The organism is Paenirhodobacter huangdaonensis (genome assembly GCF_004022465.1).
Taxonomy (GTDB): domain Bacteria; phylum Pseudomonadota; class Alphaproteobacteria; order Rhodobacterales; family Rhodobacteraceae; genus Rhodobacter; species Rhodobacter huangdaonensis.
Window position 1 is genome coordinate 112,042 of record NZ_SAVA01000003.1, and the last position, 53,005, is coordinate 165,046.

Annotated in this window: 61 protein-coding genes and 1 tRNA gene (1 of these 62 cut by a window edge); 20 read left to right on the forward strand and 42 right to left on the reverse strand. The window is 67.5% G+C overall.

All coding sequences use genetic code 11. From position 1 onward, the window contains the following. The 3 genes from EOW66_RS06065 to EOW66_RS06075 all read left to right on the forward strand — a co-directional run. Positions 1 to 689, forward strand: partial view of a methylated-DNA--[protein]-cysteine S-methyltransferase gene (locus EOW66_RS06065; RefSeq protein WP_164881061.1) — the 3' portion only. It extends 223 nt beyond the left edge of the window; only the last 689 of its 912 coding nucleotides appear in the window; the start codon falls outside the window, past its left edge; the stop codon is at positions 687 to 689. Positions 690 to 795: 106 nt separating this feature from the next. After that, on the forward strand, positions 796 to 1,464 hold the full coding sequence (locus EOW66_RS06070) for an OmpA family protein (RefSeq protein ID WP_128155548.1): 669 nt from the start codon (positions 796 to 798) through the stop codon (positions 1,462 to 1,464). Between the two features lie 112 nt (positions 1,465 to 1,576). Continuing rightward, entirely contained in the window at positions 1,577 to 2,350 is a 774-nt protein-coding gene (locus tag EOW66_RS06075) for a FadR/GntR family transcriptional regulator (protein ID WP_128155549.1), read from the forward strand. A gap of 76 nt (positions 2,351 to 2,426) precedes the next feature. Here the strand turns inward: EOW66_RS06075 and EOW66_RS06080 are convergent, their stop codons facing one another. The 5 genes from EOW66_RS06080 to EOW66_RS06100 form a co-directional block, all read right to left on the reverse strand. Next, positions 2,427 to 2,984, reverse strand: coding sequence for a F0F1 ATP synthase subunit B (locus EOW66_RS06080; protein ID WP_128155550.1), 558 nt, complete (start codon positions 2,982 to 2,984; stop codon positions 2,427 to 2,429). Positions 2,985 to 2,988: 4 nt separating this feature from the next. Further along, a complete protein-coding gene (locus tag EOW66_RS06085) occupies positions 2,989 to 3,540 on the reverse strand; it encodes a F0F1 ATP synthase subunit B' (RefSeq protein WP_128155551.1) in 552 nt (183 codons plus the stop codon). Between the two features lie 76 nt (positions 3,541 to 3,616). Continuing rightward, the gene (locus tag EOW66_RS06090) at positions 3,617 to 3,853 is read right to left on the reverse strand and encodes a F0F1 ATP synthase subunit C (RefSeq protein WP_113899546.1); all 237 of its coding nucleotides are present in this window, start codon (positions 3,851 to 3,853) and stop codon (positions 3,617 to 3,619) included. Positions 3,854 to 3,912: 59 nt separating this feature from the next. Then, positions 3,913 to 4,683: a F0F1 ATP synthase subunit A gene (locus EOW66_RS06095; protein ID WP_275402042.1), complete on the reverse strand. Its 771-nt coding sequence runs from the start codon at positions 4,681 to 4,683 to the stop codon at positions 3,913 to 3,915. 2 nt (positions 4,684 to 4,685) lie between these two features. Continuing rightward, complete coding sequence (locus tag EOW66_RS06100; protein ID WP_128155552.1) at positions 4,686 to 5,030, reverse strand: AtpZ/AtpI family protein; 345 nt, start codon at positions 5,028 to 5,030, stop codon at positions 4,686 to 4,688. A 213-nt stretch (positions 5,031 to 5,243) separates the two neighbouring features. On the opposite strand from EOW66_RS06100, the gene EOW66_RS06105 reads away from it, so the two are divergent. Beyond that, positions 5,244 to 5,615 carry an ArsR/SmtB family transcription factor gene (locus tag EOW66_RS06105; protein WP_128155553.1) on the forward strand — a complete coding sequence of 124 codons (372 nt, stop codon included), beginning with the start codon at positions 5,244 to 5,246 and terminating at the stop codon, positions 5,613 to 5,615. Positions 5,616 to 5,751: 136 nt separating this feature from the next. Here the strand turns inward: EOW66_RS06105 and EOW66_RS06110 are convergent, their stop codons facing one another. From EOW66_RS06110 to sdhC, 8 genes are all read right to left on the reverse strand, one after another. Further along, entirely contained in the window at positions 5,752 to 6,624 is an 873-nt protein-coding gene (locus tag EOW66_RS06110; protein WP_128155554.1) for an urea carboxylase-associated family protein, read from the reverse strand. A 99-nt stretch (positions 6,625 to 6,723) separates the two neighbouring features. Next, the gene (locus tag EOW66_RS06115; RefSeq protein ID WP_128155555.1) at positions 6,724 to 6,903 is read right to left on the reverse strand and encodes a hypothetical protein; all 180 of its coding nucleotides are present in this window, start codon (positions 6,901 to 6,903) and stop codon (positions 6,724 to 6,726) included. 180 nt (positions 6,904 to 7,083) lie between these two features. Beyond that, positions 7,084 to 7,866: a succinate dehydrogenase iron-sulfur subunit gene (locus EOW66_RS06120; protein ID WP_128148069.1), complete on the reverse strand. Its 783-nt coding sequence runs from the start codon at positions 7,864 to 7,866 to the stop codon at positions 7,084 to 7,086. A gap of 5 nt (positions 7,867 to 7,871) precedes the next feature. Then, complete coding sequence (locus tag EOW66_RS06125; protein ID WP_164881043.1) at positions 7,872 to 8,189, reverse strand: hypothetical protein; 318 nt, start codon at positions 8,187 to 8,189, stop codon at positions 7,872 to 7,874. 26 nt (positions 8,190 to 8,215) lie between these two features. Then, the gene (locus EOW66_RS06130; RefSeq protein WP_113899538.1) at positions 8,216 to 8,524 is read right to left on the reverse strand and encodes a succinate dehydrogenase; all 309 of its coding nucleotides are present in this window, start codon (positions 8,522 to 8,524) and stop codon (positions 8,216 to 8,218) included. Then, positions 8,524 to 10,332 (reverse strand): succinate dehydrogenase flavoprotein subunit, encoded by a 1,809-nt coding sequence (gene sdhA / locus EOW66_RS06135; protein ID WP_128155557.1) that lies wholly within the window; start codon positions 10,330 to 10,332, stop codon positions 8,524 to 8,526. The genes EOW66_RS06130 and sdhA overlap by 1 nt, the downstream gene beginning before the upstream one ends. Positions 10,333 to 10,348: 16 nt before the next feature. Then, positions 10,349 to 10,747 carry a succinate dehydrogenase, hydrophobic membrane anchor protein gene (gene sdhD / locus EOW66_RS06140; RefSeq protein WP_128155558.1) on the reverse strand — a complete coding sequence of 133 codons (399 nt, stop codon included), beginning with the start codon at positions 10,745 to 10,747 and terminating at the stop codon, positions 10,349 to 10,351. Positions 10,748 to 10,757: 10 nt separating this feature from the next. Then, the gene (gene sdhC, locus EOW66_RS06145; RefSeq protein WP_113899535.1) at positions 10,758 to 11,153 is read right to left on the reverse strand and encodes a succinate dehydrogenase, cytochrome b556 subunit; all 396 of its coding nucleotides are present in this window, start codon (positions 11,151 to 11,153) and stop codon (positions 10,758 to 10,760) included. A 320-nt stretch (positions 11,154 to 11,473) separates the two neighbouring features. Between sdhC and EOW66_RS06150 the strand changes: the two genes are divergently transcribed. Further along, positions 11,474 to 12,598, forward strand: coding sequence for an alpha/beta fold hydrolase (locus EOW66_RS06150; RefSeq protein ID WP_128155559.1), 1,125 nt, complete (start codon positions 11,474 to 11,476; stop codon positions 12,596 to 12,598). Between the two features lie 95 nt (positions 12,599 to 12,693). Here the strand turns inward: EOW66_RS06150 and EOW66_RS06155 are convergent, their stop codons facing one another. Genes EOW66_RS06155 through EOW66_RS06170 form a run of 4 tightly spaced genes read right to left on the reverse strand, consistent with a single transcriptional unit; the run spans position 12,694 to position 15,368 of the window. Continuing rightward, a complete protein-coding gene (locus tag EOW66_RS06155; protein WP_128155560.1) occupies positions 12,694 to 13,728 on the reverse strand; it encodes a MaoC family dehydratase in 1,035 nt (344 codons plus the stop codon). Continuing rightward, positions 13,728 to 13,934, reverse strand: coding sequence for a DUF1737 domain-containing protein (locus tag EOW66_RS06160; RefSeq protein WP_128155561.1), 207 nt, complete (start codon positions 13,932 to 13,934; stop codon positions 13,728 to 13,730). The genes EOW66_RS06155 and EOW66_RS06160 overlap by 1 nt, the downstream gene beginning before the upstream one ends. 4 nt (positions 13,935 to 13,938) lie before the next feature. Further along, positions 13,939 to 14,481 carry an NnrU family protein gene (locus tag EOW66_RS06165; protein WP_128155562.1) on the reverse strand — a complete coding sequence of 181 codons (543 nt, stop codon included), beginning with the start codon at positions 14,479 to 14,481 and terminating at the stop codon, positions 13,939 to 13,941. Between the two features lie 11 nt (positions 14,482 to 14,492). Next, the gene (locus EOW66_RS06170; RefSeq protein WP_128155563.1) at positions 14,493 to 15,368 is read right to left on the reverse strand and encodes an HpcH/HpaI aldolase/citrate lyase family protein; all 876 of its coding nucleotides are present in this window, start codon (positions 15,366 to 15,368) and stop codon (positions 14,493 to 14,495) included. A gap of 263 nt (positions 15,369 to 15,631) precedes the next feature. Between EOW66_RS06170 and mdh the strand changes: the two genes are divergently transcribed. Further along, complete coding sequence (gene mdh / locus EOW66_RS06175; RefSeq protein WP_113899530.1) at positions 15,632 to 16,594, forward strand: malate dehydrogenase; 963 nt, start codon at positions 15,632 to 15,634, stop codon at positions 16,592 to 16,594. Between the two features lie 59 nt (positions 16,595 to 16,653). Here mdh and EOW66_RS06180 read toward each other — a convergent pair whose 3' ends face one another. Then, on the reverse strand, positions 16,654 to 17,700 hold the full coding sequence (locus EOW66_RS06180; protein WP_164881044.1) for a glycosyltransferase family 2 protein: 1,047 nt from the start codon (positions 17,698 to 17,700) through the stop codon (positions 16,654 to 16,656). A 222-nt stretch (positions 17,701 to 17,922) separates the two neighbouring features. Here EOW66_RS06180 and sucC point away from each other — a divergent pair, with 222 nt between their 5' ends. The 8 genes from sucC (at position 17,923) to lpdA (ending at position 27,153) form a co-directional block, all read left to right on the forward strand. After that, positions 17,923 to 19,116 carry an ADP-forming succinate--CoA ligase subunit beta gene (gene sucC / locus EOW66_RS06185; protein WP_113899528.1) on the forward strand — a complete coding sequence of 398 codons (1,194 nt, stop codon included), beginning with the start codon at positions 17,923 to 17,925 and terminating at the stop codon, positions 19,114 to 19,116. 4 nt (positions 19,117 to 19,120) lie between these two features. After that, a complete protein-coding gene (gene sucD / locus EOW66_RS06190) occupies positions 19,121 to 20,008 on the forward strand; it encodes a succinate--CoA ligase subunit alpha (protein WP_128148057.1) in 888 nt (295 codons plus the stop codon). 126 nt (positions 20,009 to 20,134) lie between these two features. Beyond that, positions 20,135 to 20,461 carry a hypothetical protein gene (locus tag EOW66_RS06195; protein WP_128155565.1) on the forward strand — a complete coding sequence of 109 codons (327 nt, stop codon included), beginning with the start codon at positions 20,135 to 20,137 and terminating at the stop codon, positions 20,459 to 20,461. Between the two features lie 28 nt (positions 20,462 to 20,489). Then, positions 20,490 to 20,858 carry a hypothetical protein gene (locus tag EOW66_RS06200; protein WP_128155566.1) on the forward strand — a complete coding sequence of 123 codons (369 nt, stop codon included), beginning with the start codon at positions 20,490 to 20,492 and terminating at the stop codon, positions 20,856 to 20,858. Between the two features lie 52 nt (positions 20,859 to 20,910). After that, positions 20,911 to 23,877 (forward strand): 2-oxoglutarate dehydrogenase E1 component, encoded by a 2,967-nt coding sequence (locus tag EOW66_RS06205; RefSeq protein WP_128155567.1) that lies wholly within the window; start codon positions 20,911 to 20,913, stop codon positions 23,875 to 23,877. A 3-nt stretch (positions 23,878 to 23,880) separates the two neighbouring features. Then, positions 23,881 to 25,413, forward strand: coding sequence for a 2-oxoglutarate dehydrogenase complex dihydrolipoyllysine-residue succinyltransferase (odhB, locus tag EOW66_RS06210; RefSeq protein ID WP_128155568.1), 1,533 nt, complete (start codon positions 23,881 to 23,883; stop codon positions 25,411 to 25,413). Positions 25,414 to 25,465: 52 nt separating this feature from the next. After that, complete coding sequence (locus tag EOW66_RS06215) at positions 25,466 to 25,687, forward strand: HTH-like domain-containing protein (RefSeq protein ID WP_128155569.1); 222 nt, start codon at positions 25,466 to 25,468, stop codon at positions 25,685 to 25,687. A 77-nt stretch (positions 25,688 to 25,764) separates the two neighbouring features. Further along, on the forward strand, positions 25,765 to 27,153 hold the full coding sequence (gene lpdA / locus EOW66_RS06220; RefSeq protein ID WP_128155570.1) for a dihydrolipoyl dehydrogenase: 1,389 nt from the start codon (positions 25,765 to 25,767) through the stop codon (positions 27,151 to 27,153). Positions 27,154 to 27,292: 139 nt separating this feature from the next. Here the strand turns inward: lpdA and EOW66_RS06225 are convergent, their stop codons facing one another. From EOW66_RS06225 to EOW66_RS06235, 3 genes are all read right to left on the reverse strand, one after another. Further along, a complete protein-coding gene (locus tag EOW66_RS06225) occupies positions 27,293 to 27,790 on the reverse strand; it encodes an acyl-CoA thioesterase (RefSeq protein WP_128155571.1) in 498 nt (165 codons plus the stop codon). A 69-nt stretch (positions 27,791 to 27,859) separates the two neighbouring features. Further along, entirely contained in the window at positions 27,860 to 28,507 is a 648-nt protein-coding gene (locus EOW66_RS06230) for a GntR family transcriptional regulator (protein ID WP_128155572.1), read from the reverse strand. A gap of 45 nt (positions 28,508 to 28,552) precedes the next feature. Then, entirely contained in the window at positions 28,553 to 29,251 is a 699-nt protein-coding gene (locus tag EOW66_RS06235; protein WP_128155573.1) for a M48 family metallopeptidase, read from the reverse strand. A 139-nt stretch (positions 29,252 to 29,390) separates the two neighbouring features. Between EOW66_RS06235 and EOW66_RS06240 the strand changes: the two genes are divergently transcribed. Next, positions 29,391 to 29,720, forward strand: a complete 330-nt coding sequence (locus EOW66_RS06240; protein WP_128155574.1) for a TIGR02300 family protein — start codon at positions 29,391 to 29,393, stop codon at positions 29,718 to 29,720. A gap of 137 nt (positions 29,721 to 29,857) precedes the next feature. Here the strand turns inward: EOW66_RS06240 and EOW66_RS06245 are convergent, their stop codons facing one another. From EOW66_RS06245 to EOW66_RS06280, 8 genes are all read right to left on the reverse strand, one after another. Beyond that, positions 29,858 to 30,865 carry an ABC transporter permease gene (locus EOW66_RS06245; RefSeq protein WP_128155575.1) on the reverse strand — a complete coding sequence of 336 codons (1,008 nt, stop codon included), beginning with the start codon at positions 30,863 to 30,865 and terminating at the stop codon, positions 29,858 to 29,860. Continuing rightward, the gene (locus EOW66_RS06250; protein WP_128155576.1) at positions 30,862 to 32,388 is read right to left on the reverse strand and encodes a sugar ABC transporter ATP-binding protein; all 1,527 of its coding nucleotides are present in this window, start codon (positions 32,386 to 32,388) and stop codon (positions 30,862 to 30,864) included. Before EOW66_RS06250 ends, EOW66_RS06245 begins: the two co-directional genes overlap by 4 nt. A gap of 55 nt (positions 32,389 to 32,443) precedes the next feature. Further along, a complete protein-coding gene (gene torT / locus EOW66_RS06255; RefSeq protein WP_128155577.1) occupies positions 32,444 to 33,511 on the reverse strand; it encodes a TMAO reductase system periplasmic protein TorT in 1,068 nt (355 codons plus the stop codon). A gap of 106 nt (positions 33,512 to 33,617) precedes the next feature. After that, positions 33,618 to 34,586: a 5-oxoprolinase subunit C family protein gene (locus tag EOW66_RS06260; RefSeq protein ID WP_128155578.1), complete on the reverse strand. Its 969-nt coding sequence runs from the start codon at positions 34,584 to 34,586 to the stop codon at positions 33,618 to 33,620. Continuing rightward, positions 34,576 to 35,451 (reverse strand): 5-oxoprolinase subunit B family protein, encoded by an 876-nt coding sequence (locus EOW66_RS06265; RefSeq protein ID WP_128155579.1) that lies wholly within the window; start codon positions 35,449 to 35,451, stop codon positions 34,576 to 34,578. The genes EOW66_RS06260 and EOW66_RS06265 overlap by 11 nt, the downstream gene beginning before the upstream one ends. A gap of 10 nt (positions 35,452 to 35,461) precedes the next feature. Next, on the reverse strand, positions 35,462 to 36,835 hold the full coding sequence (locus EOW66_RS06270) for an acetyl-CoA carboxylase biotin carboxylase subunit (protein WP_128155580.1): 1,374 nt from the start codon (positions 36,833 to 36,835) through the stop codon (positions 35,462 to 35,464). A gap of 4 nt (positions 36,836 to 36,839) precedes the next feature. Further along, positions 36,840 to 37,073, reverse strand: coding sequence for an acetyl-CoA carboxylase (locus EOW66_RS06275; protein WP_128155581.1), 234 nt, complete (start codon positions 37,071 to 37,073; stop codon positions 36,840 to 36,842). A 17-nt stretch (positions 37,074 to 37,090) separates the two neighbouring features. Next, positions 37,091 to 37,867: a 5-oxoprolinase subunit PxpA gene (locus EOW66_RS06280; protein ID WP_128155811.1), complete on the reverse strand. Its 777-nt coding sequence runs from the start codon at positions 37,865 to 37,867 to the stop codon at positions 37,091 to 37,093. Between the two features lie 223 nt (positions 37,868 to 38,090). Between EOW66_RS06280 and EOW66_RS06285 the strand changes: the two genes are divergently transcribed. Further along, positions 38,091 to 38,987, forward strand: a complete 897-nt coding sequence (locus tag EOW66_RS06285) for a LysR family transcriptional regulator (protein WP_113899508.1) — start codon at positions 38,091 to 38,093, stop codon at positions 38,985 to 38,987. Positions 38,988 to 38,989: 2 nt separating this feature from the next. Here EOW66_RS06285 and EOW66_RS06290 read toward each other — a convergent pair whose 3' ends face one another. The 5 genes from EOW66_RS06290 to EOW66_RS06310 all read right to left on the reverse strand — a co-directional run bounded on the left by EOW66_RS06290 (position 38,990) and on the right by EOW66_RS06310 (position 43,532). Continuing rightward, complete coding sequence (locus EOW66_RS06290) at positions 38,990 to 39,910, reverse strand: FAD:protein FMN transferase (RefSeq protein ID WP_128155582.1); 921 nt, start codon at positions 39,908 to 39,910, stop codon at positions 38,990 to 38,992. Next, a complete protein-coding gene (locus EOW66_RS06295; RefSeq protein ID WP_128155583.1) occupies positions 39,891 to 42,098 on the reverse strand; it encodes a PepSY domain-containing protein in 2,208 nt (735 codons plus the stop codon). Before EOW66_RS06295 ends, EOW66_RS06290 begins: the two co-directional genes overlap by 20 nt. A gap of 16 nt (positions 42,099 to 42,114) precedes the next feature. After that, on the reverse strand, positions 42,115 to 42,588 hold the full coding sequence (locus EOW66_RS06300; protein WP_128155584.1) for a DUF2271 domain-containing protein: 474 nt from the start codon (positions 42,586 to 42,588) through the stop codon (positions 42,115 to 42,117). Positions 42,589 to 42,604: 16 nt separating this feature from the next. Next, entirely contained in the window at positions 42,605 to 43,012 is a 408-nt protein-coding gene (locus EOW66_RS06305) for a hypothetical protein (protein WP_128155585.1), read from the reverse strand. Between the two features lie 196 nt (positions 43,013 to 43,208). Further along, positions 43,209 to 43,532 carry a PepSY domain-containing protein gene (locus tag EOW66_RS06310; RefSeq protein WP_128155586.1) on the reverse strand — a complete coding sequence of 108 codons (324 nt, stop codon included), beginning with the start codon at positions 43,530 to 43,532 and terminating at the stop codon, positions 43,209 to 43,211. 131 nt (positions 43,533 to 43,663) lie between these two features. Here EOW66_RS06310 and EOW66_RS06315 point away from each other — a divergent pair, with 131 nt between their 5' ends. The 4 genes from EOW66_RS06315 (at position 43,664) to EOW66_RS06330 (ending at position 46,621) form a co-directional block, all read left to right on the forward strand. Continuing rightward, entirely contained in the window at positions 43,664 to 44,323 is a 660-nt protein-coding gene (locus EOW66_RS06315) for a response regulator transcription factor (RefSeq protein ID WP_113899502.1), read from the forward strand. Then, complete coding sequence (locus EOW66_RS06320) at positions 44,320 to 45,657, forward strand: ATP-binding protein (RefSeq protein ID WP_128155587.1); 1,338 nt, start codon at positions 44,320 to 44,322, stop codon at positions 45,655 to 45,657. Before EOW66_RS06315 ends, EOW66_RS06320 begins: the two co-directional genes overlap by 4 nt. A 41-nt stretch (positions 45,658 to 45,698) precedes the next feature. Further along, the gene (locus EOW66_RS06325) at positions 45,699 to 46,409 is read left to right on the forward strand and encodes a VIT1/CCC1 transporter family protein (RefSeq protein WP_128155588.1); all 711 of its coding nucleotides are present in this window, start codon (positions 45,699 to 45,701) and stop codon (positions 46,407 to 46,409) included. Positions 46,410 to 46,545: 136 nt separating this feature from the next. Continuing rightward, a tRNA-Ala gene (locus tag EOW66_RS06330) sits at positions 46,546 to 46,621 on the forward strand. A gap of 80 nt (positions 46,622 to 46,701) precedes the next feature. Here EOW66_RS06330 and EOW66_RS06335 read toward each other — a convergent pair. From EOW66_RS06335 to EOW66_RS06370, 8 genes are all read right to left on the reverse strand, one after another. Beyond that, on the reverse strand, positions 46,702 to 47,115 hold the full coding sequence (locus tag EOW66_RS06335; protein ID WP_128155589.1) for a hypothetical protein: 414 nt from the start codon (positions 47,113 to 47,115) through the stop codon (positions 46,702 to 46,704). Between the two features lie 68 nt (positions 47,116 to 47,183). Next, positions 47,184 to 47,684: a hypothetical protein gene (locus EOW66_RS06340; protein WP_128155590.1), complete on the reverse strand. Its 501-nt coding sequence runs from the start codon at positions 47,682 to 47,684 to the stop codon at positions 47,184 to 47,186. A gap of 3 nt (positions 47,685 to 47,687) precedes the next feature. Continuing rightward, positions 47,688 to 48,743: a hypothetical protein gene (locus EOW66_RS06345; RefSeq protein WP_128155591.1), complete on the reverse strand. Its 1,056-nt coding sequence runs from the start codon at positions 48,741 to 48,743 to the stop codon at positions 47,688 to 47,690. After that, positions 48,743 to 49,297 (reverse strand): HK97 family phage prohead protease, encoded by a 555-nt coding sequence (locus tag EOW66_RS06350; RefSeq protein ID WP_128155592.1) that lies wholly within the window; start codon positions 49,295 to 49,297, stop codon positions 48,743 to 48,745. The genes EOW66_RS06345 and EOW66_RS06350 overlap by 1 nt, the downstream gene beginning before the upstream one ends. After that, a complete protein-coding gene (locus EOW66_RS06355) occupies positions 49,297 to 50,565 on the reverse strand; it encodes a phage major capsid protein (protein WP_128155593.1) in 1,269 nt (422 codons plus the stop codon). Before EOW66_RS06355 ends, EOW66_RS06350 begins: the two co-directional genes overlap by 1 nt. 8 nt (positions 50,566 to 50,573) lie before the next feature. Then, positions 50,574 to 50,900, reverse strand: coding sequence for an HNH endonuclease (locus tag EOW66_RS06360; protein WP_164881045.1), 327 nt, complete (start codon positions 50,898 to 50,900; stop codon positions 50,574 to 50,576). Then, positions 50,897 to 52,531, reverse strand: coding sequence for a terminase large subunit domain-containing protein (locus EOW66_RS06365; protein ID WP_239017520.1), 1,635 nt, complete (start codon positions 52,529 to 52,531; stop codon positions 50,897 to 50,899). Before EOW66_RS06365 ends, EOW66_RS06360 begins: the two co-directional genes overlap by 4 nt. Continuing rightward, complete coding sequence (locus EOW66_RS06370) at positions 52,528 to 52,848, reverse strand: head-tail connector protein (RefSeq protein WP_239017521.1); 321 nt, start codon at positions 52,846 to 52,848, stop codon at positions 52,528 to 52,530. Before EOW66_RS06370 ends, EOW66_RS06365 begins: the two co-directional genes overlap by 4 nt. Positions 52,849 to 53,005 lie beyond the last annotated feature (157 nt).

The window sequence follows — 53,005 nt, forward strand, 5'->3', positions numbered from 1 at the left end:
ACCTGTCGCTCGATCTGGCGCGCGAGCTGCTGGCCGAACGCCTGCCGCTCGAGGAGGTCGCCGCCAGTGCGGGCCTCTCCGGCCCGTCGCGGCTGCATGATCTCTTCCTTCGCTGGGAGGCAATGACCCCGGGTGAATTCGCCGCAGGCGGCGGCGGGCTGACGATCCGCTGGGGCCGCTTCCCCTCGCCCTTCGGCGAGGCGCTGGCCTTCGCCACCGCGCGCGGCCTGTGCGGCCTCGCCTTCACCGCCGAGACCGGTTTTGACGCGGCCTTCGCCGACATGGCGGCGCGCTGGCCCGGCGCCACGCTGCGCGAGGAGGCCGACGCGATCCGGCCCTGGGTCGAGGCGGCGCTCGGCGGCCGCGGCGAGGCGGCGCTGACGCTGATCGGTGCCCCCTTCCAGATCAAGGTCTGGGAGGCGCTGCTTGCCATCCCCTCGGGCGAGGTGACGACCTATTCCGAGATCGCTGCACGGATCGGCAATCCTGCGGCGGTGCGCGCTGTCGGCACCGCGGTCGGGCGCAACCCGATCAGCTACCTGATCCCCTGCCACCGCGCCTTGCGCAAGTCGGGCGGGCTTGGGGGCTATCACTGGGGCCTGCCGGTCAAGCGCGCGATGCTGGCGCGCGAGGCGGCACGGCGCGAGGCCGGCATCGCCCCGGCGCTGTTGTGCCTCGCCCAGAAGTGATGGGCAAAGAACCGCCACCCGCACAGATCGGATGGAACAAATCCCGGGGGATCGCGTAGAACGGGTGAGACGCCTCAAGGGCGCATTCCCACGCGAGAGCACGGACATGAAGAAGAACATCCCCTTCCTCGTCGCGGCCGCCGGCCTGATCGGCCTGACCGCCTGCACCGACACCTACGGCCCGGGCTATGACGCCTCGACCGACCCGAACGCCAAACGCAACTCGGGCGCGATCACCGGCGCGCTGATCGGCGGCGTCTTCGGCGCGACCCGGCGCGGCGACGACAAGCTGGCGAAGGCCGCGACCGGCGCGATGATCGGCGGGCTGATCGGCGGCGCGATCGGCAACCAGCTTGACAAGCAGGCGCAGGAACTGCGCCGCGACCTCGACACCAACGGCGTCTCGGTGGTCAACACCGGCTCGCAGCTCGTCGTCACCATGCCGCAGGACGTGCTTTTCGCCACGGACAGCTCGGTGGTGCGTGGCGATCTGCAGCGCGACCTCTACACCCTCGCGGGCAGCCTGAACCGCTATCCCGACACCACGGTCGAGGTGGTGGGCCACACCGACAACACCGGCGACGCGAACTACAACCAGCGTCTGTCGCAGCAGCGCGCCGATTCCGTCGCGCAGATCCTGATCGGCGCCGGCGTGCCGCGCTCCCGCCTCGTCGCCTATGGCCGCGGCGAGGATCAGCCGGTCGCCTCGAACCTCACCGTCGAGGGCCGCGCGCAAAACCGCCGTGTCGAGTTCATCATCCGCCCGAACAACTGAGCGGCAAGACAGTGCGAGCAAAGGCCGGGGCCCCCGCCCCGGCCTTTTTTGCTGCGTCCCCCATTGCCCGCCCCCGGATGTGGTCATACATCTTGACCAACGGGGGGAAGAAATGCCGTTCCAGAAAATTGAATCCGAAAAGCTCGCCTCGGCCGTCGTGCGCCAGATCGAAGGCCTGATCCTGCAGGGCATCCTGCGGCCCGGCGAACGGCTGCCCTCCGAGCGCGAACTGTCCGAGCGCCTGGCCGTTTCGCGCCCCTCGCTGCGCGAGGCGGTGGCCGAGCTGCAGGAAGAAGGCCTTCTGACCACCCGCGCGGGTTCGGGCATCTTCGTTGCCGACGTGCTCGGCTCGGCCTTCTCGCCGGCGCTGATCCGGCTGTTCGCGCGCGACGAGCAGGCGGTGTTCGACTATCTCTCGTTCCGGCGCGACCTCGAGGGGCTGGCGGCCGAGCGGGCCGCGCGGCTTGCCTCGGACACCGACCTGCGGGTGATCGACACCCTCTTCCAGCGCATGGAAGCCGCCCATGCGAAGCGCAACCCGGCAGACGAGGCCGCGCTCGATGCACAGTTCCACATGGCGATCGTCGAGGCCGGACACAATGTCATCACCCTGCACATGATGCGCGCGATGTTCGAGCTGCTGCAGGAAGGCGTGTTCTACAACCGCCAGATCATGTTCCGCAATCGCCCCACGCGCGACGCGCTGCTGGAGCAGCACCGCGCGATCAACGCCGCGATCCAGGCGCGCGACGGGGCGGCGGCACGGGCGGCGGTGGCCGGGCACATGGAATTCGTCGAAAAGGCGCTGACCGAACAACGCAAGGCCGAGCGCAACGAGATGCTGGCGCAGATGCGCCTGCGTCACGAGGCGGAGAAGACCGGCTGAGGCGCCCCGGCGCCACCGCCCGGACATGAAAAAACCCGGCCTCGCAGCCGGGTTTTCGGTTTTCGGTCGGCTCGTCTCAGTTGAGCCGGGCCTGCACCTCAGAGATCGCGCTGTCGATCAGCCCGGCCTTGCGGTCGGCCGTCATCTGACCGGCGAGAACCTCGCCCGCAGCGGCAATCGCCACCTGCACGGCACGGTCCTTGACGTCCTTCAGCGCCGATGCTTCGGTCGAAGCGATCTGCTCCTCGGCCGCCTTCAGACGACGGGCGATCGAGGCCTGCAGCTCGGCCTTGGCATCCTCCGCCGCCGCCTGCGCATCGCGCTTCGCGGCCACCACGATGCCCTCGGCCTGGGCCTGGACCTCACGCGCCTTGCGCTCGTAGGAGGCAAGGATCGACTGAGCTTCCTCGCGCAGCGCGCGGGCCTCGTCGAGCTCGGACTTGATCGTGTCGGCGCGCTTGTCGAGCAGGGAGCCGAGCAGCGCCGGAACCTTGAACTTGACGATGATCGCCACGAACAGAAGGAAGGCGATCAGCACCACGAAGTTCGGGTTGCGCAGCGAGAAGAACGGCCCTTCCTCGGAGGCGAGCGCCGGCGAGGCGGCGAGGATGAGAAGAAGCGTGAGTTTTTTCATGGTCTCAGCCCTTCACCCGTGCGCTGACGGCCGAGGCAAGCGCCCCGGTGTCGGCCTGCCCGCCGAACGCGACGACGATCTCGGCCGCGGCATCGCGCGCGACGGCTTCCACCGCCTCGAGCGCCCCGGCGCGGATCTCGTTGATCCGGCCTTCCGATTCCGCGGCGCGCTTGGCGATCTCGGTATCGGCCCGTGCGATCGCCACGTCGAGGTCCTTCTGGATCTCGGCCTTGGTTTCCGCGATGATCTTCTGTGCCTGGGCCCGGGCATCCGCGAGCGCCTTTTCATAGGCGGCCTCGGCGTCCTTCGCCTTCAGCTTGTAGTCCTCGGCGGCGGCGATATCGCCGGCGATGGTGCTCTGACGATCGGCCAGAACCGCGGAGATCCGCGGCAGGGCGATGCGCGAAAGCATCCAGTAGATCACGACCAGCGCAACGCAGAGCCAGAAGATCTGGTTCGGGAAGGTCGAAAGATCAAGCTGCGGCATCGGCACGGCGGCCGCGGCACCATGCGCCGCATCACCCGCCATCTCGGCCACTTGCTGTTCAGTTTCCATATCGTCCCCCTGGACCCTCAGATAACCGGATGGGCCCGCGTGCGGACCCATCCGACCGAAAGGATTGGATCAGGGATCAGACCGCGAACAGCAGCAGCAGGGCGACGAGGAACGCGAAGATGCCCAGAGCTTCGGCGAAGGCCATGCCGATGAACAGCGTGGCGGTCTGGCCGGCGGCGGCCGACGGGTTGCGCAGCGCGCCGTTCAGGAAGTTGCCGGCGACGTTGCCAACACCCATGGCGGCGCCCGCCAGGCCGATGCAGGCCAGGCCCGCGCCGAGGTATTGACCGAATTCCGAAATGCTGCCTTCCATTGGGATGCTCCTTGAGGATTGGAAAGGTTGTAAGGGTGGTCTCGTCTGCGTCCCGGGCCTCAGTGGCCCGGATGCAGCGCGTCTTTCAGATAGACGCAGGTGAGGATGGTGAAGACATAGGCCTGCACGAGGGCGACGATCACTTCGAGCCCGTACATCGCGGTGACCGCGAGGACCGAGAGCGGGGTGACCAGCACGCCGACGGCGGCCGACATCAGGATCACCGGCGCGAAGCCCGCGAAGACCTCGATCACGGCGTGGCCGGCCATCATGTTGCCCGCAAGTCGGATCGAGTGGCTGACCGGACGCACGAAGTAGGAGATCACCTCGATCACCGCGAGGACCGGACGCAGCACGAGCGGCGCCGAGCTGACCCAGAACAGGCCGAGGAAATGGGTGCCGTTCTTCACGAAGCCGACGACGGTCACGGTGACGAAGACCAGGATCGCCAGCACGCCGGTGACGGCGATATGCGCGGTCGGCGTGAACGAGAGCGGGATCAGGCCGAGGAAGTTCGAGAAGACGATGAACAGGAACAGGGTGAAGATGTAGGGGAAGAACTTCAGCCCTTCCTTGCCGGTCACATCTTCGACCATCTTGTGGATGAAGCCGTAGACGAGCTCGGCGAGCGACTGCATCCGCGACGGGATGATGGCGCGGCCACGGGTGCCGACGACGAGCAGAAGCGCCATGCAGATCAGCCCGATCGCCATCCACAGCGTGACGTTGGTCGGCGTGTACCAATGGATCGCCCCGTCCCCGAACAGGGGATGGATCTTGAAAGGTTCCATCGGATGGAACGCCAGACCTTCGCTCGCTTCTTCCGCCACGTCTATTTTCCCTCTGCATCGGAGGCCGGGGCCGCCGCATGTGCCTTCTTGTTCATCTCTTCGGCGGAGCGGATCATCACCCGGATCCCCGCCACGAGACCAAGGAGCGTGAACACCAGCATCAGCCAAGGCTTCGTTCCCGCGAGCGCGTCGAGCCCAAATCCGATGCCGAAGCCGATCCCCAGCCCCGCAACCATCTCGATCACCATCCGCCACGCCATGTCGGCCTGACGGAACTTGTCATCCGCCGCGGGCTTCGGAGCCTTTTCCTTGCGCAGCTCGGCCAGGCGACGCTCCAGCACGGCAAGGCGCTCGGGATCGTGCCGGTCCGAGGGACGGTTGGTCATCGGCTCCCCCGCAACAACTTCGGGCCTTGATAGACTTCACCGCCCTGTGAGTCAACGCCGTTAGCGCCGATCAGGACGCACTCCAACCCATTGTTTGGAAAGCATTTCCGGAATCATTTCGCGGCCCGGCACCCGCCCCGCCCGGCGCGACGGGAAAATCGCATATTCAACCTTCCGGTTGACGTTTTTCCACCCCCGGCCCATCACAGGGCGATGAGACCCTCGGCCAACGCCCCCCTCGACGCCGTCTTCGCCGCGCTGGCCGACCCCACGCGCCGCGCGATCCTGACCATGCTGCTCGAGGACGACATGGCGGTGACCGACGTCGCCGAGCCCTTCGAGATGTCGCTCGCGGCGATCTCGAAGCACCTCGCCATCCTCGCCGAGGCCGGGCTGATCTCGCAGGAAAAGCGCGGCCGGGTGAAATGGTGCAAGCTCGAACCCGCGGCGATGGCGGGCGCGGTCACCTGGATCCAGAGCTTCGGCCAGCTCGAACCGATCGACCTCGACGCCTTCGAGCGCTTCCTGGAAACGGAATTGCGCGACACGGATGGCGCGGAGGGGGCGCTGCCCCCTCGGCCCTGACGGGCCTCACCCCCGGGATATTTGAGGCAATTGGAAGCAGCGGCCGAACCTTCCCGGCTTCCAATTGCTGCAAATATCCTCGGGGGGTGAACCGGCCGCAGGCCGGGAGGGGGGCAGACAGCCCCCCTGCCCGGCCTCAGCCGAGATCCGCTCCGTGGCTGCGATCATACCCGCTCGGCGCAGGCGGTGCCCAGCCGGCCGGTGCCTGTTGCGGGCGGTAGATCTCAATCTTCAGCGGATGGCAGGCTGCAGCGTCAGAGCTGTGCTCCGAGGAACAGTCGCCGCCCGGGCAGGCCGAGAGCGCGCCGGTGAGGTCGATCTCGGCGAAGAATTCGAGGAAGTCGCCCGGCCGCACCGGGCTTGCCTTCATGAAATACTGCCCGGTATCGCGGGTGAAGCCCGTGCACATGAAGACATTGAGCACGTCGTGGACATGGCGTTCGGCCTCGGCAAGGCTCAGCCCGCGCGCCGCTGCGAGCGCCCGGGTCAGGTTCGAGTGGCAGCAATGGTGGTAGGTCTCGCCGCCCGACAGCAGTTGATGGGTATAGGGGTCACAGCGGGTGCCGATCACGTCATGCACCGAGCCGCCATATGCGTCGAAACCGTACCAGTCGAGCGTGTCCTCGGTGATCGTCGCCATCGGTCGCAGGTGGGGCAGCGAGGACCAGAGCTGATCGCCGGTGCTCAGATGCGTGCCATGCAGCGCGCGGGTCTTGCCGGAATAGAAGCGTTCGCTCAGATCCGCGGCATGCCACAGGTTCAGATCGCCCACCTGCGGCCCCTCGATCGAGGTGATGCGGAAGAAATGCCCGGCCGGCACCTCGAAGACCCGCGCCTCGCGCGGCGGCACGATCACCTCGTCGATCAGGTCCCAGCCGGGGCGCACGGCGCGATAGCCCGCCACGTCGGGGTGCGGCAGGGTCTCGACGGGATAGCAGATCACCGGCGGGATCGCCCGTCGCGCGGCGGCATCGGCGGGGGCGGCATGGTCTGGACGGGAGAGTTTCATCGCGGCTCCTTGGCTGGTGCCTTATCCTGCCATGGCCCCGGCAAAACAAAAGCCCCGGCGCGACGCCCGGGGCTTCGGTTTCGACATCGGTCGGTGCGCTCAGGCGGCCGAGTAATACCCGAACATCTGTTCGATCGGGGTTTCGACGGCGGCGATCGCCGCGGTGGCCGAGACCTCGTCTTCGGGGATGTAATAGGCATAGGCCTGATCCAGAACCCGCAGCGCCTCTTCGGCCTTTTCGCGTTCGGACGCCTTCACGAATTTGACGATCTTCGACATGGAACTCTCCTGTGGTCGGATTGAGTTCCTCCCTGCCGGTCCATGTAGGGGATCGGGGGGCGCCTGGGAAGGGGCGCGGGCGCAAGGGTGCCATGCAGATGCTGCAGTGCAGCAAATCGTCACACCCCGGACAGGCAGGGGCCCCGGATCGCTCCGGGGCCCCGATCGTGTGGTGCCGCCTCAGACCTGACGGCTGACCATCAGCCGCTTGATCTCGGCGATCGCCTTCGCCGGGTTCAGCCCCTTCGGGCAGGTCTTGGTGCAGTTCATGATGGTGTGGCAGCGATAGAGCTTGAACGGATCCTCGAGCGCGTCGAGACGCTCGGCCGTCGCCTCGTCGCGGCTGTCGATGATCCAGCGATAGGCATGGAGCAGCGCCGCCGGGCCGAGGTAGCGGTCCGAGTTCCACCAGTAGCTCGGGCAGGAGGTCGAGCAGCTGGCGCACATCACGCATTCGTAAAGACCGTCGAGCTTGCGGCGGTCCTCGATCGACTGGCGCCATTCCTTCTCGGGAACGTTGGTCTTGGTCTGCAGGAACGGCATGATCGAGGCGTGCTGCGCGTAGAAATGCGTCAGATCCGGGATCAGGTCCTTCACCACCGGCATGTGCGGCAGCGGGTTGATCTTGACGGTGTCGCCCTTGATCTCGTCGAGACCATAGATGCAGGCGAGCGTGTTGATCCCGTCGATGTTCATCGCGCAGGAGCCGCAGATGCCTTCACGGCAGGAGCGGCGGAAGGTCAGCGTCGGGTCGATCTCGTTCTTGATCTTGATCAGCGCGTCGAGGACCATCGGACCGCATTTGTCCATGTCCAGGAAATAGCTGTCGACGCGCGGGTTCTCCCCGGTGTCCGGATCCCAGCGATAGATCTGGAACTTGCGCACATTCTTGGCGCCTTCCGGCTTCGGCCAGGTCTTGCCGACGCGGATCTGCGAATTCTTCGGAAGCTTGAACTGAACCATGGTTTTCACCCTCTCCAGTCGGTTCTGGCGTAAAGCGGCCGCGTCGGCATGCGGCCGGATCTCTGATAGACGCAGCGGTCATAGGCCGCTGACGGGTCTCCTTGCGTGCGCAGCCCGAGATTGAGCCGCACCTTGGCGGTGGTGCGCGGGCCGGAACTGGTCATGCCGATGCCGGCTTCGCCCGAAACCGGAGGTTCCGGCACGACCTGGCGGAAGCACTGCGCCTCGGCCTGCTCGACGGGCACGGGCCCGCAGCCGGCCAGAAGCGGCGCGAGCGCGACGCAGGCCAGCCACGGCAACCGCCGCACCCCCTGCCCCGTCATCTCGCGGCTCCGCTCCATCGCTCCCCTCACAGCACGCCGAGCCCGTTGCGCGCGATGCACGACATCGTCGCGGGGCGCTGCGCAATGGTCATCACCGTCGAGACGGTGTCGGCGCTGACGCCGACGACCGCCCCCTTGGCGATGCTGTAAACCTCGCCCATCGAGGCGTTGTCGATGATGCAGTCGGTGACGGGGGCGGCGTTCACCCCCGGCATCTTCTGCGCCACCACCCCGTTGACCACCGATTTGGCCTGAGCGCGCGCGACTTCCTCGGCGCTCTGCCCCATCGTGCAGGCCGACAGGGCCGCCGCCGCAAGGAGCGAAAGACCGCGCATCAGTAGACGCGCGCCTTCGGCGCGATCTTCTTCAGCTCGATCCCGCCCTCGTCCTGCGGCGTCAGCGGATTGACGTGGACCGCGCGATAGCTGAGGTCCACCGTCGCGCCGTGCACGCGCATGATCGAGTGCTTGCGCCAGTTCACGTCGTCGCGGTCCGGATAGTCCTCGTGCGCATGCGCGCCGCGGCTTTCCTTGCGCGCCTCGGCACCGACGATCGTCGCCAGGGCGTTCGGCATCAGGTTGGTCAGCTCGAGCGTTTCCATCAGGTCCGAGTTCCAGATCAGCGACCGGTCGGTGACGTGCAGGTCGTTCATCTTCTCGGCGACGGCGGTCATCTTGACCACGCCCTCGGCCAGGGACTTGTCGGTGCGGAACACCGCAGCGTCCGACTGCATGGTCTTCTGCATCTCGAGACGCAGCGCGGCCGTGGGCACCGAGCCCTTGGCGTAGCGCAGCCCGTCGAAGCGGTCGAAGGCCTTGTCGATTGCCGATTTCGCCGGCGTCGGGATCGCCTTCTCCCGGTCGATGACCTCGCCGGCGCGGATCGCGGCGGCGCGGCCGAAGACCACGAGGTCGATGAGCGAGTTCGAGCCGAGACGGTTCGCCCCGTGCACCGAGGCACAGCCCGCCTCGCCCACGGCCATCAGGCCCGGAACGACGGCATCCTGGTTCTCGGCAGTCGGGTTGATGACCTCGCCCCAGTAGTTCGTCGGGATGCCGCCCATGTTGTAGTGCACGGTCGGCAGCACCGGGATCGGCTCCTTGGTCACATCGACGCCGGCGAAGATCTTCGCCGATTCCGAGATCCCCGGCAGACGTTCGGCCAGCGCTTCCTTCGGCAGGTGCGAGAGGTTCAGGAAGATGTGGTCCTTGTGCTCGCCCACGCCGCGACCTTCGCGGATCTCGATCGTCATGCAGCGCGAGACGACGTCACGCGAGGCCAGATCCTTGTAATGGGGCGCATAGCGCTCCATGAAGCGCTCGCCTTCGGAGTTGGTCAGATACCCGCCCTCGCCGCGCGCACCTTCGGTGATCAGGCAGCCCGAGCCGTAGATGCCGGTCGGGTGGAACTGCACGAATTCCATGTCCTGCAGCGCGAGCCCCGCGCGCGCCACCATGCCGCCGCCGTCGCCGGTGCAGGTATGCGCCGAGGTCGCCGAGAAATAGGCGCGGCCATAGCCGCCCGTCGCCAGCACGACCATCTTCGCGGCGAAGACGTGGAAGGTGCCGTCGTCGAGCTTCCAGCACAGCACGCCCTCGCAGGTCTTGCCGTCTTCGCTCATCAGCAGGTCGAGCGCGAAATACTCGATGTAGAATTCCGCGTTGTTCTTCAGCGACTGGCCGTAGAGCGTGTGCAGGATCGCGTGGCCGGTGCGGTCGGCCGCGGCGCAGGTGCGCTGCACCGGCGGGCCTTCGCCGAATTCGGTGGTGTGGCCGCCGAACGGGCGCTGATAGATCTTGCCCTCTTCGGTGCGCGAGAACGGCACGCCGTAGTGTTCGAGTTCATAGACCGCGGCCGGGGCGGCGCGCACCATGTATTCCTGCGCGTCGGTGTCACCGAGCCAGTCGGAGCCCTTGACGGTGTCATAGAGGTGCCACTGCCAGTTGTCCGGGCCCATGTTCGAAAGCGAGGCGGCGATGCCGCCCTGCGCCGCCACGGTGTGCGAACGGGTCGGGAAGACCTTGGTCACGCAGGCGGTACGCAGGCCCTGTTCGGCCATGCCCAGCGTCGCGCGCAGGCCCGCGCCGCCGGCACCGACCACCACGACGTCATAGTGATGCGTCTCGTAAGGATAAGCTGCCATTTGTGTCGTCCCGTATTCAGTTCATCGCGCCGAGCACGACGCCGAGGAAGGTCATCTTCGCCAGCGCATAAAGCGCCACGGCGATCACCAGATAGGCCACGGAATAGGCCGCGATGACCAGCACCTTGCGCGTCATGCCGGCGGTGTAGTCTTCGATCATCATCTGCGCGCCCTTGGCGAAGTGGCGCATCCCCACGACCACGACCAGCGCGGTCAAGATCGCCGGGAAGGGGCGCGAGAAGGTCGCGATCACGCCTTCCTGGCTCTGCCCGAGGGCACGGCCGAAGACGATCAGGAAGACCGGCACGAGGAAGGCCAGCGCGACGGCCGAAACCGTCATGTACCAGTGGTGCTCGGTGCCGGTATGGGAGGCACCCTTGCCCACGGCGCGTTTGCGATCGGTCAGGTAATGCATGAATGCCTCCTCAGACCATGACGATGATGACGGTGATGATGGTCAGAACCACCGACCCGATGATGCAGGCCCAGCCGAGCTTCTCGGCGGTCTCGATCTCGAGGCCCTTGCCGGCGTCGAAGTAGAGGTGACGCAGGCCGGCGAGATAGTGATACCACACCGCCCAGGCCGAGAGCGTGAACACCAGATCGCCGAACCAGGAGGTGACGATCGCGTTCACGAAGTCGAAATAGCCGGGGCTCGTGGTCGCCGCGAGCAGCCACCAGACCGCGAGAAGCGCGCTTGCGATGAGGGCGTTGCCGGTGATCCGGGTCAGGATCGACGACATCGAGGTCATCTGCGGGCGATAATACTGTCCGAACATGAAGGGGGAAAGGGGCCGTTCAACCCGTTTCGTTTCAGCCATTTTGGGTCCCTCTGTCGCTGGGCCCCGTTGGCGCGCCGGTCGAGGGCGGCTGGCGCGGGCGGGGCTGGCCGGAATTGCGCCTCCTGAATAGCGCATATTTCGCCCAAGTCACGAGCCCAGATTCGCGAATTGTCGCTTTCGGGCCGGGAAACGCGCAAAAAAAGCGCTTCGTGATCACAAATTTTCAGCGCGTGATCACGTGATTGCGCTCACACGACTCAGCGAGCGACGGTACGGAATGCGGCCCTGCCCCTTGCAACCGCAGCGTGTTGCGCCCAGCATTCCAGGACGGAAACGCACTTGCCCGAAAGGAGCCGGCGATGACCGAAACCGCAACCAAGACCCCCGTGCATGAACATTCCGTTCCCTTCTTCTGGCCGATGGCGGCGGGGATCGAACTGGGCGAGGCAGGGCTCGACGCCTTTCGCCGGAACCTGAAATTCGTCGACCTCGCCGAGAAGATCGACCACCCGCCGCAGCCCGGCTGGGCGACGAAGAACCGGGTGCGGCTCGATCTCGATACGATGCGGCTGCGCGACTTCTCGGCCGAGGGCGCGACAGGTGTGCCGGTGCTGGTCGACGCCCCCTTTGCCGGGCACAACGCGACCATCGCCGATTTCGCCCCGGGGCAGAGCCTTGCCGCCACGCTGCTGGCGAACGGCATCGGCCGGGTGCTGGTGACGGACTGGAAGACCGCCACCGAGGAGATGCGCGATTTCGACATCGACAAGTATCTGGCCGAGCTCAATGTCGCGGTCGACGACCTTGGCGGCCGGGTGATCCTTGTCGGCCTGTGCCAGGGCGGCTGGATGAGCGCGATGTTCGCGGCGCGCTTCCCCGAGAAGGTCGCCGCGCTGGTGCTTGCCGGCGCGCCGATCGACACCGACGCCGGGCACGGGCCGATCCGGGCGATGGCGCACCGGCTGCCGCTGTCCTTCTATGAAGAGCTCGTCACCGCGGGCGGCGGCCGGATGATGGGGGCGAACATGCTGGCGGGCTGGAAGAACATGCACCCCGACAAGCAGTTCGTGGAGAAGTACCTCGATCTTTACGCCCATCTCGACGACCGCAACTATATCAAACGCACCGAGACCTTCGAGCGCTGGTACGAGAACCCCGTCGACCTGCCCGGGCGCTATTACCTCCAGGCGATCGACCTGCTGTTCAAGAAAAACCTCTTCGCCAAGGGCACGTTCAGCGGGCTTGGGCAGAAGCTGCAGCTGAAGGACATCACCTGCCCCGCCTATCTGCTGGCGGGGGCCTCAGACGACATCACCACCAAGGAACAGGTCTTTGCGGCGCGCGATCTTCTTGGCACGCCGAAGGAGAAGATCACCAAGAAGCTGGTGCCGGGCGGGCATATCGGGCTCTTCATGGGCAGCCGGACGCTCGTCGAGGAATGGCCGCTGATCGCGGCCTGGATGAAGGAAAACGGCGGCGCCTGAGCCCCGCCGTCGTGCCCGCGGCGCACGCGGGATTTGAGTATTTGGGCCAAGAAAAAGCCCTGACCCCGCAAGGGGCCGGGCGTTTTCCTTTCGGATCACATCGGCATCAGCGCCCAATAGTCGAGATCGAGCAGCACCTCGGGCGCGTATTTGCCGTCTTCGCCCTTCAGCGCGAATTCGGCCGCGCCCTGCTTGACCGCGACCAGCCGCAACCGGATCGCACCGACGCCCGGGGCGTCGGTCTCGGCCTTGTCGAGCACCTCGGACCAGGCCCTGACGGTGTCGCCGGCAAAGCAGGGGTTGGCGTGCGCGCCGCCGTTCAGCGCGACGATCATCTGCGCATTGGCAAGACCGTTGAACGACAGCGCCCGCGCCATCGAGATCACGTGGCCGCCATAGATCAGCCGCTTGCCGTCGTCGCGGAAGGTGGCGTCGAAATGCACCTTGGCGGTGTTCTGCCACAGCCGGGTGGCGATCATGTGCTCGGCCTCCTCGATCGTCACGCCGTCGACGTGGTCGATCTTCTCGCCGATCTCGTAATCGCCCCAGCGATGCGGCTCGCCGGCCAGACCGAAGTCATAGTCGCTGAAATCGAGCCCCTCGGGCACCACCAGATCCTCGGCCGGCACCACCTTTTGCAGCGCGGGCAGCACCGTTTCGGGCGCCGGCGCCGAGAGGTCGCCCTTGCGCACCATCACCCAGCGGACATAGTCGAGCACGACCTCGTCCATCTGGTTCAGCCCGCGGGTGCGGACATAGACGACGCCCGACTTGCCGTTCGAGTTCTCCTTGACGCCGATCACCTCGCTTTCCGAGCGCAGCGTGTCGCCCGGCCAGACCGGCTTCAGCCAGCGCCCCTCGGCATAGCCGAGATTGGCGACAGCGTTCAGCGACACGTCCGGCACGGTCTTGCCGAAGACCACGTGGAAGGCGATCAGGTCATCAAGCGGGCTGCCGTCGAGCCCCGAGGCCGCGGCGAATTCGTCCGAGGAGTAAAGCGCATGACGCGCCGGGTAGAGCGCGTGATAGAGCGCCCGCTCGCCCTCGGCCACGGTGCGCGGCACGGCGTGGCGGATCACCTGCCCGACCTTGTAATCCTCGAAGAAACGGCCCGGATTGGTCTTCGCCATCATTGCTCTCCCAGCTTCATCTCGGGGTCATAGTCCTTGCCCGGCACGTCCTTGGTGACCGCCTGTGCACAGCGCATCACCCCCTTCGCGGCATCGAAGCCATAGGCGGGCGAGCCGTGCAGCTCCCAGCCTTTCGACAGCGCCAGCGAGACCTTGTGGCAGAAGGCCGAGGTGTCGTCCTCGGTCAGCAGACGATAGAGTTTCATCGCATCACCCGAATGTCGGATAGCCGGCCGCGTAATGCAGCCCGGCAATCGCCCCATAGACGATGACCGTGCCAAGCACCGCCATCGCTTCCTTGCGCGCCCCGCCGGTGGCGGCGGGCGGCACCCATTTCGTGCGGTTGGTCAGCACGATCTCGACCAGCGCCCAGAGCCCGAGCCCGCCAAAGAGCACGAAGCTCGGCGTGTCGCCATTCACCAGCAGATGCGCGAGCGACCAGATCAGCATCCCGGTCAGCATCGGGTGCCGATAGTGTCGCGCGACCCAGGTCTTCATCCCGGCCGCGGCGAAAAGATAGACCGCGACCAGCATCAGCAGGTTGTTGATGCCCGCCAGCGCCGGGGTGCGCACCCAGTAGGTGGTGCCGAACCACGAGCGGTAGCCGATCACCATCAGCACCACGCCGACGACGATCGCCGCGGTGACTGCCGGCCGTTCCGCCGCGCCAAGGGCCCGGGAAAAGCCCGGGAAGATCCGTTTCGCCAGATGCGGCAGGCTCCACAGCAGGAGACCGAGGACCAGAAGCGCCATGTGATTGCCTTTCAGTTGCCCAGAGCGGCAATCGCCTCCGCCTTGGCGAGGATCTGCCGCGCCGTCACGATATGCAGGTTTTCGACGATCTTTCCATCCACGACCGCGACACCGAGCCCGGCTTTCTCGGCTTCCTCGAAGGCGGCGATCTGGCGCTCGGCGAGGTCGATCTCGGCCGCCGAGGGGGCGAAGGCCGCATTCGCGATCGCGAGCTGGGCGGGGTGGATCAGGGTCTTGCCGTCAAAGCCCATGTCGCGGCCCTGGTCGCATTCGACTTTCAGCCCGTCCTCGTCCTTGAAGGCGTTGTAGACGCCGTCGACGATGATCTTGCCGAAGGCCTTGGCGGCAAGCAGGCAGGTGCCGAGCCCGGCCATCATCGGCAGGCGGTCGGCGCGGAAGCGACTCTGCAGTTCCTTCGCGAGGTCGTTGGTGCCCATCACCATGCCCTCGAGCCGCGGATGCGCGGCGATCTCGGCCGCGTTCAGCATGCCGAGCGCGGTCTCCATCATCGCCCAGAGCGGCACGCCCGGGATCAGATCGGCGACCGCGTCGAGGTCGGATTTGCGCGACACCTTCGGGATCAGGATCGCGTCGACCTTGGCGCCCTCGCGGATCGCAGCGGCAAAGGCGCGCAGGTCGTCGCGGCCCCAGTCGGTGTCGAGCCCGTTGACCCGCACGATGCGCGTCCGCGCACCGTAATCCGCCTCTTTCAGCGCCTTCGCCAGGATCGCGCGGGCATTCACCTTCTCGTCGACGGCCACCGCATCCTCGAGGTCGAAGATGATCGCGTCGCAGGCGAGGCCCGTGGCCTTCTCGAGCGCGCGCTCCTTCGAGCCGGGGATATAGAGCACCGAGCGATAGGGACGGGACGTGCCGTGAGCGGTCATGATTCTCTCCTCGCAACAATCTTTCGCCAAAGACCACACATCCGACACTTTCAGCAAGAGAAGATTTGCCGCATCGCAGAACCATTCGGTGCAGCCGCAGCGAGCGACTCGCCCCCTGCCCCTTCGGGCCGGATCAAGATTTCGGCATACAACGGCATGCCGAACGGTTTCGGGCCGCGCCGGGCCCTTGCCAGACGGGGCGCGAAGGGCTAACCCTGCCGCGTCAGTTTCAACACATCCATCCTGACCTTTGGAGGAATCCCATGGCCCGACCCAAGATCGCCCTCATCGGCGCCGGCCAGATCGGCGGCACGCTCGCCCATCTCGCCGCGATCAAAGAACTCGGTGACGTCGTCCTGTTCGACATCGCCGAAGGCACGCCCCAGGGCAAGGCGCTCGACATCGCCGAATCCGGCCCCTCCGAAGGCTTCGACGCCACGCTGAAGGGCACCACCGATTACGCCGACATCGCCGGCGCCGACGTCTGCATCGTCACCGCCGGCGTGCCGCGCAAGCCCGGCATGTCGCGTGACGACCTGCTCGGCATCAACCTCAAGGTGATGAAGTCGGTCGGCGAAGGCATCGGCAAACACGCCCCGAACGCTTTCGTGATCTGCATCACCAACCCGCTCGACGCGATGGTCTGGGCGCTGCAGCAGTTCTCGGGCCTGCCGGTGGAGAAGGTCGTCGGCATGGCCGGCGTGCTCGACTCGGCGCGTTTCCGTCACTTCCTCTCGGTCGAGTTCAACGTCTCGATGAAGGACGTCACCGCCTTCGTTCTGGGCGGCCACGGCGACACCATGGTGCCGCTCGCCCGCTACTCGACCGTTGCCGGCATCCCGCTGCCGGACCTGATCGAGATGGGCTGGACCACCCAGGAAAAGCTCGACGCGATCATCCAGCGCACCCGTGACGGCGGCGCCGAGATCGTCGGCCTGCTGAAGACCGGCTCGGCCTTCTATGCGCCGGCCACTTCGGCGATCGAGATGGCGGAAGCCTATCTCAAGGACCAGAAGCGCCTGCTGCCCTGCGCCGCCTACGTCAAGGGCGCCTTCGGCCTCGACGGCATGTATGTCGGCGTGCCGACGATCATCGGTGCCGGCGGCATCGAGAAGGTCGTCGACATCAAGCTGAACAAGGACGAGCAGGTGATGTTCGACAAGTCGATCGACGCCGTGAAGGGCCTCGTCGCGGCCTGCAAGGGCATCGACCCGACCCTCGCCTGATCCGGCCAGAGGTGTCTCTCGGGAAAGGCGCGGCTTCGGCCGCGCCTTTTTCGTTGCGCTCAGGCGGCAACGAGGGGGGCGGGATCGAAGCCGAACGCCTGCGACGCGCGCGCGAACAGCGCCGCCTCATGCGCAAGAAGCGCGCGGTCAAAGCCCGCGGGGCTCAGATCGACGGCGCCGACCACCCGCGCCGTGCGCGCCGCAATCTGCGGATCAAAGCGCGCCAGCACGCCCTCGCGCTCGAGCACGCGCGCCTGTTTCGCGTCGATCACCTTCGCTGCCAGCCACTGCGCATGCAGCGCGCGCGCATTATGCGCCGCCCCCGCCATCGCCTCGAACTGCAACTGCCGCTGCGGCGCATGCGAAGGCGGGTTCTTCGCCATCGCATTCAGCGCACGGCGCATCATCTTCAGCGCGTAATGCAGCTCGGTCAGCCCGTCGTAATGCAGAAGCTCGAGCTTCGCCGTGCCGTCATAGGACACGTCGCGCCCGCCACCGCTCCACTCGCGCATCGGCCGGTGCACGCCGATGAACAGCCCCCGCCCCGACCGCACCGCGCATTTGCCGAGATTGTGCCCGCACAGCCCCTTGTTCAGAAGCGCCAGCGCGGCGTCGTCATAGATCACGCCGCCGCGGGCAGTGAAGCCCGCCCAGGGGCGGCGAAAGACGCCCGAAAAGATGTCGGCCGCCGGCAGATCGTCGAGATGCGTGCGCTCGGCGACACCGATCTTCACCCAGCTCGCGCCGTGACGGACGGCACTCAGCACCTCGGCCACGCTCTCGCCCGTCGTCGGCAGCACGAATTCGTCGGCGTCGCAATGCACCAGCCAGTCGAGCTTCGTCTCGGCCAGCATCCGGCTGGCGTGATACTTCTGCCGGCCCAGATGCTTGACCGGGCGGTAGCCGTTCGAAAACGCCCAGCCGTCCTCGCCCGCGTCATGCAGCACCGCCCCCGGCACCCTTGCCAGCAGGTCGCGCGCCTCTGGGTTGGGGCGATCGAGGCAGACATGGACCTCGTCGGCGCCGAGGTCGAGGTGATGGGCGACGAAAGCCGCAATCAACGCCGCCGGCTCGTCCGCCAGTGCCACCACGCCCCATCTGTCCATGACCTGTCCACCCCTCAAGAAACCTGCCGGAGTCTTTCCGATTCCTTCGTCCCGGGCAAGCCTCATGCTGCCCTGCAGCATTTGTGATCACGCTCCCGAATGGTGTGATCACAAAGTGCGGTTTTCTGCCGATCCGGGCATCCGGCACGCATTTATCGGTTTGTTACACGCCCCGAATGTGCCACACCACCATGCAAATCGCACCAGCATGGGAACTCTGCCATGAACATTCATGAATATCAGGCGAAGCAGCTCCTCAAGAGCTACGGCTGCCCGGTCTCCGAGGGCCGCCCGGTCCTGAAGGCCGACGAAGCCAAGACCGCCGCCTCCGAACTTGACGGCCCGCTCTGGGTGGTCAAGGCCCAGATCCATGCCGGCGGCCGCGGCAAGGGCAAGTTCAAGGAGCCGGAAGCCGGCGAAAAGGGCGGCGTCCGCCTCGCGAAGTCGGTGGAAGAGGCTGCCGAACTCGCCAAGCAGATGCTCGGCCGCACCCTGGTCACGCACCAGACCGGCCCGGCCGGCAAGCAGGTGAACCGGATCTACATCGAGGACGGTTCGGACATCTCGCGCGAGCTCTATCTGGCGCTACTGATCGACCGCAAGACCTCGCGCGTCTCCTTCGTCGTCTCGACCGAAGGCGGCATGGACATCGAGGAAGTGGCCGCCCACACCCCCGAGAAGATCCTGTCCTTCTCGGTCGACCCGGCGACGGGCCTCAGCGACTTCCACGGCCGCCGCGTGGCCTTCGCCCTCGGGCTTGAAGGCGCGCAGGTCAAGCAGTGCGTCGCGCTGGTCAAGAACCTCTACCGTGCCTTCATCGAGAAGGACATGGAGATGCTCGAGATCAACCCGCTGATCGTGATGACCGACGGCAACCTCAAGCTGCTCGACGCCAAGCTCGGCTTCGATAACAACGCGCTCTATCGCCACTCCGACATCATGGCGCTGCGCGACGAGACCGAAGAGGACCCGAAGGAACTCGAAGCCTCGAAGTATGACCTGAACTACATCGCGCTCGACGGCGAGATCGGCTGCATGGTGAACGGCGCGGGCCTCGCCATGGCGACGATGGACATCATCAAGCTCTACGGCGCGGAACCGGCGAACTTCCTCGACGTGGGCGGTGGCGCGACCAAGGAAAAGGTCACCGAAGCGTTCAAGATCATCACCTCGGACCCGAACGTGAAGGGCATCCTGGTGAACATCTTCGGCGGCATCATGCGCTGCGACATCATCGCCGAGGGCGTGATCGCCGCGGTGAAGGAAGTCGGGCTCAAGGTTCCGCTGGTGGTGCGCCTCGAAGGCACCAACGTCGAGCTGGGCAAGGAGATCATCTCGAAATCCGGCCTGAACGTGATCGCGGCGGACAACCTCGCCGACGGCGCCCAGAAAATCGTGAAAGCTGTGAAGGGCTAAGAACATGGCAGTCCTCGTCAACAAAGAAACCAAAGTCATCTGCCAGGGCATCACCGGCTCGCAGGGCACCTTCCATACCGAGCAGGCGATCGCCTACGGCACCAAGATGGTCGGCGGCGTGACGCCGGGCAAGGGCGGTTCCGAGCACCTCGGCCTGCCGGTGTACAACTCGGTCCACGAGGCTGTGGCCAAGACCGGCGCCAACGCGACCGCGATCTACGTGCCGCCGCCGTTTGCCGCCGACTCGATCCTCGAGGCGATCGACGCCGAGATCGAGCTCATTGTCTGCATCACCGAGGGCATTCCGGTGCTCGACATGATGAAGGTGAAGCGCGCGCTGATCGACAGCAAGTCGCGTCTGATCGGGCCGAACTGCCCGGGCGTCATGACCCCCGACGAATGCAAGATCGGCATCATGCCGGGCTCGATCTTCAAGCGCGGTTCGGTCGGCGTCGTGTCGCGTTCGGGCACGCTGACCTATGAAGCGGTGAAGCAGACGACCGACATCGGCCTTGGCCAGTCCTCGGCCGTGGGCATCGGCGGCGACCCGATCAAGGGCACCGAGCATATCGACGTGCTCGACATGTTCCTCGATGATCCGGAAACCACCTCGATCATCATGATCGGCGAAATCGGTGGCTCGGCCGAAGAGGAAGCCGCGGAGTTCCTGAAGGAACAGAAGAAGAAGGGCCGCTGGAAGCCGACCGCCGGGTTCATCGCGGGCCGCACCGCTCCTCCCGGCCGCCGCATGGGCCACGCGGGCGCGATCGTGTCGGGCGGCAAGGGCGACGCCGGTTCGAAGATCGAGGCGATGCGCTCGGCCGGTATCGTGGTGGCCGAAAGCCCCGCCCATCTCGGCGAAGCCGTGATGAAGGCGATCAAGGGCGAATGAGTTCCGGGAGGCCGCGGGCAACCGCGGCCTCCGTCCCCACTCCGCAGTGCCGAGCGGGCCCGATGGCCCGTTTCGCCCTTCTGAGTGATCCCAAAGGCCGGACGCGGCCGGAGTTCGGAGGTTGAGATGAGAAAAGTGACGTCTGGCGCCGTGGCCTCGGCCATCGCCCTCGTGATGCTGGCAGGCTGTGACAGCGGCCCGGGCAAGGACCCGATCCCGCTTTCGGCGTCCGGCCCGATCACCACCTATCCGATCATTGGCAGCAGCAAGGTTCCGCAGGGAACCACCCCGACCGGCTCGACCGGCTATGCGGTGGCGAATTCCGCCCGTTCCAACGGCTCCATCGTCGCCGGCACCGCCGCGACCTGCGGGGCCGCCAACGTCGGCGGTGAGTACGAGCTAGCCTGTGCCCAGGCGGCCGGTCAACCGGGCACTGCCTCCCCCTACAAGTGACGCAGCGTTCCGCAGGAGTATGAAGATAATGAAACGTGGACTTCCGGCTGTCTCGGCCGCGCTGGCGGCGCTGATGCTCGCGGGCTGCATGACTGCAGCTCCCGGCACCGGCACCGCGACGGCCGCGCTGGCACCGCCGGTGCCGAAGGACGAGCGCTCGCACGGCACCTTCGAGCAGATGACCGGCATCAATGGCGATGCCGTCTCGGCGATCTCGGGCGACAGCAAGCGCGCCTATATCTATTTCGATTTCTTCGCCGCCGACAAAACCGCGGTGAAAGCCGCGCCGGCGAAGCTCTGTGCCCATTACGGCAAGGGGCTGAAATCGTCCTTCGTCACCGAGCCGGGCGACCGTGAACCCGGCATCAAAGTTCTTGTGGTGGACTGCGCAGGCTGACCGCCACCCCCGCCCCTCACCGGCCCCTCAGCCGTTTCCAAGGACAACCGTCATGAATGACCAATCCCCCAACGAACAGTTCGAAGCCTCGAGCTTCCTGCAAGGCGCGAACGCGGATTACGTCGAACAGCTCTACGCCCGTTTCGCCGCCGACCCGAGCTCGGTCGACGCCGCCTGGGCCGCCTTCTTCGCCTCGCTCGGCGACGACGAGCGCGACGTGAAGAAATCGGCGCAGGGCGCGTCCTGGGCGCGTTCCGACTGGCCGCCGAGCCCGAATGACGACCTGACCGGCGCGCTGACCGGCGAATGGCCGATGGTGCCGGCGAAGGAAGCCAAGGCCGCCGGTGACAAGATCAAGGCGAAGGCCGCCGAGGCCGGCGTGCAGGTGTCCGAGGACGCGGTGAAGCGCGCCGTGCTCGACAGCGTGCGCGCGATCATGATCATCCGCGCCTATCGCATCCGCGGCCACCTGATCGCCGATCTCGACCCGCTGCACATGCGCGACGAGGCGAGCCACCCCGAGCTCGACCCGAAGTCCTACGGCTTCACCGATGCCGACATGGACCGCCCGATCTTCATCGACAACGTGCTCGGCCTGCAGGTCGCCTCGATGCGGCAGATCATCGACGTGCTGAAGCGCACCTATTGCGGCACCTTCGCGCTGCAATACATGCACATCTCGAACCCCGAGGAAGCCGGCTGGCTGAAGGAGCGGATCGAGGGCTACGGCAAGGAGATCCAGTTCACCCGGGAAGGCCGCCGCGCCATCCTGAACAAGCTGGTCGAGGCCGAGGGCTTCGAGAAGTTCCTGCACGTGAAATACATGGGCACCAAGCGCTTCGGCCTTGACGGTGGCGAAGCGCTGATCCCGGCGATGGAACAGATCATCAAGCGCGGCGGCAACCTCGGCCTGAAAGAGGTGGTCTTCGGCATGCCGCACCGCGGCCGGCTGAGCGTGCTGGCCAATGTGATGATGAAGCCCTACCGGGCGATCTTCCACGAATTCCAGGGCGGCTCCTACAAGCCCGACGATGTCGACGGCTCGGGCGACGTGAAGTATCACCTCGGCGCCTCGGCCGACCGCACCTTCGACGAGCACACCGTCCACCTGTCGCTGACCGCGAACCCCAGCCACCTCGAGGCGGTGAACCCGGTCGCGCTTGGCAAGGTGCGCGCGAAGCAGGACCAGCTCAACGACACCGACCGCACCCAGGTGCTGGCGGTGCTGCTGCATGGGGACGCGGCCTTCGCCGGTCAGGGCGTGGTGGCGGAATGCTTCCAGCTCTCGGGCATCCGCGGCCACCGCACCGGCGGCACCATCCACATCGTGGTGAACAACCAGATCGGCTTCACCACCGCGCCGCATTTCTCGCGCTCCTCGCCCTACCCGACCGACATCGCGCTGATGGTGGAAGCCCCGATCTTCCATGTGAACGGCGACGATCCGGAAGCGGTGGTGCACGCCGCCAAGGTGGCGACCGAGTTCCGCCAGAAGTTCCACAAGGACGTGGTCATCGACATCTTCTGCTATCGCCGCTTCGGTCACAACGAAGGCGACGAGCCGATGTTCACCAACCCGCAGATGTACAAGAGCATCAAGGGCCACAAGACCACGCTGCAGCTCTACACCGAGCGTCTCGTTGCCGACGGGCTGATCCCGGAAGGCGAGATCGAGGACATGAAGGCCGCCTTCCAGGCGAAGCTGAACGAGGAATTCGAGATCGGCAAGGCGTTCAAGCCGAACAAGGCCGACTGGCTCGACGGGCGCTGGAAGCACCTCGACCGGCAGACGCAGGACTATGACGCGGGCGTCACCCCGATCTCGCCCGAGCAGCTGGCCGAGCTTGGCAAGGCGCTGACCTCGCATCCCGACAGCTTCGACATCCACAAGACCGTGGCGCGCCTGCTCGAGTCGAAGAAGAAGATGTTCGAGACCGGCGCCGGCTTCGACTGGGCGACCGCCGAGGCGCTGGCCTTCGGCTCGCTGCTCACCGAGGGGTTCGCGGTGCGCCTGTCCGGCCAGGACTGCACCCGCGGCACCTTCTCGCAGCGCCATTCCGCCTTCGTCGACCAGACCACCGAAGAACGCTACTACCCGCTCAACCACATCAAGGCGGGTCAGGCACGTTACGAGGTCATCGACTCGATGCTGTCGGAATATGCGGTGCTCGGCTTCGAGTATGGCTATTCGCTGGCCGAACCGAACGCGCTCACCCTGTGGGAAGCCCAGTTCGGCGACTTCGCCAACGGCGCGCAGATCATGTTCGACCAGTTCATCAACTCGGGCGAACGCAAGTGGCTGCGCATGTCGGGCCTCGTCTGCCTGCTGCCGCACGGCTTCGAGGGCCAGGGCCCCGAGCACAGCTCGGCCCGGCTCGAGCGCTTCCTGCAGCTCTCGGCGGAAGACAACTGGATCGTGGCGAACTGCTCGACCCCGGCGAACTACTTCCACATCCTGCGCCGGCAGATCCACCGCAACTTCCGCAAGCCGCTGATCCTGATGACGCCGAAGTCGCTTCTGCGTCACCCGCTGTGCACCTCGAAGGCCGAGGAATTCACCACCGGCTCGTTCTTCCGCCGGGTGATGTGGGACGACGCCGATCCGCGCCAGCAGGGCAACTCGGAGTTCCGCGTTGCCGATGACGACAAGATCAAGCGCGTGGTGATCTGCTCGGGCAAGGTCTATTACGACCTGCTGGCCGAGCGCGACAAGCGCGGCCTCGAGGATGTCTACATCCTGCGTCTCGAACAGTTCTACCCGTTCCCGGCGCATTCGATGGTGACCGAGCTCTCGCGCTTCAAGGACGCCGAGGTGATCTGGTGCCAGGAAGAGCCGAAGAACCAGGGCGCCTGGACCTTCGTCGAGCCGAACATCGAGTGGGTGCTGTCGAAGATCGACGCCAAGCACTCGCGTCCGCGCTATGCCGGCCGCAACGCCTCGGCCTCGCCGGCCACCGGCCTGGCGAAGAGCCACAAGGCCGAGCAGGACGCGCTCGTCAACGACGCGCTGGAGGGCTGAGCCATGGCAATCGAGGTCCGTGTCCCCACGCTTGGCGAAAGCGTCTCGGAAGCCACCGTCGCCACCTGGTTCAAGAAGCCGGGTGACGCGGTCGCCGCCGACGAGATGCTGTGCGAGCTCGAGACCGACAAGGTGACCGTCGAGGTTCCGGCCCCCGCCGCGGGTGTGCTGGCCGAGATCGTCGCCGCCGAGGGCGAGACGGTGGGCGTGAACGCCCTTCTCGCCACGATCAACGAAGCGGGCGCCGCGGCGCCCGCCCCGCAACCCAAATCCGAAGGCGCGGCAGCCCCTCAGCAGGCCGCGCAACAGTCCAAAGAGGTCAAGATGACGGACGTGATGGTGCCCGCCCTGGGCGAGAGCGTGTCGGAAGCCACGGTTTCCACCTGGTTCAAGAAAGTGGGCGACACGGTCGCGCAGGACGAGATGCTGTGCGAGCTTGAAACCGACAAGGTCTCGGTCGAGGTCCCCTCGCCCGTCGCCGGCGTGCTGACCGAGATCGTCGCCCCCGAGGGCGCGACCGTCGCCGCCTCGGCGAAGCTCGCCGTCGTCACTGAGGGCGCCGCGGGCGCGGTTGCCGCCCCCGCTGCGGCCCCGGCCGCTGCCCCCGCCGCGGCTGCCGCCCCGGCCGGCAAAGACGTCGAGGATGCGCCCGCCGCGAAGAAGGCGATGGCCGAAGCCGGCCTCACCCCCTCGCAGGTCACCGGCACCGGCCGCGACGGCCGGATTATGAAGGAAGACGTCGCCGCCGCTGCCGCCAAGGCCGCCGCCGCCCCGGCCGTCTCGATCGCGCCCGCCCCGGCCTCGGCGCCGCGCGCCCCGGTCTCGTCGGACGACGCCGCCCGCGAGGAACGGGTGAAGATGACGCGCCTGCGCGCCACCATCGCGCGTCGCCTGAAGGATGCGCAGAACACCGCCGCGATGCTGACGACCTACAACGAGGTCGACATGTCCGCGATCATGGCGCTGCGCAACGAGTACAAGGACGCCTTCGAGAAGAAGCACGGCGTGCGCATGGGCTTCATGTCCTTCTTCACCAAGGCCTGCTGCCACGCGCTGAAGGAAGTGCCGGAAGTCAACGCCGAGATCGACGGCGGCGATGTCGTCTACAAGCATTACGTCCACATGGGCGTCGCCGCGGGCACGCCCACCGGCCTCGTCGTTCCGGTGATCCGCGACGCCGACCAGATGTCCTTCGCCGAGATCGAGAAGGCGATCTCCGAGAAGGGCAAGCGCGCCCGTGACGGCAAGCTGACCATGGCGGAAATGCAGGGCGGCACCTTCACCATCTCGAACGGCGGCGTCTACGGCTCGCTGATGTCCTCGCCGATCCTGAACCCGCCGCAGTCGGGCATCCTCGGCATGCACAAGATCCAGGATCGCCCGGTCGTGGTGAACGGCCAGATCGTGATCCGCCCGATGATGTATCTGGCGCTGAGCTACGATCACCGCATCGTCGACGGCAAGGGCGCCGTGACCTTCCTCGTCCGCGTCAAGGAAGCGCTGGAAGACCCGCGCCGCCTGCTGCTGGATCTGTGATCCGACACCGGGGCGGCGCGCGCGCCGCCCCTTCTTCGCACGGACTGTGGCAATGACAACCGATCAGCTCGCTCAGATTCTTAAGGGTCGCTATGCGAATGCCGGCCGAGGTTTGACCGTGACATCGGTGCACCTGTTCGGCATCGAATTCGCAGAAGCTCTCAAGGGCCATCCGCTGAAGGAAATCTGCGCCCATGCGAATGTTCCGGTCTCGTACCACACCGAAATCCACAAGGGGATGAAACTCTCTCCCTTTGTCACCCTGAAACCCTGACGCCCCTTTTTCTTGGCGGAAATACTCCGGGGGGCACGGGGGGCAGCGCCCCCCGACACTGCCAAAGGATCGAAACCATGGCTGAATTTGATGTGATCGTGATCGGCGGCGGCCCGGGTGGCTATGTCTGCGCGATCCGCTGCGCCCAGCTGGGCCTCAAGACCGCCTGCGTCGAGGGCCGTGGTGCCCTTGGCGGCACCTGCCTGAACGTCGGCTGCATCCCCTCGAAGGCGCTGCTGCACGCGACGCATGAGCTGCACGAAGTGCATGAGAACTTCGAGAAGATGGGCCTGATGGGCGCCAAGGTGAAGGTCGACTGGGCGAAGATGCAGTCCTACAAGCAGGACGTCATCGACGGCAACACCAAGGGCATCGAGTTCCTGTTCAAGAAGAACAAGGTGACCTACCTGCAGGGCTGGGGCTCGATCCCGGCGGCGGGTCAGGTGAAGGTGGGCGACGAGGTCCACTCGGCCAAGGCGATCGTGATCGCCACCGGCTCGGAACCGGCCTCGCTGCCCGGCATCGAGATCGACGAGGACACCGTCGTCACCTCGACCGGCGCGCTCTCGCTGCCGAAGATCCCGAAGTCGATGGTGGTGATCGGCGCCGGCGTCATCGGCCTCGAGATGGGCTCGGTCTATGCCCGCCTCGGCACCGAGGTGACGGTCGTCGAATATCTCGACGCGATCACCCCCGGCATGGACGGCGAGGTCGCCAAGTCCTTCCAGAAGATCCTGACCAAGCAGGGGCTGAAGTTCGTCCTCGGCGCTGCGGTGCAGGGCGTCGAGAAGGGCAAGGGCAAGAACACCGTCACCTACAAGCTGCGCAAGGACGAGAGCGCAGCCGCGATCGAGGCCGAGGTGGTGCTCGTCGCGACCGGCCGCAAGCCCTATACCGCGGGCCTTGGCCTCGAGGCGCTCGGCGTCGAGATGCTGCCGCGCGGCCAGGTGAAGACCGACGCGCATTGGGCGACCTCGGTGAAGGGCATCTACGCGATCGGCGACGCGATCGTGGGCCCGATGCTCGCCCACAAGGCCGAGGACGAGGGCATGGCGGTGGCCGAGGTGATCGCCGGCAAGCATGGCCACGTGAACTATGACGTGATCCCCGGCGTGATCTACACCACCCCCGAGGTCGCTTCGGTCGGCAAGACCGAAGAGGTGCTGAAGCAGGAAGGCCGTGCCTACAAGGTCGGCAAGTTCTCCTTCATGGGCAACGGCCGGGCGAAGGCGGTGTTCCAGTCGGAAGGCTTCGTGAAGCTGATCGTCGATGCGGGCACCGACCGCATCCTCGGCTGCCACATCATCGGGCCGTCGGCGGGCGAGCTGATCCACGAGATCTGCGTCGCGATGGAATTCGGTGCCTCGGCGCAGGATATCGCGCTGACCTGCCACGCCCACCCGACCTTCTCGGAAGCGGTGCGCGAGGCGGCGCTGGCCTGCGGCGACGGCGCAATCCACGCCTGAGGCCCCGGCCTGCCACGACCACCGGAAAGGCGGCCCTCGGGTCGCCTTTCTGCGTTTGCACAGCCGAGATCGGCCGCAAGGTTCCGCCAGCTCGGCACGGCAGGCCCAGAGCCGGGCAGGCGCGGTCCGCCGCCGCGGCTCAGCCCACTTCCGAGGTTGCCGCCATCTTCGCCGCGAACTCGCGCCGCAGCGCCTTGCGGATCTCGGCGGCCTTCCAGCGCTGCGTCTCGACCTCGGTCGCCGGCACCAGCCGCGGCACCTCGGCGGGGCGCCCCTCGTCATCGACCGCGACCATGGTGAAATAGCAGCTGTTGGTGTGCCGCCGCGTGCCGCGGGTGATGTTCTCGGCCTCGACCCGGATGCCGATCTCCATCGAGCTGCGCCCGGTATGGTTCACCGCGGCGCGGAAGAGGACCAGCTCGCCCACATGGATCGGCTCCTTGAAGGTCACCTGATCGACGCTCAGCGTCACCGCATAGCGCCCCGAATAGCGCGAGGCGAGCGAGAAGGCGACCCGGTCGAGCCAGTTCAAGAGCGCGCCGCCATGCACCTTGCCGGAGAAATTCGCCATGTCCGGCGTCATCAGCACCGTCATCTCGAGCACTTTTCGCTCGTCGTCGGTCAGGGTCTCGCTCATCGGCACCTCCGTTTCGGGCCAGCATGCCCCGGGGCGCGGAAAGGTCAATCCCCCTGCCCTGCTCACGGCTCACTGCGCGAGGTGGCGCAGCCCCTGGGTCACGTCGGTGCGCACTGCAAGGCGCAGCCCGGGCTCGTCGCCCGCCCGCAGTGCGGCGAGGATCAGCCGGTGGTGGCGCGGCGGCTCGTTGCGCTGGATCCGGCCGTAGAGCGCGCGCATGGTCGGGCCGAGCTGCAGCCAGACGGTCTCGATCACCGCCAGCATCGCCGGCGCCTGCGCGCGCAGATAGAGGGTGCGGTGGAACTCGAGATTGGTGCGGATGTAGGCGACGGCATCGTGCTTGGCGACCGCCTCGGCATTCGCGGTGTTGATCGCGCCGAGCCGGTCGATCAGCGCGAGGTGGGCGCGCGGCAGGGCGCGGGAGGCAAGCTCCGGCTCGATCAGCGCGCGCAGCGCCGCGAGCTCCTCAATGCGCTCGTTCGAAAGCTCCGGCGTCGTCACCCGGCCCGAGGAGGAGAGCATCAGCGCACCCTCGGCAATCAGCCGGCGCAGCGCCTCGCGCACCGGCGTCATCGAGACGCCGAATTGCTTGGCCAGCCCGCGCAGGGTCAGCGCCTGGCCGGGGGCCAGCTCGCCATGCATGATCTGCAGCCGCAGCGTGCGGTAGATCCGGTCATGCGCGGCGGTCTCGATCGGGCGGGTGGTGATCGTGGTCATGGGGCGTATGTGATCACGAATCCGCCCCGCGTCAATGCCGTGCCGTCAGTCGCGGAAGCGGATCGCCTGCAACGCGCCCCCCTCGCGCTTCAGCCAGGCGCGGTGCGGGGCGTAGTCGGGCATCAGCCGTGCCACCTCGGCCCAGAAGGCCGGCGAATGGTTCATCTGCGCCAGATGCGCCACCTCATGTGCCGCGACATAGTCGAGCACCGCCGGCGGCGCCATGATCAGCCGCCAGGAATAGGAGAGCGAGCCGTCGGCCGCGCAGGAGCCCCAGCGCGAGCGCGTGTCGCGCAGGGTGATGCGGCGGAAGGAACGGCCCAGCACCGCGGCGTGGCGCTCGGTCGCGGCCTGCAGGCGCAGCCGCGCGCAATGGCGCAGGAAGGTCTCCAGCCGCATCGCCAGCCGGTCCTCGCCCGGCGGCACGATCAGCCGCCCGGGTTCGAGCCGCGGCGCGCGCACCGCCCCGGCCTCGATCCGCCGCTCCTCGCCCTCGACCGGCAGGGTGGCGCCGAAACCGGGGCGGCGCAGCGCGGGCATCGCGGCAAGGGTGCGGCGCAGCCACTCGCCATGGCCCTGCGCGAAGGCCATCGCCTCGGCGAGCGGCGCCCGCACGGGCAGCGTCAGCACCACCTGCCCATCGAGTCGCGACACCCGCAGGCTGAACCGCCGCGCCCGGGCCGAGCGGCGCAGCGTGACGGCAACGCCGGGCAGGTCAGGCAGGGTGAAACGGCTTGAATCCATCGGTCTTCCGGGGCTTCGGGGCGGTTCGCGGCAAGCGAGCGCCGCCGCGGGGCAGAAAGCGCGAAAAGGCTTTGACACCCCCCCGCATGTATGGCAGTTGGCTGCGACTCTGTGCGAAAGAGCTTGCCAGGAGACTTCCATGCCGAAAGAGGAATGGGGCGTCAAGCGCCTCTGCCCGCATTGCGCGAGCCGCTTTTACGACCTGCAAAAAGATCCGATGACCTGCCCGGTCTGCGGAAACAGCTTCTCGATCGAGAGCCTGACCTCGAGCGGCCGCGGCCGCGTTCTGGTCGCCGACAAGGCCGCGCCGCGCGAACGTGATCTCGTGGTCGACGATCTGGCCGACGAGGATCTGGACGAGGACGCGAGCGACGTCGATCTCGACGACGACCTGCTCGAGGACGACGAGGACGACAACGTCTCGCTCGACGATATCGCCGATGTCGGCGGCAGCGACGAAGAGAACTGATCCCTCCCCTTCGGGAGCGGAGGCAGGGCGCGGGCATCCCGCGCCCTTTTGCTTTCGCGCGCCCCCTCCCCCGCCGGGCATGAAAAAGCCCCGGGCGCAGAGGCGACCGGGGCAGTCGGGGGAAGAGGGGTCTGGGCTCAGCCCTTCACGATCAGCCGGTAGCGCAGCTGGTCGAAGATCACCGCAAGGATCAGCAACAGCCCGATCAGCACCATCTGCATGTAGGAGCTGATCTGCGCGAGGTTCATGCCGTTCTGCATCAGGATGATGAAGAAGGCGCCAAGGACGACATTCTCCACCCGGCCGATGCCACCGCGCAGCGAGACGCCGGCGATGACGCAGGCGGCGATCGATTCCATCGCGATCGTGCCACCGAGGTTTGCCTCGCCGCTTTCGACCCGGGCGGTGAGCAGCAGCCCGGTCAGCGCGGCGATTAGCGCGCACAGGCCATAGACGAGGATCAGCACGCCGCGGGTGTTGATCGCCGACAGATGCGCCGCCTTGATGTTGCCGCCGACCGCATAGACGCGGGCGCCGGCCCGGGTGCGCGCCATGAAGAGCCACATCGCCGCAATCGCGGCGAGCGCGATCGCCACCGGCACCGGCAGCCCAAGCACCTGACCGAAGCCGAAGGTGTCGCCAAAGGCGAAGGGCAGGCCCGAGACCGGCACGCCGCCGGTGAGGAACAGCGCAAAGCCGGTGCCGACCGAGGACACACCGAGCGTCATGATGAAGGGCGAGACGTCGAAAAGCGCAACGCCGATGCCGTTGATCGCGCCGACGACCAGCGCCACGGCAAAGCCCGCGAGCGCGCCAAGCGCGATCACCAGCCAGACCGCATCGGGGAAGACCGGCGCCAGCGCCGTCATCACCAGCGCCGAAACCACCGAGGAGAGCGCGATCACCGTGCCCACCGACAGATCGAAACCGCCCGAGATCAGCACCAGCATCTGCCCGAGCGAGACGAGCACCAGATAGACCGACTGCCGCGCCACGTTCATCAGGTTCTGCGGCGTCAGGAAGTTCGGCGACAGCGCGGCGAAGATCACCATCGCCGCAATCAGGAAGAACGGCAGCACGCCGAGTTTGACGAAGATGCGCAGCGGCAGGGCCAGCAGTCCGCGCGCGGGATGGGCCTGCGTCATGCGAGGTCTCCTTGCAGTTCGGGGGCAACGGTTGCGGCGCCGGGCTCGGCACCGTTGAAGAAATGACGCAAGATCGCGTCCTCGCTCAGCTCTTCGCGCTCGAGCCGGGCGGTGATGCGGCCGTTCGCCAGAACGAGCGCGCGATGCGCGAGGTTCATCACCTCGGGCAGGTCGGAGGAGATCACCACCACCGCCTTGCCGGCCTCGGCGAGTTCCGCAATCAGCCGGTAGAGCGCGGCGCGGGTGCCCATGTCGACGCCGACGGTGGGCTCGTCGAAGATATAGAGATCGGCATCATGGCCGAAGGCCTTGCCGAACAGCACCTTCTGCTGGTTCCCGCCCGAGAGCTTGGCGACGGTGCGGGGGCGATAGGCCTCGGGCAGCTCGACATGGCCGAAGATCTGCGCGGCGCGGCGCCGCAGGGCGGCAAGGCGCAGCACGGCGCCGCCCTCGAGCATCAGGTCCATGCGCAGGTTGCCGAAGGGCGTCTCGGCCAGGATCAGCCCCTCGTGCTTGCGGTCGGGCGACAGATACCACGCGCCCGCCTTCACCACCCGCCGGGTGGGGGCACGGGTGATGTCCCGCCCCTTGAAGCGCACCGTGCCCGCAAGCGTCGGCGCCAGCCCCATCACCGCACGGAAGAGGCGCGACTTGCCGGAGCCCACGAGCCCCGCCACGCCCAGCACCTCGCCGCGGCGCAGGGTGAAGGAGGCGTCGGAAACGCCCGGGGCGGTGAGCCCCGCGACCTCGAGCACCACCGCGCCGGGAGTGCGGGCGATCTCGGGATAGATGTCGCGGATCTCGCGTCCGGCCATCATGTCGACCAGCGCCTCCTCGCTCATCTCGGCCATCGGCGCAGTGCCGATCCTGGCGCCGTCGCGCAGCACGGTGACGCGCTCGGCGATGCGTTCGAACTCGTGCACGCGGTGCGAGATGTAGACGATGCCGACGCCCTCGGCCTTCAGCCGCTTCACCACGTCGAAAAGCTGGTCGACCTCGCGGTCGGTGAGCGAGGCGGTGGGTTCGTCGAGGATCAGCACCGACAGCGCGCCCTGCATCGCCTTGGCGATCTCGACCATCTGCTGTTGCGCCCGCGACAGCCGCGCGACGGTGGCGCCCGGGTCGATCGCGAAGCCGAGCTCGGCCAGCGTGGCGGCGGCGCGGCGGCGCATCTCGGCGGGCGCCAGGAAGGGGCCGGGGCCCGGTTCGTGGCCCAGGAACATGTTCTGCGCCACGGTCATCGTCGGGATCAGCGAGAATTCCTGAAACACGGTGTAGATGCCCTGCGCCTGCGCATCGGCGACCGAGGCAAAGCGCACCGGCACGCCGCGCACGCGGATCTCGCCCTCGGTCGGCGTGTTCGCACCGGCGAGCAGCGAGATCATCGTCGACTTGCCCGCGCCGTTCTCGCCGAAGAGCACGTGCACCTCGCCGGGCAGCAGGGTGAAATCGACCGCGTTGAGGGCGAGAACGCCGGGATAGGCCTTGGTCAGGCCCCGGGTCTCGAGAAGGGGAGAGGTCATCGGCAACGCTCCGGTTGGAAAGGCGCCCCGGCACGGGCCGGGACGCCGGGGGAGATCAGTTGACCGAGAACACGGGCTGGAAGCCCTCGGGCGGCAGCACCGCCTCGCGCGGGGTCTTCGCCAGGTTGTCCTTGGTGATGATGAAGATCTTCGGGCCGACATGCTTGACGTAGGGCTTGCCCTCGAGGATGCGCACCGCCTGGTCGACCGCGATGCGGCCCTGGATGACCATCGAATCCGCCGGCGCCGCCTCGATGAAGCCGCGCTGGATGCCGGAATAGACGCCCGGCGTCAGGTAGAAGGCCAGCAGCCCGACCTTGTCGGTCAGCCCGCGCTCGCGCAGCAGGCCCTGCGCCGCCTCGGCGGTGACCGCGGTGCCGGCGATGTAGTTCACCTCGGGGTTCGCCTGCAGCACATCCTCGACCAGCTTCAGCTGCGCTTCCTTGCCGGTGTCGCCATAGCGGGGTTCCAGCACCTTCACCGCCGAGCCCTTGACCGCCTCCATGAAGCCGGTGTTCGCGGCCTCGACCCAGCCGGCGCCGGCCGGGCCCGGGAACCAGCCCACGGTGACCTCGGGGCTGCCCGCGGGGTGCTTCTCGGCCAGATACTTGCCGGTCTCGTGGCCCATGGTCCAGAACGAGACCAGCGACTTCGCCGAGATGTCGGGCGAGGACATGCCGTTCACCACGTCGATCACCGGCACGCCCTTGGCGGCGGTTTCCTTCACCACCGCGTTCAGCCCGTCATAGGAGATCGCGCCGATGATCACCGCCTGCGCGCCGCCGGCGACGCAATCCTCGATCTGGCTGATCTGCTTGGCGAGCTCGGTATAGCCGCCGGCCTCGACCACGTTCAGCTTCACGCCCTGACGCTTTGCCTCTTCGGTGACGCCATAGTCGACGCCGAGCCAATAGGCGTCCTTCATGTGCGGGAAGGCAACGCAGATGTTCCAGGGCTTGTCGGCCTTCGGCAGCGCCTCGTAGCTGATCGGCGCAGCGGTGCCGTCGGTCGAGAAGGCGGGGGTCACCTCCTCGGCCGGATAGGGGAACCAGTCACCGGCGAAGGCCGGCACCGCAAGGGTCGTCGCGCCAAGCAGCGCAAGGGCAAGACGGGCATGTTTCATCGTTCAGAGACCTCTCTGTTTTTGGGGATCGGGCGCGGTTGATCCGCGTTTCTTCGGGTGGTGTGGGTGAGTGGTGGTCGTGGTGGTGGCGGCGCGCCGCGGGCCCTCAGGCCAGCGCGGCACGCAGCCTTGCAAGACGGTCGCGGCGGGCGGCGCGGGCCGCGAGCGCCTCTTCCATCGTCACCTCGGTGAAGCGCACCTTGGTGTTCGGCTGCAGCTGGCCGATCAGGTCCATGTCGGCCGAGATCACCGCGCCAAGGGTGAAGTAGCCGCCGCCCGAGACCGCATCGCGGTGCAGAACGATCGGCTCCTGCCCGCCCGGCACCTGGATCGAGCCATAGGAATAGCAGCCGTCGACGATGTTCGACGGGTCCGAACCGGCACCAAAGGGCTGGTCGCGCTCGACGAATTCCATCGGCGAACCGCCGCGGAAGCGATAGCCCATGCGGTCGGCCTCGGGCGCCACGACCCATTCGTCGGCGAAGAAGCGCGCCTGACAGGCGGGCGTCAGCCGGTGCCAGTAGAGCCCGGTCAGCACCCGCAGCGCGACCGGCGCCGAGACCGGGGCGAGAAGGCTGCGATCAAGGCTGCGATCGGTCATCGTCGTGGCCTCGCCCACCGGCACCACGTCGCCCGCGGCGATCGCGCGGCCGTCGATGCCGCCAAGCGCGCCGATCGGATAGGTCGAGCGGCTGCCAAGCGCGAGCGGCGTCGCGATGCCGCCGCCGAAGGCGATGTAGATCCGCGCGCCGGCCTTGAGGAAGCCGAAGCACAGGGTCTGGCCGGCCTTCACCACGAAGGCGCTCCAGCCCTCGCGCGGCTCGCCATCGACGAAGATCGGCATCTCGGCGCCGGTGACGGCCACCAGCGTGTCGGCGTCGAAGCTCAGCTCCGGCCCCATGAACACCGCCTCGAGCCCGGCTGCGCCCTCGTCATTGCCGACCAGCATGTTGGCGGTGCGCAGCGCAAAGCGGTCCATCGCGCCGCCCTCGGGGATGCCGAGGTGGAAATAGCCCGGACGGCCCAGATCCTGCACCGTGGTCGAGAGCCCGGGTTTGACGACCTTAAATGCCATTGAGGGCCTCCATCAGGTTCGCGTTGGTGCCGGCGATGTCGGCGTTGAAGGCGTCGAGATCGAAGGTGACGGGGGCGATGCGCGGCGTGTAGGTGCCGGCGGCCACCGCAGCCTCGATCCGCTCGTATTCGGCGCGGTCGACGGGCTTCCACTTCACGATGTCGCCCGGACGGAAGAACACCATGAAATCCTTCAGGTAGGAGACCGTCTGCGTCGGGTCGTAGATCGGCATCGGGGTGATGCCGAAGAGCTGATAGCCGCCCGCGCCGCGCACCGAATAGATGCAGCCGAAGCAACCGCCGATGCCGACCGAGAGCTTCGGCGTGTCGGTGCGCGGGCGCAGGTATTTCGGCACCTGGATCTGCTTTTCGCGCTCGACGAGCTGATAGAGGAAGGGCAGGCCCGCGACGAAGCCGACCATCGACACGAACCAGGGCTGCGAATGGAAGGCCTCGAGGAAGGCCTCGACGCTGTCATAGCCATTGATCCGCGCCGCATAGTCGAGATCCGAGCCGGTCGGGTCCTGATGCCGCTCGCGGAAGCGCATCAGCGTCTCGTGCGTCCAGGGGTCCTGGAAATAGACCGGGATCTCGATGATCCGGGTCTCGAGCCGCTTGTCCGAAACCTCGGCCTTGTGTTCGAGCTCCCTGATCCGCGCCATGATCTCCTCGGGGGCGATCACGTCGGGGTCGAAGCGCACTTCAAAGGAAGCATTCGCCGGGCAGATCTCGGTCACGCCGGGGATCTGCGCCTCGGCCACCGCATTGCGCAGCGAGAGCGCAATGAAGAAGGCCTCGAGCGACATCTCCTCGTCGATCTCGACATAGACGTGCTCGTCGCCGCCGAAGGAATACCTTGTCTTCACGGTCTTTCTCCTATGCTGCGGTGGGGGCGGTCAGGTTCCCGGCGGCCAGCCAGGGTTCCAGCCATTGGGTGTGGAACTCCCCCGCGCGCACGCCCGCATCGGCGGCCAGCGCCAGGTGCAGCGGGATCGTCGTCTTCAGCCCGCCGATCTCGATGCCGGTGAGGGTGTCGGCCATCAGCTCGATCGCCGCGGCGCGGTCCTCGGCCCAGACGATCAGCTTGCCCAGAAGCGAATCGTAGAAGGGCGGGATCTGGTAGCCCTCGTAGAGGAAGTGGTCGAAGCGCACGCCCTCGCCCGCCGGGATGGTCAGCGCCGTCACCTTGCCCGGGAACGGCAGGAACTGCATCATCGGGTCCTCGGCGTTCAGCCGCACCTCGATCGCGTGGCCGGTGCAGGTGATCTCGTCCTGCGTCACCGGCAGCGGCTCGCCGCCCGCGATGCGCAGCATCAGCGCCACGAGGTCGAGCCCCGTCACCATCTCGGTCACCGGATGTTCCACCTGGATGCGGGTGTTCATCTCGATGAAGTAGAACCGGTCCGCCGCGCCGTCATAGAGATATTCGATGGTGCCCGCGCCGCGGTAGTTCACCGCCTGCGCCAGCGCCACGGCACTGTCGCACAGCGCCTTGCGGGTGGCCTCGGGCAGACCGAAGGCCGGCGCCTCTTCCCAGACCTTCTGCCGGCGGCGCTGCAGCGAGCATTCGCGCTCGTAGCAGTGCACGGCGGCGCCGGTGCCATCGCCGAGGATCTGCACCTCGATGTGGCGCGGGTTGAGGATCACCTTCTCGAGGTAGAGCCCGCCATCGCCGAAGGCGGCCTCGGCCTCGGCGCGCGCCTGCGGCGCGAGACGGGCGAGCTCCTCGGCCGAGGTGGCGATGCGGATGCCGCGCCCGCCGCCGCCGGCCGCGGCCTTGATCATCACCGGATAGCCGATGCCCTCGGCGATCGCGACGGCCTCGGCCGCCTCGATCCGCCCGTCCGAGCCCGGCACCGTCGGCACGCCCGCGGCCTTGGCCGCGATCTTCGCCGCAACCTTGTCGCCCATGCGCTCGATCGTCGCGGCGGTCGGGCCGACGAAGACCATCCCCGCCGTCTCGACGGCGCGGGCAAACTCGGCGTTCTCGGCAAGGAAGCCATAGCCCGGGTGCACGGCATCACAGCCCGCATCCTTTGCCGCGGCAACCACCGCCGCGATGTTCAGGTAGGATTTCGCCGCCTGCGCCGGGCCGACACAGACCGCGCCATCGGCCAGCCGCACCGCCAGCATCTCGGCGTCGGCCTCGGAATGCGCCTGCACCGTCTCGATGCCGAGCGATTTCGCGGCGCGGATGATGCGCACGGCGATCTCGCCCCGGTTCGCGATGAAGAGTTTGCGGATCGCCATCGGATCAGTCCAGCTTCGCCAGGGTTTCGCCCGCGCTGACCGGCGCCGCATCGGCCGCGACATAGCCCGCGAAGGTGCCCGCCGCCTCGGCCTTCACCTCGATGAAGGTCTTCATCACCTCGATCAGGCCAATGGTGTCCTCGGCCGCAACCGCCTCGCCCGCCGATTTGAACGGCGCCGCGTCCGGCGAGGGCTTGTGGTAGAAGGTGCCGGGAAGGGGCGAAAGGATATCGGTCATGGCTCTCTCCTGTCAGATCAGTCTTGTTTGAGCACCAGCGCCGCCGGGGCGATGGTGATGCCGTTTTCTTGCAGCGTGGTCTTGATCGCGCGGCCGATCTCGACCGCGCCGGGGGTGTCGGAATGGAAGCAGATCGACTCGAACTCGACGCGGATCTGCTTGCCGGTCACCGTCTCGACGGTGTTGTCGAGGCAGGCGCGCAGGCATTTCTCGGCGAGTTTGGCGGGATCGGGGGGCGCGACGCGGCGCTGGAACACGATCGAGCCACTGTCGTCATAATCGCGGTCGGCGTAGAACTCGCGCACCACCGGCTGGCCGAGGCGCTGCGCCACCTCATAAGTGTGCGAAATGTCCATGCAGAACAGGGCCAGTTCGGGCGCGGTGCGCTGCAGCGTCTCGACCAGATGGCGCGACAGGTCCTCGTTCGCCGCGGCCTCCATGTAAAGCGCGCCATGCGGCTTCACATGCTGCAGCGCAATGCCATAGCGCCGGCCGAACTCGCGCAGCGCGCCGATCTGGTAGAGGATGTCATTCACCAGTTCCTCGGAGGAGGCGCGGATGTAGCGCCGGCCGAAGCCCACGAGGTCGCGATAGCCCGGGTGCGCGCCAAGCCCCACCGAGTGCTGCTGGCACAGTTTCACCACCCGGTTCATCAGCGTCGGATCGCCGGCATGGAAGCCCGTCGCCACATTCGCCGAGGAGATGACTTCCATCAGCTCCTCGTCGGGCGCGCCCATCGTCCAGTGGCCGAAGCCTTCTCCAAGGTCACAGTTGAGGTCGACGATCTTCGGCATTTCCTGGTCCACGTAACATTTGCATGAACAGGTTCCCCGAAGATTCGCATCATGTAAAATTCAAAGATGTGTCTTCATGTTTTCTGAATTTCCGATAACAATGCGTTTTGCAACCCGTCGCAAACTTCCAGTATTCCTTGGATTGCTTGGCATTTGAGCAATTCGTTAACGCGGATCTTCGGAAGATGCGATGGCCGACATTTGAAAATCAGAACGAGCCAGCATGAACTTCCGGCAGATCAAGTATTTCGTCGCCACTGCCGAGACCGGCCAGGTCAGCCGCGCCGCGAACGCGCTGTCGATCTCGCAATCGGCGGTGACCACGGCGATCCGCGAACTCGAGGCCCAGATCGGCACCGAGCTCTTCACCCGCACCGCGCACGGGATGGAGATGACGCAATCGGGGCGCGAGCTTCTGGCTCTGAGCTACGAGATCCTGACCAAGATCGATGAGGCGGTGAACATCCGCGAGCGGGCGAGCGGCACCACCGGGCGGATCCTCGTCGCCACGACCTATACGGTGATCGGCTATTTCCTGCCCTATCACCTCGACCGCATCGCGCGGATGCACCCGAACCTCGACATCCAGGTGCACGAGCTGAACCGCGAAAGCGTCGAGGAGGGGCTGCTGGCGAACCGCTTCGACATCGCGATCGTGCTGACCTCGAACATCTCGAACCCCGAGCTCGAGACCGACACGCTGTTGCGCTCGACGCGGCGGCTGTGGGTGCCGCAGGGCCACCGCCTTGCCGACCGCCGCAAGGTGCAGTTCGGCGATATCGCGGAAGAGGATTACATCATGCTGACGGTGGACGAGGCGGCGAACACCACGATGAAATACTGGACCTTCGGCTCGACCCCGCCACGGGTGAAGATGCGCACCTCGTCGATCGAGGCGGTGCGCTCGATGGTGGCGAACGGTCAGGGGGTGACGGTGCTCTCCGACATGGTCTATCGCCCCTGGTCGCTCGAGGGGCGGCGGATCGTGACGGTGGAGACGGACCCGGTGGCGCCCTCGATGGATGTCGGGCTCGCCTGGCGGCGCGGCGCCGAGATGACGCCGGCGACGCAGGTGCTCTACACCTACTTCCGTCAGGCCTTCAACACGCCGCAGATCTGAGCTCAGGCGGGGGTGCGGTCGGCCTCGGTCAGGAACAGCACCTCGACGCCGAGGCGACCCGCGAGCGCCCGCCCTGCGGCCTCGCCGAGCACCATCAGGGCGCTGGCGACGGCATCGGCGCGCATGCAGGTCGCTGCCAGAACGGTGACCGAGGCGGGACCGCCCAGCACCGGCGCGCCGCGGCGCGGGTCCATGGTATGCGACAGCTGCCGCCCGCCCACCTCGACCCGGTGGCGATAGTCGCCCGAGGTGGCGATGGCGATGTCATGCAGCTCGAACACCGAATGCACGGCGCGGAGCGCGGGATCGGGGCGCTCGACCGCCACCGCCCAGCCGCGGCCGTCGGGCTGGGTGCCGAGGCCGCGCAGCTCGCCATCGATCGCGGCGAGCGCGCGGGTGATGCCCCGCGCCGCCAGCACCTCGACCAGCGCGTCAACGCCATAGCCCTTGGCGATGCCGCTGAGGTCAAGCACCATCTCGGCGCGCTTGCAGGCGGTGCCGGCGGCGCGGTCAAGCTCCAGCCCCTCGAAGCTCGGCCGCCGCGGGCGGGTCATCGCGACGCGGATCGCGGCCGGATCGGCCGGCGCCGGGCCAAAGCCCCAGGCCGCGACCGCATCGCCCATCGCGATCTCGAAGGCGCCGCCTGACAGCCGGCCGATTTCCAGCGCCTCGCTCAGCACCGTCATCAGCCGCGCGGGCAGCGGCACCGCAACATCGAGCGGCGCCGCGTTGAGCCGCATCAGGTCGCTGTCCGCCCGCCAGGTCGACATCTGCGCGTCGACCTCGTCCACCGCCTGTTGCAGCGCGGCGGCGAGGGGCGCGAGGTCTTCGCCCTCGGGCGCGTACAGCACCACCGACCAGCGCGTGCCCATGGTCGGGCCGTTCAGGGTGCGGCGGGTCAGATCAGAAGATGTCTTCGGCATAGCGTCCCTCTTCCTTCAGCAGCGCAAGGCTCTGGCCCTGCCCTTCCAGGATCGCGGAGAGCGCCTCGCGCACCCCCGCGGCCATCTCGCGCCCACCGCAGACCAGCACCTGCGCGCCCGCGGCCAGCAGCCGGCCGACCTGCGCCGCCTCGGCGCCGATGCGGTCCTGCACATGCTCGCGCCGGCCGGCGCGGGAGAAAGCGGTGCTCAGCCCCGACAACCGGCCATCGGCGCGCCAGGCGGCAAGGTCGTCCTCATAGAGGAAATCGCTCTCGGGGGTGCGGGCGCCGAACCACAGATGCACCGGGCGGTGGCGGCGGTTGGCGCGGACAAAGCCCGCAAGCGGCGCGATGCCTGCCCCCGCCCCAACGAGGATCAGCGGTTTGTGCCCCCGCATCGGGTGGAAGGCCGGGTTGCGGCGCAGGAAGGCGCTGATCGTCGCCCCGGGCGCAAGCGCGGTGAGCTGGCCCGAGCAGAGCCCGCCGGGCTGCCGGCGCACACAGATCTCGACGAAACCGTCGCGCGCGCCCGAGGCCAGCGAGTAGAAGCGCGGCAGATCCGAGCCCTCGGGCAATACGCCAAGCAGATCGCCCGCCTCGAAGCGGGCAAAGCCCTGCCCGGTCAGCCGTTGCCACAGGCCAAGCTGCGGCAGCGCGAAGCGCAGGATCGCGGCCGGGGCCTGAACCTCGGCACCATAGTCGCGGCGCGAGATCAGGCGCAGCACCTCGCCCTGCGGCACCTGCGGCAGATGCGCAAGGTCGAGCGGCTGACCGAGCACATCACCCAGATCGCGGCCCCAGCGGGCGAAATCCTGCGGCGACTGGCGGTTGACGGTGCCGAGCGGCATCAGCTCGGCCCAGCCGACGGCGCGGGCGGCCTCGGTCAGGTCCTGCGCATAGCCGCAGAACTCGGGGAAGCTGCGGTCGCCGAAGCCGAGCACGGCAAGCGGCGCGGCGGGCGGGGTCTTCAGCGCGCGGATGCGGGCCAGAACGCCACGGGCGGCGGCGGGCGCCTCGCCCTCGCCATAGGTCGCGGCGAGGATGAGGAAGCGCTTCGCCTTGCCGTAGCGCGCCGGGTCGAAGGCGCTGAGCGGCGCGGCATGCACGCTGTGCCCCGCCTGCGCCAGCGCATCGCGCAGGGTGCGGGCAAAGCCCCAGGTGGTGCCGCCTTCCGAGGCGACGAGCAGGATGGTCTCGGCGCTGCCCGAGGCGACGTTGCCCGGCAGGCGCATGCCCGAGCGGCGGGTGCGCAGCCATTGCACGGCCCCGGTGACCGCGAGCACCGGCACGCTCAGCGCCATCAGCCCGAGGATCAGGCCCAGCACCGCCGCGCCGCGGCCGGTGTGCAGCATCTCGACGATTGCGCTCGCGCGTTCCCACGCACTCGGCAGGGCCGAGGACAGCACCGTGCCGGTGCCCGGGTCGATCAGCGCGGTGCCGCCGGCGGCAGTCAGGGTGAAGACGTCGGTCGGGTCCTGCGGCGAGGGGAAGGAGAGGTCGCGCAGATCGGCGACCGGGGTTTCGGCCAGCAGCGGGATCTGTGTGGGGGCAAGCCGGGGCAGCCCTGCCGTCGCCACCGCAGGGGCCGGATCGACCGCCTCGTCGGGCAGCAGCGAGAAGGTCGAGGCGGTCATCCACAGCGCGGTGAGCGAGGACAGCAGCAGCCCGCCCACGGCAAAGCGGGCCAGTTCGACATGCACGCGCCCGGGCCAGGGCCCGCGGGTGCGGCCGAACCAGCGCCGCCAGCCGCCCATGCGCCGCGCCACCAGCGCCGCGCCCGAGAGCGTCAGCACCGCCATCGCCGCGGCCCCCGCCGCCATCACCAGCCGCCCGGTGTCGCCAAGGAACAGCGAGCGGTGCAGATTGGTCAGCCACAGCTCGACCGGCGAGGGGTCGGCGCTGATCGCATCCGCCCCCGTCGCCGGGTCGATCACCGCGCTGCCGGGCGTGCCCGCGTCGAACCACCACGCAGTGATCCGGCCCGAGGGTGCGCGGCGGATCTGCTCGAGCCCGGGATGGCCCGCCTCGACCTGTGCCGCCAGTTCGGCGACGCTCAGCCCCGCCGGGGCCTGCGGCGCGCCCACCCGCTCGAGCGCGGGAAAGACCGAGAGCGCCGCGCCGCTGAGGGCGAGGACAAGGACGAGCAGCGCGGCAATCAGGCCGGGCCAACGGTGGATCGAGCGCAGCACAGGCGGGCCCTCCGGATCAGAAGCTGACGGTCAGCGTGTCGATGTAGCTGCGCCCCTGCGCCGGCTTGCCGACGATGTCCGAGGTCAGCGGCAGCACCACCTCGTTCGGGCTTTCGCGCATGTCTTCGACCGCGGCATCGACATGGAGCACATAGCCCGCATCGAAGAGCGCATCCTGAAGGTCGAGCGTGATCTTCAGCGAGCGCCCGGCACCCACCGAGGCGCCGGTGATGCCGTCGACCTGCGCGGTATCACCGCCGGTCGCGGCCTGCCAGCCGGTGAGGTGGCGATAATACTTGGCCTTGCCGCCCGCCATCCACAGGCTGCCGACATAGCCGCCCTGCGCATCGGTGACGTAGAAGGCGAGATAGGCGCCATCGCCGCCGTAATTGCGCATCTGCGTGGTGAAGGTGACAGGCTTGGCCTGAGCGAGCGCCGGCACGGCGGTCAGCGCGGTGGTCAGGGCAAGCGCGGTGAGCAGGTGTTTCATTCTCTCTCTCCTCGGATCAGTTCGTCTGCACCGCGGGCTTCGCACCCGGGGCGAACAGCCCGTTCGCGGGCGGCGTCGCCGTGCCAGCCGGTGCCGGGCCACGGCCGCGGCCCTGGCCTTCATCATCATCGTCGTCATCGTCGTCGTCATCATGACCACGGCGGCCGGAGAACCAGCCCTCATGCTCGTCATCATGTTCGGCAAGGCGCACCGGCGCCGGCGCCTCGGAGCGCGCCGGCGTGGCGGCCGGAGCCGACGCGGTGGCGTCGGAGACGACCACGGCCGAGCGCACGAGCGGGCCAAGCGGCGCGGCCGCGGCGGGGGCGGCCGGCGTCACTTCGGGCACGGGGGCAGCGGAGAGCGCACCGACGACGGTGGTGGTGATCGCGGTGGTCAGGGCAAGAAGGGCAAGAACGGATTTCATCGGGGTTCCTTCAGGGATGGTGTCTGTTCGGGGGGATCGCGCCCGAAGCTGAGCGCAGGCTGAAGCGACGGGACTTTCCGCTTCAGCGGGCTGTCAGGTCGGGCGCGCCGGTCGAACAAGGGACAAGCCCGGCGCGCCCTCTCCCGGGGGGACGATTCCCGGGAGCCGGACCGGAACCCCGGCCCGGAAATCGGGGTCAGTCGCCGTGGCCGTGTTCGTGGCGATCGTCGTCTTCCTCGACCTCGCCCTTCAGCACCGCGAGCGTCGCCGGATCGAGTTTCAGCTCGACCGCCCGGCCCTGGGCATCGCGCGCATCGAGCTCGTAGCAGCCGTCGTCGATCTTGATGCGCCGAACCGTCAGCCCCTGCGCCTCGGCCAGTGCCTGCACCGCGGCGCGCGGCTGCCAGTCGGCCATCGGCACGCGGCAATGGTGGTCGCCGGCAAAGGCCGCTCCCGGCGCGGCGAGAAGCAAGAGCGCAGGCAGCGCCAGACGGGACAGCGGGCGAGAGATTGACGGCATCGGCTCCTCCGGGTTCGGTTGCCCCTTCTTTGCCGCGCGAATCTGACGCGAGCCTGAACCGCCCCCCGGTTGCGGTTCAGCTTGCCGTCAGCTTCGCACGGAATAAGCTGGCCACGCTGCCGGAGGAGCCCATGCGCATTCTGCTGATCGAAGACGACGAGGTGCTGGGCGCCGCGGTGCGCGACCAGATCGCGGCCGACGGCCATCCCGTCGACTGGGTGACGCGGCTCGATGCGGCGCGCGACGCGATGGCGGTGGCGGTCTACGACCTGATCCTGCTCGACCTGATGCTGCCCGACGGGCTGGGCCTTGGTTTCCTGCGCGCGCTGCGCGGGCGCGGCGATGCGACGCCGGTCATCATCCTGACCGCGCTCGATCAGGTGTCGGACCGGATCGACGGGCTGAATGCCGGCGCCGACGACTATCTGGTGAAACCCTTCGACCTCGCCGAGCTTTCGGCCCGCATCGGTTCGGTCGCGCGCCGCTATGCCGGCAACCCGAACCCGATCATCACCCTCGGCCCGCTCGAGATCGACCTTGCGGCACGCACGGTGCGCCGCGACGGCAAGCCGGTATCGCTCACCGCGCGGGAATGGGCGCTCTTCGAGGCCTTCCTCGCCCGCCCCGGCCAGCTGCTGTCGAAACCCGCACTGGAAGAGCGGCTTTACTCCTTCGACGACGAGGTCGAGAGCAACACCGTCGAGGTCCATGTCAGCCGGCTGCGCAAGAAACTGGGCGCGGGCGTGATCGAGACCGAGCGCGGCCTCGGCTACCGGCTGGGCCGCGGATGAGGGCGCCGCGCTCGCTGCAGCTGCGCCTTGGCCTTGCCGTGGGCGCGGTGGTCACGGCGCTCTGGGCCGCAGGGGCACTCACCACCGCGCAGCTTTTGCGCCGCGAGATGAACGAGGTCTTCGATTCGATGCTCGAGGAGACGGCACAGCGCGTGCTGCCGCTTGCCGTGACCGAGATCCTCGGCCGCGAGGGCGCGACGGGCGCACAGACCGTGCCGGTGATCCGCGCCCATGAAGAGCAGTTCACCTATGTCGTGCGCGATGCCGCCGGTGCCATCCTGCTGCAGTCGCACACCGCCGATCCCGCCGATTTCCCGCCCTATGCCGGGCCCGGTTTTTCCGACACGCCGCAACTGCGGATCTATTCGGACGAGGCGCTGCGCGGCAGCGTGACGATCTCGGTGGGCGAGCCGGTCGCACATCGGGCGCGGCTCGCGGGCAAGGTGCAGATGGGGCTGCTCGCCCCGCTCGCGCTGATGGTGCCGCTGTCGCTTGGCGCGATCGCGCTGGTGCTGCGGCTTGGCTTTGCGCCGCTGCGCCGGTTCCGGCTGCGGCTGGCGCGGCGCGGTGCGGCCGACCTGTCGGCGGTGGAGACGCGCGACCTGCCGGCCGAGGTGCAGCCGCTCGCGGAAACCCTGAACGCGCTGCTCGCCAAGCTCGATGCCGCCTTCCAGGCCGAGCGCAGCTTCACCGCCAATGCCGCGCATGAGCTGCGCACGCCGCTTGCCGGCGCCATTGCCCAGGTGCAGCGGCTGCGCGCCGAAAGCACCGACCCGGCCACCACCGCCCGCGCCGCCGAGATCGAGGCCGGGCTGAAGCGGCTGACGCGGCTGTCCGAGGGGCTGATGCAGCTTGCCCGCGCCGAGAGCGGCAAGCTGCGCACCGGCACGCCGCGCGACCTGCGTCTTGTCGCCCGGCTGATGGCCGAGGACACCGCGCGGCTCGCCGGCGCGGCCCCGGTGACACTCGATCTGCCCGCGGCGCCGGTGCTCTCCGACCTCGATCCCGACATCTTTGGCATTCTCGTGCGCAACCTCGTCGAGAACGCGCTGCGCCACGGCACGCCCGGCGCGCCGGTCTCGGTCCGGCTCGCCCCCGACGCGACGCTCTCGGTCGAGAACGACTGCGCCCCGGTGCCGGCCGAGACCCTCACCCGCCTCGGCACGCGCTTCGAGCGCGCCCCCGGCGCCGGCAAGGGCAGCGGGCTCGGCCTTGCCATCGTGCGCGCGATCGTCACCCGTTCCGGCGGCCGGCTTGCGCTCGCCTCCCCCCTTCCCGGTCAGGACCGCGGCTTTTCGGTGCGTGTCGCCCTGCCGCCCTCCCAGCCCGGCTGACCCGTCTTTCCTTTTCAACCCAGCGACACCGCGAGGCCCCCATGTCCCCCCTTCCCTACCAGTCAGCTCACGAGGAGCTGCATTTCATCAACCGCTCGGGCTGGCTGCGCGCCGCCGTGCTCGGCGCGAATGACGGCATCGTCTCCGTCGCCTCGCTGATCGTCGGCGTGGCCGCGGCCGATCCCTCGCCCACGGCGGTGCTGATCGCCGGCGGCGCGGGCCTTGCCGCAGGCGCGATGTCGATGGCGGCGGGCGAATATGTCTCGGTCAGCTCGCAATCCGACATCGAACGCGCCGATATCGCGCGCGAGACCGCGGCGCTGCGCGACACCCCCGAGGAGGAGGAGCGCGAGCTCGCCTCGATCTTCGAAAGCCGCGGGCTGAGCCAGGCCACCGCCGCGCTGGTGGCGCGCGAGCTGACCGAGAAGGACGCGCTCGGCGCCCATGTGCGCGAGGAGCTGGGCCTGTCCGAGGTCCATGCCGCGAACCCGCTGCAGGCGGCGCTCGCCTCGGGTCTGACCTTCTCGGTCGCCGCGGCGATGCCGCTGATCGCGGCGGTGCTGGCGCCGGCAGGTCAGGTGATTCCGGTGGTGGTGGGCACGACGCTCGTCTGCCTTGCCCTGCTCGGCGCGCTCGGCGCCCGCGCCGGCGGCGCGCCGATGCTGCCCGCGACGCTGCGCGTCCTGTTCTGGGGCGCGGCGGCGATGGCAATCACCGCAGGCGTCGGCCGGATCTTCGGGGTGAGTGTCTGACCCCGTTCCGGGGCGGCGCAGAGGGGTGCGGAAAATTTTGCGAAGAGGCGCGAAATTCTTCTTGCGCCCATCCGCGCCCCCCCGTATACGACGCCCCACGCAAGGCGCTGAACCAGCGCTCTGCGGACCTCACGGTGGGGCCATAGCTCAGTTGGGAGAGCGCTTGAATGGCATTCAAGAGGTCAGGGGTTCGACTCCCCTTGGCTCCACCAATAAAAACAAAGACTTACGAAGCAAAAAGCCCCGCCACTTCGGCGGGGTTTTGCTTTGGGGTAACGTTTCGGGTAACAGATCACCCCTTGCCCCGCCCCGGTGGCAGGGTCATCGTTCCCGCCGCCCAGCGCGCCGCCGTGGTGCAACTCTTGCCGCAGAATCGTTGCCCCGGCCTGCCCTTGAACATCGCGCCGCAATGCGCGCACGGCCTGGGCTCGATCGGTGCGGCCCTGTGCCCGCATCGCACCGAACAAAACTTTTGCGTGTCGTGATGGGCAAAGAACGGCTTGCCGCAATGGGCGCACGTCTTTTCGCGCTTGCCGCGCGCATAAGCCTTACTCGCCCTTCTTTGGCAAAGTTTGCTGCAATAGATCGTATCGGCCCGAAGATGATCAGGAACCGGCCCGCCACACATCGGACAGATGCGCCCCTTGCGCGCCTCGGCACGCGCCTGCGCAACAAGGGCATGAGTCGCCGCGTTCTTGCACTTCATCGAGCAATACATCCGCCGCGCCGTCGCACCCTCGGGGAGAGGCCCGCCGCAATGCTCGCATTCTGCGGTCAGAGGTTGCGCACCGCCATGTCGAGCGCCGTTTCCTCGTTCGCCTCCTTGATCCGCCGAACCCGCATGTGCATGGCACTCGCGCAGAGGTCGGAGCAAAACTTGTGGCGTGTCTCGGGCAACTCCTTGCCGCAGCGCGCGCAGCGGGTCCGCTCGATCAGTGTTCCGGCCTCGATCGTCCATTCCGGTTGTCCTTCGTTCCATGTCGGGCGGATCATCGCCCCAGCCTTGCGGAAAGCATCTTCGAGCACTTCCCGCGCCATCAGATCGGCGGCGCTCCACCCCCAGCCCTGCAAGCACAGGTCGGAGCGGATGCCAGCCCGAAGCGGCCCTTCGAGGCCCCACAAGCTGCCCGTCGCGCCCGCCTGAAACGCCAGCCGGATCACGCGGGCCAATTCCACGACCAAGGCGTTATAGCGTTGCTCGCCCATGCGGCCCCGGCGGGCATCGCGCGCCCGCCGTTCTTTCCGATTGATCAGATGCGGCGGAAGCTGGAGCATGGCTCAGTCCGCCCAGTCGATGAAGCTCAGAGCGTCTTGCAGGGTCGCGCCCTCGATCCCGGCTTCCTTGGCCTGCGCCAGCGCGCCCACCATTGTCGCCAGCGCCCGCGCCTTGCCGCCCGCGTCGAAAGCCTGCATCGGGCGCACCACGTCGATTTTCACGGCGCCGCCCAGCTTTTCCGAGGCCTCCTCGGCCAAGAGCATCGCAATGGGCTGCATGACGATCTGGGCTTGGAAACGGATACCCTCGCGCACAAGCGGCCCCTGCGCCGCCTGCGAGAACATCGCGGGCAACACGCCATAGGCCGCGAAGATCGCGCCCCGTGCTGCGTCCAGAAGCTCGGCAGGCATGGCCCGTTGAAGATCCGGGGTCAGTTGATCTGGCGCCTTGCCTGCATTCGGGTGCATCCCGGCCCCGACAGCCTGCGCTACGCCTTCCACGATCAGCGCAGAACCGCGACGGCCTTTGAACGCGGATCGCATCGCCGCCATATCCGAGGCGCTGCCCTCGGGCATGTGTGCAATCTGAGAGCCAATCGGGGCCGACTGCCATGTGTCGCGCAATGCCGTCTCGATCTCGTGCAAGAGGCTGGCGGTCAGGCTGGCACGGCGCAGAGGCGCTTGTCCGGTCCAAGGGGCCACCGGGTCAACGCCCAGCCGCACATGCAGCACCTCGCCAGCGAGAACCGTGTGAGAGGTCGAACCGCCCGCCTCGGATACCGTGACGCGATAGGCCCGCGGGATGCCGTCCTTGGTGGACAAATCGTAATCGGCGCAGGGAATCAGCCGGTCGCGGATCAGCAACACCGCCTCGCCCCGCATGGCCAGAGAGCGGGCGATAAGCGCCATCGTCTTGCGGTCCAGCAGATCGGTGCCGGTCACATCGGCCAGGGCAAAGGCAGATTCCCAGAGCGTGGCGCAAGTTTGAACCGTCGCGGTCAATTCCGCGATGCCCGACACGCCGCTGATATACGACTCGCGCGCCGCGATGATTGAGGCGGTGTAGCCCGCAGCCATCGCAGAACGGGTTTCGGTTTTCTTCGAGAAGGGCCACCGCATCACAGCCTCCACCGATTGAGGGGGTTCACCGCGCCCGCGTAGGGCTGGCGGTCTTGGTGCAGTTCCCAGCCGCGCGCCTCGATCTGCGCCGAGGGATAGGCCGGAACCGTCACCGCCGAGACCTCGAATAGCGCCGCCTCGGTGACAGTGCGCACCAGATCAGCGCCGCGCCGTTCCACCCGATCGCCGCCGTTCGGCACCCGGAAACCGGGCGACAGGCCCCGAATCAGGCCCGCCCGATGCGCCGCAAGGAAGTCCGTCGCCCAGGTGGTCGAGGCGTCCACGATCGCGCGGATTTCCAGCGCCGCATCGGTGCTGCGCAAGGTGAGGGTGCCCGCCGCCGTGCTGGCGAGGGGCTTTGCATAGTCGTGCTGGGCGAGCAGGTGGATTTCGTCGCCCGCCTCGATCCGCGCCCGGAAGGCATGAGGGGCGAAAACCTCGCGCCGCCCCGGTGCCAGTTCCGTTTCGGCGCCATAGGGGAACCGCGCCGAAAGGTGAGTTGCCCCACCTTCCGCGCGGATTTCCAGCGTCCCGAGATTTCCGCCCCAGAGCATCACGCCACCTGCACGCCGGTCAGGAGTTCGAGCTGCGCACCGCGCGCCACCGTCACGTCGCAGGTGGTCAGCGCGGTCAGGCGCAGGCCACCAGAGGCCGCATCGCTGAACGGATCGCGGATCAGGTCCACGGCGCCCCACATGCCGACGAAGACCGGAGCCACACCGCCCGCCGAGGTGGTCAGCAGCGAGGTGCAGGCCGCAGGGGTGCCGGTCGGAGCGGAAAGCGCGGTCGAAGACATGGCGATATTGCCCGCCGGGATGTTCTTCAGCAGGCGGTCCCATTCCGTCACGGCGGTGCCCGCGAAGGCCTCGGCGTCATCCATGAAATTCCAGACCTCGGGGCGGATCATCAGATTGACGCCCCCCGGCCCGCCCGCCGCATTCGCCGCCATGAAGCGCACCACGGCCTCGCGATAAGCGCCCCATGACGCCGCTGCGTCGATCGCGGTCGAGGTGATGCCATAGGTTGCCGCCCCGGTGATCACACCCAGCGGTTGCCCGTCCGCACCCGTGCCCAGGAAGATCGCCCGGTCGAGTTCGGCGCCCATCGCCCCGTTCATGTCGCGCCGGATCGCCGCTTCCAGCGCCTCGCCCGATTGCAAGAGCGCCTTGCGGGTGATGCGCATCTGCACCCCCATCGTTTGCTCGGGCTTCAGCGCCTTGTCGGTCGTGGCATAGGCGGTCGGCCCCGCAACGCTGCCCGTTTCGCCATCCGCCCAGCCCGCCGAAACGGCAGAGGTGGCGACGGGCCATTCGACGGCGCCGGAGCCGATCGCGATCATCTGCGCGCCCATCCGCGCCGCGACAGAGGCCGGGAACAACCTGTCGATCAAGGGCCGCGTCTGGATCGGGTCCGGGGTGCCGGTCGAGACGGTTTCACCGGCCCGCGCTTCGAGCGCGAGGAGGGGGACCGGGTAGCCCCTATAGCCCCCAGCAGCACGCAGCTCGGTCACGACTTCGGCGGTCTGCCCTTCGAGGGTGCGGCCCTCATTGAGCGCGCCGATCACCTGGCGCATCTGGAAACCGGCCACCAGATCAGACCATTCACGGCCCGCGCGGGTTTCCAGATCGGCCCCGGCTTCGCGGCGCTCGGTGTCTTCCGCGATCAGCGCGGCGCGATACCGCGTTTCGTTCGTCTGATACTCGCGGTCGAGGTCGCCCATCGTGCGCAACTCGTCCTCGGTCGGGGTCGGCTTCGCGGCCAGCGTGGCCAGTTCTTGCCGAATTTCGGAGCGACGAAGCTCCAGCTTTTTCGATTCCAGCATTTGATACCTCATGTTGCCGGGTTGGGGTTCGTCGCCAGTTCGGCAACGGCTCGATCCCACGCCTTGCGGGCCGGGGATTTCTCTTTGTGCCCGACCTCAAGCCGGGTCTTTTTCGTGTGGCAGCGCGGGCAAAGCGCCTGCAAATTCCGGGGTTCAAAGGCCAGATCCGGGCGCAGGCGAACCGGCTGGATATGGTCGATCTCAAGGCGCCGCCGATCGCCACAGCACCGGCATTTCCAGCCATCGCGCTCTAGGATCACTTGCCGCAGCACCGCCCAGCGTTTCGTGCGGGTCACGGCCTTGGAGTGGCGGGCGTATGTGTCGCGCTTGCTCATAGCCATGCCACCCTTGCCTTGCGCACCGGAGCGGCCTTGCGGCGCTGCCCCTCGGCAACTGCCAGAATGGATGCTGCAATCGCGTCGATCCGGCCCAGAGATCGCGCCTTTGTCAGTTTCGCGTTCATCGCGTCATCCATGACGACAAGCGCGTCAGAGGCCGCAGAGCGCAGCAGCAGCGACGGCACGGTCAGCACCTCGCCGTCAAACACCGCTTTGCGGAACGCCTCGGTGTCGAGGCCCCCATCTCTGAACCCTTGCCCGCGAAACACCACGGGAGCGCGGATGCCCGCCGCCGCCATCGCGTCCAGAAGTTCCGCCTGCCGATAACGGTCAGCCACCAGCGCCACGACATTCGCGTCCTGCACCAGCTCATCCCAGACGCGCCGCAGCCACGGCCCAACCTGCACCGTGCTTTCGCCGGAGGTGATCAGTTCGCCGCGCTCGGCCATCTGGATATATCGGTCTTTGACGCCATCGGCTTCGCCACGCTCGGCAAGGCCCGGTTTCGTCGGGAATGCGCCTTGCACCTCAAGCCGCCCGCTGGACGGCCAATAAGCGGCGAAGGCGCTCATGGAGCGGCTGCCGCCCAGGTCGAGGCCGATCACGCAATCCCCCTCGCGCGGGGGCAGATCCTCGGGCGACACTTCGCAGGCAGTCCATTCGTCAACGGTCAGGAGCTGCGCCTTGCCAACATCAGAAACTCGTTGGTTGAGGCTGTAGAGCCTGAACCCCGTGAGCGCCTGCCCGCCGCGCTGAATCGCGATGCGCGCCTGTTGCTGCAACCAGTCGAGGCTCGGGCCGATGCCAAATTCGGAGCCGGGGTTGGCGGCCTTGATACCGTCCAGATCATCGGCGGGCATCCCCAGAGGCGCCCGGCATTCGATGACAAAGCTATGCGGCGGGGGAGTGTCGAGCATCTGCGAAAACGGGTGCGTGTCGTCGCTCGCAGAGGTCGAGATGATCACCATCTTGGCGCGACGTTTGCCCGCCGACGTTTCGAGCGCGGCATGAAGTTGCATCCCCTTTTCGGGGTGCCAGTGACCAAACTCGTCTTCGATGATCAGCGTGGGCGAGAGGCCCAGAAGGTTCTTCGCATCCGCCGCAACGGCACGGATCATGCCGCCGCCCGCGCCCTCATAGCTGATTTCCAGACGGGGTGCCTGCCGGAAGGTGAACAGCGCCTGTTCTTCCTCGGGAAGCAGTCCGACAATCGCCTGAACATATTCCCAAGAGATGCGCGCCTGTTCCTTCACACGCGCCGCAATGACGACTTGACGGCGCGGTTGATCGTCGGAAACGCCCATCACATGCGCCAGCGCCAGAGCCGCCGAGAGCATGGATTTCCCCTGCCCGCGCCCCACGCTCAGCATTGCGACCATCGTGTCAGCATCGAGAACGCCGCGAATGAAGCGTTCCTGAAACGGCGCCAGCGCAAAATTCTGCCCGTGCAAAGGCCCCTCGGGAACCCGCAAAGAGCGGATAAAGGCCAGCGTCTTTTCGGCCAGACCATCGGAGCGCGCGCAAGGAACAGTCAGACCGCCGGTCCCTGGCCCCTCTGAAGTCTGGGCATTGGGACCAGTCTTGCGGGGTCTGCCTCTCGGGCGCTTGATCGGCGCGGCCTCGGTCACGCTTCCACCTCGGGTTCGCCAAGCGAGACACCGCGATAGCGTGCGCAGATGCGAGACGCGGCCAACGACAGCCCAAGCGGGCGATCCCGCTCGGTCGCCCCGCCTCGGTTGTCGTAAAGCAGGCTGAATTGATCGCAGGCAGCGAAGGCCAGATCGGCGGGAAGCTCGGCCAGCGTGGCGGGCAGGTCATAGGCCGCAGCGTGGGCAACATCGGCCAGCGCGGTTGCGAGCATCTGCGTCAGCGTGTCGTCCTCGTCGTCGTGGTCGATCCGGGCGTGTGCTTTGGCTTGGCTGAGAAGTTCGGTTGCGAGGGTCAAGGCGCACCTCCAATTGGGTGCGGCCATCATACATTCACGCCAATCCTTTGATAACTATCACACTTCCTAACGCTTCATCGCAGGGAAGGGCGGATCAACAGCCATGCACATGCAATGCAAAGCACATGCAAACGCTTGAAATGGACCCGATCACCCT

Bases quoted from the DNA above. Each gene is read 5' to 3' on its own strand.
- EOW66_RS06070 (WP_128155548.1), top strand. From the start codon at position 796: ATGAAGAAGAACATCCCCTTCCTCGTCGCGGCCGCCGGCCTGATCGGC.
- EOW66_RS06075 (WP_128155549.1), top strand. From the start codon at position 1,577: ATGCCGTTCCAGAAAATTGAATCCGAAAAGCTCGCCTCGGCCGTCGTG.
- EOW66_RS06080 (WP_128155550.1), bottom strand. From the start codon at position 2,984: ATGAAAAAACTCACGCTTCTTCTCATCCTCGCCGCCTCGCCGGCGCTC.
- EOW66_RS06085 (WP_128155551.1), bottom strand. From the start codon at position 3,540: ATGGAAACTGAACAGCAAGTGGCCGAGATGGCGGGTGATGCGGCGCAT.
- EOW66_RS06090 (WP_113899546.1), bottom strand. From the start codon at position 3,853: ATGGAAGGCAGCATTTCGGAATTCGGTCAATACCTCGGCGCGGGCCTG.
- EOW66_RS06100 (WP_128155552.1), bottom strand. From the start codon at position 5,030: ATGACCAACCGTCCCTCGGACCGGCACGATCCCGAGCGCCTTGCCGTG.
- EOW66_RS06105 (WP_128155553.1), top strand. From the start codon at position 5,244: ATGAGACCCTCGGCCAACGCCCCCCTCGACGCCGTCTTCGCCGCGCTG.
- EOW66_RS06110 (WP_128155554.1), bottom strand. From the start codon at position 6,624: ATGAAACTCTCCCGTCCAGACCATGCCGCCCCCGCCGATGCCGCCGCG.
- EOW66_RS06115 (WP_128155555.1), bottom strand. From the start codon at position 6,903: ATGTCGAAGATCGTCAAATTCGTGAAGGCGTCCGAACGCGAAAAGGCC.
- EOW66_RS06120 (WP_128148069.1), bottom strand. From the start codon at position 7,866: ATGGTTCAGTTCAAGCTTCCGAAGAATTCGCAGATCCGCGTCGGCAAG.
- EOW66_RS06125 (WP_164881043.1), bottom strand. From the start codon at position 8,189: ATGACGGGGCAGGGGGTGCGGCGGTTGCCGTGGCTGGCCTGCGTCGCG.
- EOW66_RS06130 (WP_113899538.1), bottom strand. From the start codon at position 8,524: ATGCGCGGTCTTTCGCTCCTTGCGGCGGCGGCCCTGTCGGCCTGCACG.
- sdhA (WP_128155557.1), bottom strand. From the start codon at position 10,332: ATGGCAGCTTATCCTTACGAGACGCATCACTATGACGTCGTGGTGGTC.
- sdhD (WP_128155558.1), bottom strand. From the start codon at position 10,747: ATGCATTACCTGACCGATCGCAAACGCGCCGTGGGCAAGGGTGCCTCC.
- sdhC (WP_113899535.1), bottom strand. From the start codon at position 11,153: ATGGCTGAAACGAAACGGGTTGAACGGCCCCTTTCCCCCTTCATGTTC.
- EOW66_RS06150 (WP_128155559.1), top strand. From the start codon at position 11,474: ATGACCGAAACCGCAACCAAGACCCCCGTGCATGAACATTCCGTTCCC.
- EOW66_RS06155 (WP_128155560.1), bottom strand. From the start codon at position 13,728: ATGGCGAAGACCAATCCGGGCCGTTTCTTCGAGGATTACAAGGTCGGG.
- EOW66_RS06160 (WP_128155561.1), bottom strand. From the start codon at position 13,934: ATGAAACTCTATCGTCTGCTGACCGAGGACGACACCTCGGCCTTCTGC.
- EOW66_RS06165 (WP_128155562.1), bottom strand. From the start codon at position 14,481: ATGGCGCTTCTGGTCCTCGGTCTCCTGCTGTGGAGCCTGCCGCATCTG.
- EOW66_RS06170 (WP_128155563.1), bottom strand. From the start codon at position 15,368: ATGACCGCTCACGGCACGTCCCGTCCCTATCGCTCGGTGCTCTATATC.
- mdh (WP_113899530.1), top strand. From the start codon at position 15,632: ATGGCCCGACCCAAGATCGCCCTCATCGGCGCCGGCCAGATCGGCGGC.
- EOW66_RS06180 (WP_164881044.1), bottom strand. From the start codon at position 17,700: ATGGACAGATGGGGCGTGGTGGCACTGGCGGACGAGCCGGCGGCGTTG.
- sucC (WP_113899528.1), top strand. From the start codon at position 17,923: ATGAACATTCATGAATATCAGGCGAAGCAGCTCCTCAAGAGCTACGGC.
- sucD (WP_128148057.1), top strand. From the start codon at position 19,121: ATGGCAGTCCTCGTCAACAAAGAAACCAAAGTCATCTGCCAGGGCATC.
- EOW66_RS06195 (WP_128155565.1), top strand. From the start codon at position 20,135: ATGAGAAAAGTGACGTCTGGCGCCGTGGCCTCGGCCATCGCCCTCGTG.
- EOW66_RS06200 (WP_128155566.1), top strand. From the start codon at position 20,490: ATGAAACGTGGACTTCCGGCTGTCTCGGCCGCGCTGGCGGCGCTGATG.
- EOW66_RS06205 (WP_128155567.1), top strand. From the start codon at position 20,911: ATGAATGACCAATCCCCCAACGAACAGTTCGAAGCCTCGAGCTTCCTG.
- odhB (WP_128155568.1), top strand. From the start codon at position 23,881: ATGGCAATCGAGGTCCGTGTCCCCACGCTTGGCGAAAGCGTCTCGGAA.
- EOW66_RS06215 (WP_128155569.1), top strand. From the start codon at position 25,466: ATGACAACCGATCAGCTCGCTCAGATTCTTAAGGGTCGCTATGCGAAT.
- lpdA (WP_128155570.1), top strand. From the start codon at position 25,765: ATGGCTGAATTTGATGTGATCGTGATCGGCGGCGGCCCGGGTGGCTAT.
- EOW66_RS06225 (WP_128155571.1), bottom strand. From the start codon at position 27,790: ATGAGCGAGACCCTGACCGACGACGAGCGAAAAGTGCTCGAGATGACG.
- EOW66_RS06230 (WP_128155572.1), bottom strand. From the start codon at position 28,507: ATGACCACGATCACCACCCGCCCGATCGAGACCGCCGCGCATGACCGG.
- EOW66_RS06235 (WP_128155573.1), bottom strand. From the start codon at position 29,251: ATGGATTCAAGCCGTTTCACCCTGCCTGACCTGCCCGGCGTTGCCGTC.
- EOW66_RS06240 (WP_128155574.1), top strand. From the start codon at position 29,391: ATGCCGAAAGAGGAATGGGGCGTCAAGCGCCTCTGCCCGCATTGCGCG.
- EOW66_RS06245 (WP_128155575.1), bottom strand. From the start codon at position 30,865: ATGACGCAGGCCCATCCCGCGCGCGGACTGCTGGCCCTGCCGCTGCGC.
- EOW66_RS06250 (WP_128155576.1), bottom strand. From the start codon at position 32,388: ATGACCTCTCCCCTTCTCGAGACCCGGGGCCTGACCAAGGCCTATCCC.
- torT (WP_128155577.1), bottom strand. From the start codon at position 33,511: ATGAAACATGCCCGTCTTGCCCTTGCGCTGCTTGGCGCGACGACCCTT.
- EOW66_RS06260 (WP_128155578.1), bottom strand. From the start codon at position 34,586: ATGGCATTTAAGGTCGTCAAACCCGGGCTCTCGACCACGGTGCAGGAT.
- EOW66_RS06270 (WP_128155580.1), bottom strand. From the start codon at position 36,835: ATGGCGATCCGCAAACTCTTCATCGCGAACCGGGGCGAGATCGCCGTG.
- EOW66_RS06275 (WP_128155581.1), bottom strand. From the start codon at position 37,073: ATGACCGATATCCTTTCGCCCCTTCCCGGCACCTTCTACCACAAGCCC.
- EOW66_RS06280 (WP_128155811.1), bottom strand. From the start codon at position 37,867: ATGCCGAAGATCGTCGACCTCAACTGTGACCTTGGAGAAGGCTTCGGC.
- EOW66_RS06285 (WP_113899508.1), top strand. From the start codon at position 38,091: ATGAACTTCCGGCAGATCAAGTATTTCGTCGCCACTGCCGAGACCGGC.
- EOW66_RS06290 (WP_128155582.1), bottom strand. From the start codon at position 39,910: ATGCCGAAGACATCTTCTGATCTGACCCGCCGCACCCTGAACGGCCCG.
- EOW66_RS06300 (WP_128155584.1), bottom strand. From the start codon at position 42,588: ATGAAACACCTGCTCACCGCGCTTGCCCTGACCACCGCGCTGACCGCC.
- EOW66_RS06305 (WP_128155585.1), bottom strand. From the start codon at position 43,012: ATGAAATCCGTTCTTGCCCTTCTTGCCCTGACCACCGCGATCACCACC.
- EOW66_RS06310 (WP_128155586.1), bottom strand. From the start codon at position 43,532: ATGCCGTCAATCTCTCGCCCGCTGTCCCGTCTGGCGCTGCCTGCGCTC.
- EOW66_RS06315 (WP_113899502.1), top strand. From the start codon at position 43,664: ATGCGCATTCTGCTGATCGAAGACGACGAGGTGCTGGGCGCCGCGGTG.
- EOW66_RS06320 (WP_128155587.1), top strand. From the start codon at position 44,320: ATGAGGGCGCCGCGCTCGCTGCAGCTGCGCCTTGGCCTTGCCGTGGGC.
- EOW66_RS06325 (WP_128155588.1), top strand. From the start codon at position 45,699: ATGTCCCCCCTTCCCTACCAGTCAGCTCACGAGGAGCTGCATTTCATC.
- EOW66_RS06335 (WP_128155589.1), bottom strand. From the start codon at position 47,115: ATGAAGTGCAAGAACGCGGCGACTCATGCCCTTGTTGCGCAGGCGCGT.
- EOW66_RS06340 (WP_128155590.1), bottom strand. From the start codon at position 47,684: ATGCTCCAGCTTCCGCCGCATCTGATCAATCGGAAAGAACGGCGGGCG.
- EOW66_RS06345 (WP_128155591.1), bottom strand. From the start codon at position 48,743: ATGCGGTGGCCCTTCTCGAAGAAAACCGAAACCCGTTCTGCGATGGCT.
- EOW66_RS06350 (WP_128155592.1), bottom strand. From the start codon at position 49,297: ATGCTCTGGGGCGGAAATCTCGGGACGCTGGAAATCCGCGCGGAAGGT.
- EOW66_RS06355 (WP_128155593.1), bottom strand. From the start codon at position 50,565: ATGCTGGAATCGAAAAAGCTGGAGCTTCGTCGCTCCGAAATTCGGCAA.
- EOW66_RS06360 (WP_164881045.1), bottom strand. From the start codon at position 50,900: ATGAGCAAGCGCGACACATACGCCCGCCACTCCAAGGCCGTGACCCGC.